At 67.5% G+C, this 55,821-nt stretch carries 51 protein-coding genes and 1 tRNA gene (2 of these 52 only partly in view); 23 read left to right on the plus strand and 29 right to left on the minus strand.

Translation table 11 applies throughout. From position 1 onward, the window contains the following. Positions 1-645: the 5' portion of a DUF1552 domain-containing protein gene (locus ACX114_RS17410; RefSeq protein WP_459299218.1), read on the minus strand. Its footprint begins 753 nt before the window's first position; only the first 645 of its 1,398 coding nucleotides appear in the window; the start codon lies at positions 643-645; the stop codon falls past the left edge of the window. 5 nt (positions 646-650) lie between these two features. After that, positions 651-2,978, minus strand: coding sequence for a DUF1588 domain-containing protein (locus ACX114_RS17415; protein ID WP_459299219.1), 2,328 nt, complete (start codon positions 2,976-2,978; stop codon positions 651-653). Positions 2,979-3,220: 242 nt separating this feature from the next. Between ACX114_RS17415 and ACX114_RS17420 the strand changes: the two genes are divergently transcribed. The 3 genes from ACX114_RS17420 (at position 3,221) to ACX114_RS17430 (ending at position 8,626) form a co-directional block, all read left to right on the plus strand. Next, positions 3,221-3,745, plus strand: coding sequence for a DUF1993 domain-containing protein (locus ACX114_RS17420; protein ID WP_459299220.1), 525 nt, complete (start codon positions 3,221-3,223; stop codon positions 3,743-3,745). A gap of 80 nt (positions 3,746-3,825) precedes the next feature. Next, positions 3,826-7,536, plus strand: coding sequence for a tetratricopeptide repeat protein (locus ACX114_RS17425; protein ID WP_459299221.1), 3,711 nt, complete (start codon positions 3,826-3,828; stop codon positions 7,534-7,536). 874 nt (positions 7,537-8,410) lie between these two features. After that, positions 8,411-8,626 (plus strand): hypothetical protein, encoded by a 216-nt coding sequence (locus ACX114_RS17430; RefSeq protein ID WP_459299222.1) that lies wholly within the window; start codon positions 8,411-8,413, stop codon positions 8,624-8,626. Positions 8,627-8,675: 49 nt separating this feature from the next. On the opposite strand, the gene ACX114_RS17435 is transcribed toward ACX114_RS17430, so the two are convergent. The 4 genes from ACX114_RS17435 to ACX114_RS17450 all read right to left on the minus strand — a co-directional run bounded on the left by ACX114_RS17435 (position 8,676) and on the right by ACX114_RS17450 (position 13,210). Then, positions 8,676-9,047 carry a YccF domain-containing protein gene (locus ACX114_RS17435; RefSeq protein ID WP_172810389.1) on the minus strand — a complete coding sequence of 124 codons (372 nt, stop codon included), beginning with the start codon at positions 9,045-9,047 and terminating at the stop codon, positions 8,676-8,678. Between the two features lie 128 nt (positions 9,048-9,175). Then, positions 9,176-9,658, minus strand: coding sequence for a SpoIIAA family protein (locus ACX114_RS17440; RefSeq protein WP_459299223.1), 483 nt, complete (start codon positions 9,656-9,658; stop codon positions 9,176-9,178). 178 nt (positions 9,659-9,836) lie between these two features. Further along, positions 9,837-11,816, minus strand: coding sequence for a protein kinase domain-containing protein (locus ACX114_RS17445; protein WP_459299224.1), 1,980 nt, complete (start codon positions 11,814-11,816; stop codon positions 9,837-9,839). Between the two features lie 53 nt (positions 11,817-11,869). After that, entirely contained in the window at positions 11,870-13,210 is a 1,341-nt protein-coding gene (locus tag ACX114_RS17450) for a trypsin-like peptidase domain-containing protein (protein ID WP_459299225.1), read from the minus strand. A gap of 257 nt (positions 13,211-13,467) precedes the next feature. On the opposite strand from ACX114_RS17450, the gene ACX114_RS17455 reads away from it, so the two are divergent. After that, positions 13,468-14,475 carry an ATP-binding response regulator gene (locus tag ACX114_RS17455; RefSeq protein ID WP_459299226.1) on the plus strand — a complete coding sequence of 336 codons (1,008 nt, stop codon included), beginning with the start codon at positions 13,468-13,470 and terminating at the stop codon, positions 14,473-14,475. A gap of 4 nt (positions 14,476-14,479) precedes the next feature. On the opposite strand, the gene ACX114_RS17460 is transcribed toward ACX114_RS17455, so the two are convergent. Then, positions 14,480-15,517 (minus strand): agmatinase family protein, encoded by a 1,038-nt coding sequence (locus ACX114_RS17460; protein WP_459299227.1) that lies wholly within the window; start codon positions 15,515-15,517, stop codon positions 14,480-14,482. A 77-nt stretch (positions 15,518-15,594) separates the two neighbouring features. Between ACX114_RS17460 and ACX114_RS17465 the strand changes: the two genes are divergently transcribed. Beyond that, complete coding sequence (locus ACX114_RS17465) at positions 15,595-16,023, plus strand: MmcQ/YjbR family DNA-binding protein (protein ID WP_459299228.1); 429 nt, start codon at positions 15,595-15,597, stop codon at positions 16,021-16,023. Positions 16,024-16,029: 6 nt separating this feature from the next. Here the strand turns inward: ACX114_RS17465 and ACX114_RS17470 are convergent, their stop codons facing one another. Together ACX114_RS17470 and ACX114_RS17475 are read right to left on the minus strand one after the other, a co-directional pair. Beyond that, entirely contained in the window at positions 16,030-17,019 is a 990-nt protein-coding gene (locus ACX114_RS17470; RefSeq protein WP_459299229.1) for an NAD(P)H-quinone oxidoreductase, read from the minus strand. A gap of 17 nt (positions 17,020-17,036) precedes the next feature. Continuing rightward, entirely contained in the window at positions 17,037-18,038 is a 1,002-nt protein-coding gene (locus ACX114_RS17475) for a magnesium transporter (RefSeq protein ID WP_459299230.1), read from the minus strand. A 52-nt stretch (positions 18,039-18,090) separates the two neighbouring features. On the opposite strand from ACX114_RS17475, the gene ACX114_RS17480 reads away from it, so the two are divergent. Continuing rightward, positions 18,091-18,297: a DNA gyrase inhibitor YacG gene (locus ACX114_RS17480; protein WP_459299231.1), complete on the plus strand. Its 207-nt coding sequence runs from the start codon at positions 18,091-18,093 to the stop codon at positions 18,295-18,297. Between the two features lie 156 nt (positions 18,298-18,453). Continuing rightward, positions 18,454-19,527, plus strand: a complete 1,074-nt coding sequence (locus ACX114_RS17485; protein WP_459299232.1) for a lysylphosphatidylglycerol synthase transmembrane domain-containing protein — start codon at positions 18,454-18,456, stop codon at positions 19,525-19,527. A 12-nt stretch (positions 19,528-19,539) separates the two neighbouring features. Here the strand turns inward: ACX114_RS17485 and ACX114_RS17490 are convergent, their stop codons facing one another. Next, entirely contained in the window at positions 19,540-20,013 is a 474-nt protein-coding gene (locus tag ACX114_RS17490) for a hypothetical protein (RefSeq protein ID WP_459299233.1), read from the minus strand. A 166-nt stretch (positions 20,014-20,179) separates the two neighbouring features. Beyond that, on the minus strand, positions 20,180-20,434 hold the full coding sequence (locus tag ACX114_RS17495) for a ribbon-helix-helix domain-containing protein (RefSeq protein WP_014396286.1): 255 nt from the start codon (positions 20,432-20,434) through the stop codon (positions 20,180-20,182). Between the two features lie 370 nt (positions 20,435-20,804). Between ACX114_RS17495 and ACX114_RS17500 the strand changes: the two genes are divergently transcribed. After that, a complete protein-coding gene (locus ACX114_RS17500; protein WP_459300187.1) occupies positions 20,805-21,371 on the plus strand; it encodes a TMEM165/GDT1 family protein in 567 nt (188 codons plus the stop codon). 53 nt (positions 21,372-21,424) lie between these two features. On the opposite strand, the gene ACX114_RS17505 is transcribed toward ACX114_RS17500, so the two are convergent. Next, the gene (locus ACX114_RS17505; protein ID WP_459299234.1) at positions 21,425-22,468 is read right to left on the minus strand and encodes an NAD(P)-dependent alcohol dehydrogenase; all 1,044 of its coding nucleotides are present in this window, start codon (positions 22,466-22,468) and stop codon (positions 21,425-21,427) included. A 121-nt stretch (positions 22,469-22,589) separates the two neighbouring features. Here ACX114_RS17505 and ACX114_RS17510 point away from each other — a divergent pair, with 121 nt between their 5' ends. Together ACX114_RS17510 and ACX114_RS17515 are read left to right on the plus strand one after the other, a co-directional pair. Continuing rightward, entirely contained in the window at positions 22,590-23,096 is a 507-nt protein-coding gene (locus tag ACX114_RS17510; RefSeq protein ID WP_459299235.1) for a DUF1579 domain-containing protein, read from the plus strand. A gap of 170 nt (positions 23,097-23,266) precedes the next feature. Continuing rightward, positions 23,267-23,557, plus strand: a complete 291-nt coding sequence (locus ACX114_RS17515; RefSeq protein WP_459299236.1) for a hypothetical protein — start codon at positions 23,267-23,269, stop codon at positions 23,555-23,557. Here the strand turns inward: ACX114_RS17515 and ACX114_RS17520 are convergent. From ACX114_RS17520 to ACX114_RS17540, 5 genes are all read right to left on the minus strand, one after another. After that, positions 23,503-24,105: a class I SAM-dependent methyltransferase gene (locus ACX114_RS17520; RefSeq protein ID WP_459299237.1), complete on the minus strand. Its 603-nt coding sequence runs from the start codon at positions 24,103-24,105 to the stop codon at positions 23,503-23,505. The two genes, ACX114_RS17515 and ACX114_RS17520, sit on opposite strands and share 55 nt — an antisense overlap. Before the next feature lie 20 nt (positions 24,106-24,125). After that, a complete protein-coding gene (locus ACX114_RS17525) occupies positions 24,126-24,941 on the minus strand; it encodes an isocitrate lyase/PEP mutase family protein (protein ID WP_459299238.1) in 816 nt (271 codons plus the stop codon). A 33-nt stretch (positions 24,942-24,974) separates the two neighbouring features. Further along, complete coding sequence (ogt, locus tag ACX114_RS17530; protein WP_459299239.1) at positions 24,975-25,496, minus strand: methylated-DNA--[protein]-cysteine S-methyltransferase; 522 nt, start codon at positions 25,494-25,496, stop codon at positions 24,975-24,977. After that, complete coding sequence (locus ACX114_RS17535; protein WP_459299240.1) at positions 25,489-27,048, minus strand: AlkA N-terminal domain-containing protein; 1,560 nt, start codon at positions 27,046-27,048, stop codon at positions 25,489-25,491. Before ACX114_RS17535 ends, ogt begins: the two co-directional genes overlap by 8 nt. A gap of 142 nt (positions 27,049-27,190) precedes the next feature. After that, positions 27,191-27,264, minus strand: a tRNA-Ile gene (locus ACX114_RS17540). A 323-nt stretch (positions 27,265-27,587) separates the two neighbouring features. Between ACX114_RS17540 and ACX114_RS17545 the strand changes: the two genes are divergently transcribed. Together ACX114_RS17545 and ACX114_RS17550 are read left to right on the plus strand one after the other, a co-directional pair. Then, a complete protein-coding gene (locus ACX114_RS17545; protein WP_459300189.1) occupies positions 27,588-28,949 on the plus strand; it encodes an AHH domain-containing protein in 1,362 nt (453 codons plus the stop codon). A gap of 21 nt (positions 28,950-28,970) precedes the next feature. Further along, positions 28,971-30,215 (plus strand): imm11 family protein, encoded by a 1,245-nt coding sequence (locus ACX114_RS17550; protein ID WP_459299241.1) that lies wholly within the window; start codon positions 28,971-28,973, stop codon positions 30,213-30,215. A 77-nt stretch (positions 30,216-30,292) separates the two neighbouring features. On the opposite strand, the gene ACX114_RS17555 is transcribed toward ACX114_RS17550, so the two are convergent. From ACX114_RS17555 to ACX114_RS17580, 6 genes are all read right to left on the minus strand, one after another. Next, positions 30,293-30,778: a hypothetical protein gene (locus tag ACX114_RS17555; RefSeq protein WP_459299242.1), complete on the minus strand. Its 486-nt coding sequence runs from the start codon at positions 30,776-30,778 to the stop codon at positions 30,293-30,295. Positions 30,779-30,973: 195 nt separating this feature from the next. Then, entirely contained in the window at positions 30,974-32,554 is a 1,581-nt protein-coding gene (locus ACX114_RS17560; protein WP_459299243.1) for a class I SAM-dependent DNA methyltransferase, read from the minus strand. Continuing rightward, complete coding sequence (locus ACX114_RS17565) at positions 32,520-33,365, minus strand: HNH endonuclease family protein (RefSeq protein ID WP_459299244.1); 846 nt, start codon at positions 33,363-33,365, stop codon at positions 32,520-32,522. Before ACX114_RS17565 ends, ACX114_RS17560 begins: the two co-directional genes overlap by 35 nt. A 21-nt stretch (positions 33,366-33,386) precedes the next feature. Further along, complete coding sequence (locus ACX114_RS17570) at positions 33,387-34,958, minus strand: AAA family ATPase (protein WP_459299245.1); 1,572 nt, start codon at positions 34,956-34,958, stop codon at positions 33,387-33,389. After that, a complete protein-coding gene (locus tag ACX114_RS17575; protein ID WP_459300191.1) occupies positions 34,955-36,733 on the minus strand; it encodes a restriction endonuclease subunit S in 1,779 nt (592 codons plus the stop codon). Before ACX114_RS17575 ends, ACX114_RS17570 begins: the two co-directional genes overlap by 4 nt. Positions 36,734-38,262: 1,529 nt before the next feature. Then, entirely contained in the window at positions 38,263-39,975 is a 1,713-nt protein-coding gene (locus ACX114_RS17580) for a serine/threonine-protein kinase (protein ID WP_459299246.1), read from the minus strand. Between the two features lie 154 nt (positions 39,976-40,129). Between ACX114_RS17580 and ACX114_RS17585 the strand changes: the two genes are divergently transcribed. The 3 genes from ACX114_RS17585 to ACX114_RS17595 all read left to right on the plus strand — a co-directional run bounded on the left by ACX114_RS17585 (position 40,130) and on the right by ACX114_RS17595 (position 41,603). Beyond that, complete coding sequence (locus ACX114_RS17585; RefSeq protein ID WP_459299247.1) at positions 40,130-40,519, plus strand: YkvA family protein; 390 nt, start codon at positions 40,130-40,132, stop codon at positions 40,517-40,519. 104 nt (positions 40,520-40,623) lie between these two features. Beyond that, a complete protein-coding gene (locus ACX114_RS17590) occupies positions 40,624-41,133 on the plus strand; it encodes a hypothetical protein (RefSeq protein WP_459299248.1) in 510 nt (169 codons plus the stop codon). Positions 41,134-41,144: 11 nt separating this feature from the next. Then, positions 41,145-41,603 (plus strand): GNAT family N-acetyltransferase, encoded by a 459-nt coding sequence (locus ACX114_RS17595; RefSeq protein ID WP_459299249.1) that lies wholly within the window; start codon positions 41,145-41,147, stop codon positions 41,601-41,603. A gap of 1 nt (position 41,604) precedes the next feature. Here ACX114_RS17595 and ACX114_RS17600 read toward each other — a convergent pair whose 3' ends face one another. The 4 genes from ACX114_RS17600 to ACX114_RS17615 form a co-directional block, all read right to left on the minus strand. Then, entirely contained in the window at positions 41,605-42,015 is a 411-nt protein-coding gene (locus ACX114_RS17600) for a VOC family protein (protein WP_459299250.1), read from the minus strand. A 123-nt stretch (positions 42,016-42,138) separates the two neighbouring features. Beyond that, a complete protein-coding gene (locus ACX114_RS17605) occupies positions 42,139-43,509 on the minus strand; it encodes an FAD-binding oxidoreductase (protein ID WP_459299251.1) in 1,371 nt (456 codons plus the stop codon). A gap of 46 nt (positions 43,510-43,555) precedes the next feature. Then, positions 43,556-44,329 carry a dienelactone hydrolase family protein gene (locus tag ACX114_RS17610; protein ID WP_459299252.1) on the minus strand — a complete coding sequence of 258 codons (774 nt, stop codon included), beginning with the start codon at positions 44,327-44,329 and terminating at the stop codon, positions 43,556-43,558. A 66-nt stretch (positions 44,330-44,395) separates the two neighbouring features. Continuing rightward, positions 44,396-45,220 carry a helix-turn-helix domain-containing protein gene (locus tag ACX114_RS17615; protein ID WP_459299253.1) on the minus strand — a complete coding sequence of 275 codons (825 nt, stop codon included), beginning with the start codon at positions 45,218-45,220 and terminating at the stop codon, positions 44,396-44,398. A 49-nt stretch (positions 45,221-45,269) separates the two neighbouring features. On the opposite strand from ACX114_RS17615, the gene ACX114_RS17620 reads away from it, so the two are divergent. The 3 genes from ACX114_RS17620 to ACX114_RS17630 all read left to right on the plus strand — a co-directional run bounded on the left by ACX114_RS17620 (position 45,270) and on the right by ACX114_RS17630 (position 48,177). Beyond that, a complete protein-coding gene (locus tag ACX114_RS17620) occupies positions 45,270-46,721 on the plus strand; it encodes an RluA family pseudouridine synthase (protein ID WP_459299254.1) in 1,452 nt (483 codons plus the stop codon). Positions 46,722-46,833: 112 nt separating this feature from the next. Further along, complete coding sequence (locus tag ACX114_RS17625) at positions 46,834-47,373, plus strand: hypothetical protein (RefSeq protein ID WP_459299255.1); 540 nt, start codon at positions 46,834-46,836, stop codon at positions 47,371-47,373. A 186-nt stretch (positions 47,374-47,559) separates the two neighbouring features. Then, a complete protein-coding gene (locus ACX114_RS17630) occupies positions 47,560-48,177 on the plus strand; it encodes a DUF2716 domain-containing protein (RefSeq protein ID WP_459299256.1) in 618 nt (205 codons plus the stop codon). Between the two features lie 15 nt (positions 48,178-48,192). Here ACX114_RS17630 and ACX114_RS17635 read toward each other — a convergent pair whose 3' ends face one another. Next, positions 48,193-48,387 (minus strand): hypothetical protein, encoded by a 195-nt coding sequence (locus ACX114_RS17635; RefSeq protein WP_120599295.1) that lies wholly within the window; start codon positions 48,385-48,387, stop codon positions 48,193-48,195. Positions 48,388-48,496: 109 nt separating this feature from the next. Between ACX114_RS17635 and ACX114_RS17640 the strand changes: the two genes are divergently transcribed. From ACX114_RS17640 to coaBC, 5 genes are all read left to right on the plus strand, one after another. Continuing rightward, positions 48,497-49,117, plus strand: a complete 621-nt coding sequence (locus ACX114_RS17640) for a hypothetical protein (RefSeq protein ID WP_459299257.1) — start codon at positions 48,497-48,499, stop codon at positions 49,115-49,117. A gap of 70 nt (positions 49,118-49,187) precedes the next feature. Further along, positions 49,188-49,700: an FHA domain-containing protein gene (locus ACX114_RS17645; protein ID WP_459299258.1), complete on the plus strand. Its 513-nt coding sequence runs from the start codon at positions 49,188-49,190 to the stop codon at positions 49,698-49,700. A 57-nt stretch (positions 49,701-49,757) separates the two neighbouring features. Then, positions 49,758-51,050 carry a Stp1/IreP family PP2C-type Ser/Thr phosphatase gene (locus ACX114_RS17650; RefSeq protein WP_014396319.1) on the plus strand — a complete coding sequence of 431 codons (1,293 nt, stop codon included), beginning with the start codon at positions 49,758-49,760 and terminating at the stop codon, positions 51,048-51,050. A 111-nt stretch (positions 51,051-51,161) separates the two neighbouring features. Further along, complete coding sequence (locus tag ACX114_RS17655; protein ID WP_459299259.1) at positions 51,162-54,137, plus strand: carboxypeptidase regulatory-like domain-containing protein; 2,976 nt, start codon at positions 51,162-51,164, stop codon at positions 54,135-54,137. Positions 54,138-54,177: 40 nt separating this feature from the next. Beyond that, on the plus strand, positions 54,178-55,395 hold the full coding sequence (gene coaBC / locus ACX114_RS17660) for a bifunctional phosphopantothenoylcysteine decarboxylase/phosphopantothenate--cysteine ligase CoaBC (RefSeq protein ID WP_459299260.1): 1,218 nt from the start codon (positions 54,178-54,180) through the stop codon (positions 55,393-55,395). Here the strand turns inward: coaBC and ACX114_RS17665 are convergent. Further along, positions 55,381-55,821 carry the 3' portion of an SgcJ/EcaC family oxidoreductase gene (locus ACX114_RS17665; RefSeq protein WP_459299261.1) on the minus strand. 18 nt of this gene lie beyond the right edge of the window, so only the last 441 of its 459 coding nucleotides appear in the window; the start codon falls outside the window, past its right edge; it ends in the stop codon at positions 55,381-55,383. The two genes, coaBC and ACX114_RS17665, sit on opposite strands and share 15 nt — an antisense overlap.

Genomic DNA, 55,821 nt, shown 5'->3' on the forward strand with positions numbered 1-55,821 from the left:
CAGCGCGAAGTCGAAGAGCATCTTGCGATCGCGCCCATTCGTCGAGCCGCCGAGCAGCGAGCCGAAGGTGCTGTCGAACGCGAGCGACGGGTTGACGATGATGCCCGCGGGCTTGCGGGGGCCGAGCGCGCAGGTCTCGTACACGATCGACACGCGCGCGGAGCTGGTGCCCAGGCGCAGCACGTCGAACGGTGCCCCCCGGCGCAGGCGAGGTGCGATCACCGCGTCGAAGGTCGCGCCCGCGCCGTTCACCGCGCAGCTCAGCCCGCCCGTCCCGCTGGAGTGCCCGCCGCCCGCGATGAGGTTCGAGAGCCCCAGCAGCACGGCGGAGCGGTTCACCAGGTCGATGTTGCCGGGAGACTCCGCCAGCGGCCCGAGGCTGATCGCGCTGGCGAGGTTGTCGCCCTCACGCACCAGCGGCGTGTCCTTGTACGCGTCCCAGAAGAGGCGGTCGGAGGTGTTGGCGCGTCCCCCCAGCGCCGCGCGGGTGCCCGTGCTCAGGAGCGCGCGAGGGTAGACGCCATTGCACTCGAGGACCAGCACCAGGCGCGCCGGCAACGCGGACGACTGGGCGTAGACGTCGTGGAAGTAGGGCGCGAAGAGGCCGGCGGCCATGCCCTTCAGGACGGTTCGTCGCGAGAACATGGCAGTCACTCTCCAGCCTGCGGCGCACGCCGCGTCTTCCAGGTGTCGCTCGTCATCAGCGTGGTCAGCATCTTGGAGAACGAGCCGTTGTTCTGATCATAGGCCTGCTCCATCTGCGTCAGCGTGCAGGCGTCGCTCAGGTTCTCCGGGCGTCCCATGAAGTAGCGGAAGGCCTGTCGCACGAAGCAGCGCTTCACGTGCCGAGAGGCCGCCAGGCGCTCGCTCAACTCCACCGCGTCGCGCACCGGACCTTCCAGCGCGGGGTCCGGCATCGACGTGAGCGTCGAGCTTCCGTCCGGTGTGGTCCAGCCTCCACTGGGCGAGTGATCCCGCGCGCGCAGGAAGCCCGCGTGGTTGTAGATCTCGAAGGGCAGGCCGAGCGGTTCCATCAGCCGGTGACAACCCTGGCACTGCGCTCCGGCGGTCGCCTCCTGCAGCCGGCGGCGCGCGTTCTTGTCGGCGGCGTGAGCGCCGACCCGGGCCGCCACCTGCACGCTGCTGAGCGGCGGGACGAAGCCGCACAGGAGGTTCTCGCGCACCCACTTGCCGCGGTGGACGATGGATGGATCGTCCTCGAAGTTGCCGCCGTGCGCGGCCAGCCACACCGGGTGGGTCAGCACCCCCGCGCGCTCCGTGGCAGGCAGCGTCTTCCAGCGGCCCGCGACGGTCGCCGGGAGGATCTCGCTGACGTTGTAGGGGTGCGAGAGGCCCTTGTGCGAGTCGTAGGCCGCGTTCTGCATGGAGGGCACGTAGAAGGTGCGCGTGGTGAGCAGGTTCGCCAGCACGTCCTTGTCCTCGACCACCACCCGCGCGATCAGATCGTCGAACTGCTGGATGAAGGTCGGCTCCAGCGGATGGAAGTTGGTGAGCAGGTTGTCGTACGAGACCGCGCTGATGTAGCCGAGCCCCTCGAGCTCGAAGCGCGAGGTCGCCGCCGGGGACTCCTTGAACACCGCGGACACGTGCCCGTAGCCGAGCCACTCACGGAAGAAGCCCGCGACGCCGTCACCCAGCCAGTACTGCCCGCGCTTGGAGCGCTGCTCCTCGTTGTAGTCCTGCACCAGATCGAAGCGCGGGGTCCCGTTCTGGTTGGCGTCGACGCCGCCCAGGTACTTCTGGATCAGGGCCGTGGTCGTCGCGTCCTGCGTGAGCGAGCCATCCTTCGCGGCAACGGCCACGTCCGCCAGATGCCCCTCGAGGGGCGCGGAGTAGTACGGCCACACGAAGCTCGGCGTGGCCGAGGGCGCGCGCCCTCCCAGCGCGTAGGCCAGCTGCGAGCCCAGCTCGAGGCTGGTCAGTTCCACGCGACCGTCGGCCGGCTCGCCGCCCATCTCACGGCGGAACATGGCGCCGGTCATCATCCACGCGGCGTTGGAGATCCGCGTGATGGAGTCCGCGCGGGTCTGCGGGGAGTAGCTCGGTTCCTGCGCGATGACCGTGGTCGCGAAGGCGGTGAGGCGGTTGAGCTCATCCTCGGTGGGCGGGCGGAAGAAGACGCCGAACTCGAGCATCTGACCGAGGTGGAAGCGCTTGCAGGTGTCGCTCGGGTTCGCGTCGTTGAACATGCAGCTGAAGCGGTTGTTGGTGAAGACACGCTCCATCCGGTTGCCGTCCGGGTAGTTCATCGTCCACGGCGAGGCGGCCGCGCCGACCACCGGCAGGAAGAGCTCCACCGTGGCCTCGTCCAGCGTCTCGTCCGTGGCCCAGGAGCTGTACTGCTCGATGGCGCTGGGATCGAGCGGGTTGTCGTAGAAGCTGAACCCGGTCCAGCTGCGCTCGACCGAGCCACCGACGTTGCGGGTGAACTCGCGCCGGTTCATGCGGCGGATGCGCGTTGGCGCATCCGAGCGCACGCCGTCGGTGCAGGTGAAGAGCGCGGACTGATCGAGCAGGTTGGGCTCGGCCACCACGGTCACGGGCGGCCCGTCCGTGCCACTGCAGAGGGGCATCCCCTCCTTGATCCAGGTCTCGAGCGCGGTGCGCTCGGCCGCGCTCGCGCGCTCATGCGGTGATGGCGGCATCGGAGACGCGTCGTCGCGCATGCGGATGAGCGCGCGCTGGGCGTTGCTGAGCTTCCCATCCATCGCCGAGCTCACCCGCATGTCGTGCAGGGTGCGCAGCGGCATCGTCGCCCCCTGCGTCGGCATCGCGCCGTGACAACTGGCGCAGCGATTGGTGAGCACCGACTGCACCACGCACGCGGCGCCCACGGGGCCACCGGGATCCACTGGGTCCACTGGCTTGTTGGGGCCGCCGTCGTTGGTGTTTGGCCCGATGTTGCCCTTGCATGCAACGAGGCTCAACAGTGCGGCCAGCAGGAGGACGCGGTTCATCCGGCCAGTCTGGCACGGACGGCGGGTGAACAGGCAAGCCGGTCCCTCCAAATGGGCTCAGCCGGGCTTGGCTCCCGTCCTGATCAGGCGGCTGCCTGATTGTGGTGTGGCGCCGCGCCGGCTCGGCCTGCGGTGCATGGGCTCCCGGTCAGTGTCCTTCCCATGCGCTGCTTGCTGTCATGGTGGGTGGGGCGCATGCTGGAAGGGCGGAAACGCGAGCGGCAGAACTCGAGGGAACGCCCATGGCAACATCACTCTACGACCTCAGCGTGCCGACCTTCCTGCAGACCGTGAGGGCCGTGACAGGCTTTCTCGATCGTGCGGCCAGGCACTGCGCCGAGACCGGGGCGAATCCCGACGACTTCGTGAACGCGCGCCTTTTCGAAGACATGGCGCCCTTCCACTTTCAGGTCGAAGCCACATGGCACCACTCCGTGTGGGGGGTGGAAGCCCTCAAGACCGGTGTGTTCGCCCCGCCGGCCTTGGTTGGACCCGTCCCGTTCGCCGACCTGCAGGCGATGATGGGCAAGGCGGAAGTGGCGCTGGAGGCGTTCACGCCCGACGAGATCGACCGATGCGCGGGCAAGAACCTGGACCTTCAGATCGGTCCGCGGAGGCTCGCCTTCACGTCGGAGACGTTCATCCTCTCGTTCTCCCTGCCGAACTTCCATTTCCACGCCGTCACTGCCTACGACATCCTCCGCTCGCGCGGTGTACCGATCGGCAAGCGTGATTACGAAGGCCGGCTGCGCACGAGATCCGCCTGAGCCGGAGCTCCGCGTAGATTCCCTTGGTACCGTTCATTCGGTGCCAGTACGCTCCGGGCGTGTCTGCGAACGGGAATCGCATGCGTCAAGCCCACGTGGTGATCCTGACAGCGATCACGCTGGAGTACCAGGAAGCGCTCAAGGTGGAAGACGGCGCGTGGGAGGGAAGCCGCTGGGAGGAAGAGAAGGGACCCAACGAACTCCCGGTGGCGTTCCGGAACTTTCGCGGCAAGGGGGGAAAGCCCCTTCGAGTCGTGGTGGCCCAAGCCGGGGACATGGGAGGGGTCGCGGCGGCGAATGCGTTGTTGCCTCTCGTGGAAGCGTACCGGCCCCGGTGCGTAGCGATGAGCGGTGTCTGTGCGGGACACCCTCGCAAGACAAGCCTGGGGGACGTGATCGCCCCGGAGCGGTTGTTCTTCCACGACACGGGCAAGCGAGAGCCCGATGGCGTGAAGCAGGACCTCAAGACATACAACCTTCCAGACGCCTGGAAAGTGGCGCTCGAGCACTTCGACTTCAAGACGCGCTTCCAGAACCAGGAGTGGTGGAAGAAGCGCCCCATCTCCTACGAGTGGCAGGAGAACTGGGTGCTGGCGATATTGCACCAGGGCGTCGCAGACCCTGCGTCTCATCCCGACTGCGAGACGTCCTGCCCTCAATGGGAGAAGGTCATCGAGTTGCTCTGGAACTCCGGAGACGTGGAGCTCGGCACGCTCACGCTGACGGAAAAGGGGCGCAAGCGCATCGGGGCCGTGCTGATCAAGCATCGCAACCAACTGCCAGACCTCGCTCCCACAGGGACGATGCGCCCGTTCAAGGTCCACGTCGCGCCGATGGGCAGCGGCAATCAGGTTGTGGAGGACGAAGCCATCTGGGACCTCATCTCTGAGTCCATGCGCAAGACGCTGGGGTTGGAGATGGAAGCCGCGGCTATTGGGGCGGTAGCCCATGCCCAGAGCGACAAGAACCTCAAGGCCCTGGTGATGAAGGGGGTCATGGACTTCGCCAATCAAGGCCGTGACGACCACTTCAAACAGTTCGCTGCGCGAGCCTCCGCCGAATGCCTGCTTGCGTTCTTGCGCGAACAGCTCGACCTGGAACTCATCCCTGGGGTTGATGACCTCCTCATCCCAGGAACGAAAGAGCGTCTGCCAAAAGATCCGCCTCCCTCCGCGCTCTTGAATGCGCGTTACGCAGTCGTTCCGTTCCATGAACGCGGACGCGAGAAGGTCCTCGCGGAGTTGAATCGATGGAGCAGAGAGGGACCGCCAGTCGCGGCCCGGCTGGTTCACGGGGAGGGAGGAATCGGCAAGACCCGACTGGCCATCGAGTGGATGAGCCGCCTTTCTGAAGAGTGGGTTGTCGGCTTCCTGCCCAAGGATGTACCCGAGAACTGGTTCGAGCGACTCTGGGCGCTCGGCCGACGGGTGATGGTGGTGATCGACTATGCGGAGAGCCGCGCCGATCTGAGTGCAGTGCTGATGCGGGTACTGCGCTACGCCCAGCAGCAGGACTCAGGAGCGCATCGCCCTGTACGCCTGTTGTTGCTCGCTCGCAGTGCGGGCGACTGGTGGCAGTCGCTGCTCCAGTCCGATGCCGCGCTGAAGCAATGGCTCGGCACCCCTTATGAATTGACGCCGCTGGCGACTCATGTGGACGAGCGTGAGCAGGTGTTCCACGAGGCGGCAGAAAGGTTCGCGAAAGAGCGCGGCAAGTCATACCGGAAGCGGGACAGTCCTCCCCTCACTGATCGGCGCTTCGAACGGGTTCTCTACCTCCACATGGCGGCGCTCGCTGAAGTGGAAGGCTCCAAGTTCGAAGCTCACTCGCTGATGGATGTGGTCCTCGACCATGAGGAGCGGTTCTGGGAGTCGCGAGCCCGGATGGATGATGTGAAACTTTCGTTCCAGCGCTCAATGGCGAGACAGGTGGTTGCCGCCGCAACGCTTCGTGGAGGACTTGCGGACCAAGACACGGCCGTACATACCGCGCAGGCTCTCTTCGGCGGTACGCTGTCCGAGAGCACAAGGCTGTTGCTGTGGTTGCTTCATCGCATCTACCAGCGGACTGGCACCGGGAGTTCGACATTCCTTCCTCCTTTGGAGCCAGACCTCCTCGGCGAAGGCATGGTGCTTCGTACCGCCTCCCCGGACCAGGAAGAGGCTCGTCCACCACCTGATTGGATTGATCGGGTGTTCCCTGAGAATGAAAGGACAGGGGCGGTAGGCATGGGCTTCCAGGTCTTGGGCCGTGCATCTGCCGCGCGACCTGATGTGGTGCGACCCTGGATCGAGCGACTCCTTACCGCCTCTCTGCATCAGCGCGCGCTCCTCGCTCTGCAAGCCGCAAAGGCGGTGGGCTTGCACACCGCATTCTCGGTTCTCGGCGATGCACTGGCTGATCAGCTCGAAGCACTTGGAAACGAGCGTTTGGCTCTCAAGTTGGAGTCGGCAGGTATCCCTGACCAGACCGTATCGCTTCGCAGAGTTGCTGAATGGGTTGATCGAACACTCCTGGGAGGGCTAGGTGTCTCTGAACAGGAGGACATGCTCGCGGAGCGGGCACGGCTTCAAAACAACCTGAGCAACAGGTTGAGCGACATGGGCCAGCGCGAGGAGGCACTGAAGGTCGCTCAGGAGGCCGTGGCACTGTACCGAGTCCTCGTTCAGCGCAACCCCGACGCCTTCCAGCCCGACTTGGCCATGAGCCTTGGCAACCTGGGCACCAGGTTGAGCGACATGGGCCAGCGCGAGGAGGCCCTGAAGGCCGCTCGGGAGGCCGTGGCACTGTACCGCGTCCTCGCTCAGCGCAGTCCTGATTCTTTCCAGCCCGACTTGGCCCGCAGCCTCAGTAGCTTGGGCGCCAGGTTGAGCGACATGGGCCAGCGCGAGGAGGCCTTGAAGGCTGCTCAGGAGGCCGTGGCACTTCGCCGAGTCCTCGCTCAGCGCAACCCCGACTCGTTCCAGCCCGACTTGGCCCGCAGCCTCAGTAACCTGGGCGCCATGTTGAGCAACGTGGGCCAGCGCGAGAAGGCCCTGAAGGCCGCTCAGGAGGCCGTGGCACTGTACCGAGTCCTCGTTCAGCGCAACCCCGACGCCTTCCAGCCCGACTTGGCCATAAGCCTCAACAACCTGGGCGCCAGGTTGAACTCGCTGGGCCAGCGCGAGGAGGCCCGGAAGGCCGTTCAGGAGGCAGTGGCACTTCACCGCATCCTCGCTCAGCGCAACCCTGGCGCCTTCCAGCCCGACTTGGCCATGAGCCTCAACACCCTGGTCGCCATGTTGAGCAACGTAGGCCAGCACGAGGAGGCTCGGAAGGCCGTTCAGGAGGCCGTGGCACTGTACCGAGTCCTGGTTCAGCGCAACCCTGACGCCTTCCAGCCCTACTTGGCCAGCAGCCTCAGTAACCTGGGCATCAACTTGAGCGCGCTGGACCAGAACGAGGAGGCACTGAAGGCCGCTCAGGAGGCCGTGGCACTGTACCGCGTCCTTGCTCAGCGCAACCCCGACGCCTTCCAGCCCGACTTGGCCCGCAGCCTCAACAACCTGGGCGATAGGTTGAGAGAGCTTGGTCTGCATGAGGAAGCACTGAAGTCTTACGAAGAAGCTTTGGACAGCATCTGGCCCTTTTTCGAGCAGTTCCCGCTGGCATTCGAGGGACAGACAAAGATGGTGCTCTGGGATCTCATTCGAACGCATCAGACCCTTCACATCCCTCTTTCTCCTGTGCTCAATGAGAGGATAGAGAAGTTTTTGCTCCTCTCAGGGGCCGAGCAGTCCGGTGGATCGTGACCCCTTCTTGTCTACCATTGCTCTGAGGTGGCCCCAGACTTGCGTGCTGGCGGTAGAAGCCCGCGAGGGTGGCGGCTCTCGCAACCTTTGGCATTCAGCGCCCTGGCAGAAGCGAGTTCGCCCCAGGACTCCTCCCGTGTCAGGTCGGCGTCGAGTATCCGCTGCCGCAGAGTGGTTTTCGGGGTCCGGATGCAGCGGAGGGCTCCCAAAGGCCATCCTGTCCGAATGACCATCCTTGAGCCGGTGTTGCTAGGCGGCGCACTCCTGGGATGTATCACGCGGGCGGTGTGGGGCTTCATCTCAGGCGGGTGGGCATGGGGCGTAGGAGGCTTCTTCGCGGGCTTGCTGCTGGGCCCCATCGTCATTCCGCTCGTGCTCGCGGCCATGTCCATCCTGTTCATGGCAGTGATCTGGGGCCACCGGAAGACGTTGCGACATCTCTCATATCCGTCATGGCCAGAATATTCGCGGCGCGCGCCGTAATCCCTTCAGCAACTTCACGAGAGGGGAACGGAATCCATGGCACTTCGACGGATGGTGGCGGCATTGACCCTGTTTACGCTCACGGCCTGTGGCCCGGAGGGTGTCACTGAAGACGGTCTGGACGAGGGGGGCGCGCCCGGGGCGGAGCTCTCACTGGCGGACCAGGAACAGGCGAGCTGGGGTTGGTACACCACGTCGGAGGAGCTGGCCCCGGCGAAGTGCTCCGGGACCGCGCTGGGCCTATGGCGCGTCCTGCAGCCACGCCTGGTGCGACAACGTCCGGCTGGGCTGCAACACCCCGCCGAGCGGCACCACGAAGGGCTATCCGACCTGGACGCCGTCCTTCTCCGAGGAGTCCACGCGCCCCACCATCTGCCCCAATGGATCGTGGGTGACGGGCTTGTCGTGTTCGGGGGGCTACTGCGACGACGTCTCGCTGGAGTGCACGCCCATCTCCGGCCGCACCGCCGGCAACTGCTACTGGTCGGACCCCATCGCCGAGTTCAAGTCCACCTTCATCGCGCCCGCGAACCATTTCATCCGGGGGGCCAAGTGCGCCGGCTGGTGGTGCGAGTCCATGACCCTCTACTACTGCGAGATGCTCTGAGCGCGACCGGCCCCGTCGCGTCCTCGCGCGGCGGGAATCGGGGAGGCGCTCAGCCGCGAATGCGCTTGCCGAAGGGGGCGAACGCGACCATTCCGAGCTTGAGGTGCTGCAGCGCGAAGGGAATGCCGATGATCGTCAGCGCCAGGCCGACGCCGATGACGACGTTGGTGAGGAAGATCCAGATTCCAGCGAAGAGCGCCCAGACGATGTTGAGCCCGAAGCTCATCGCGCCCGCGCTGGGAAGATCCTCGATGTCCTTGCCGAAGGGCATCAGCGCGAGCCCGGCCATCTTGAAGCACTGCACGCCGAACGGGATGCCGACGAGGGTGAGGCAGAGCACCAGCCCACCCAACAGGTACTCGAGGCAGAGCACCAGCCCTCCGCCGAAGATGATCCACAACAGGTTGAGAAGCAGGTTCATGCTCGGCTTATACGTTGGAGTCGTCAGTCGATGACATGAGCCCGCCTGAATTTCGCCAGGCCTCGATTTCAGGCGAGCTGCGCCTGTTGCCGGCGTCCTCCGGACAGGCGGACGCTGGACGCCAGGTGTCACGCCTCCTGAGGCCGCAGCGCGTGGGCGATGTCCACGAGGCGCTGGAGCTCGGCGTCGCTCATCTTCAGGTGCCGGGCAGCGGCCTCCAGGTCTTCCGGAGGGAAGGCGCGCATGGCCTTGGGGGTGAACCAGTTGAAGAGGGTGACGATGCCGCGCACCAGCGGCGAGCGGGTGAGCACGGCCGTGGGCGGAATGATGGCGCCCTTCACCTTCGCGCCCTGGTCGAGCGCCTGCTGGCGCTGGGCGGCGTTCGGGCCATGCCCCTCCGCCACCACGAGCTGTGCGCTCATGGTGGTGATGTTCTGGCCGACGAGGTCGCAGTAGTGGACCCACTCGTCCTGCGCGGGCGGCAGTGCGTTGTGCGCAATGACCAGCACCTTGCCCACCATGGCCACGCCCAGCGTGCGGCCCTTGAAGGCGCCCACGACATCCGGTGCGTCGAGCGCCGCCGGGCCTCCGTGCTCGGAAGAAGCAGTCATTGGGGCCATGCTCTCCCGGGGGGAGGAGCTGTCGCAACCCACTGCACTTCCGGTATGTCCGGAGGTGGCGCGGGCGTCAGGCCCCACGAAACGCGTGGTGGGGGCGCCTCACGAGCCAGGGCGCGGGGTGTCTGTCCATCCCCGAGCCCCGTCGTGAAGGCGTCCCGCCAACCGGCGCCTACTCCTCCGCGGCCTCTTGCGGCTCCTGGAAGTCCACGTCGAAGTTGACGCGCTGGCCGGGCTCGATGGTGAAGGTCTTCTGCCAGTGTGACGGGCCCACGGTGACGTTGAGGCGGTGGTAGCCCTCGAAGACGTCCAGCTCCTCCACGGGGACCGTGCCCACGGGCTTGCCGTCGACGGAGACGTTGGCGCCGGCGGGACCTCGCACGTTGATGAAGGCCTTGTTGAGGAAGAACTGGTAGGCGGAGCGGCCCGTGGGGGCCACCGTCACGGTGCGCGACACGGAGATGCCGAGCGCGCCGTTGGTGAAGGTCAGCAGGTGCTTGCCCGGCGGCAGCGACGCGGACAGCGGCGTGCGGCCCAGCAGCGCGTTGTTGAGCGTGACCTCCACGCGCGGCTCCACGGTGAGGTCCAGGATGCCCATCACGGGCCCCGCGTCCACACCGGCGTCCACGCCCGCGTCCTCGACGCCCGCGTCGAAGGGCTCGGCCACGACGATGGGCAGGCCCGCGTCGAAGGTCTCCACCGTCATCGTGCCCTGGAGCTGGCGCTGGACGATGACCGCGCCCGCGCCGAGCGTCAGCACGAGCCCGCCCACCACGTACGGCACCCAGGAGCGTGAAGGCTTCTGCGCGGCCACCGTCTGCGCCGTGGGGCTCGCCGCGCCGCCGAAGATGGGACCCGAGGGCCGCGCCTCCGGGGATGCAGCCGGAGCAGGGGAGGGCTTCACCGTCTGCGCAGTGGCGCCAGCAGGCACCGTCGCGGCACTCGGAACCGTGGGCTGCGCTGACGCCGCGACCGGAGCGGTCGACGTATTCTTCGCGGGCGTCGCTGCCTGCGCGCTCTGCGTGACAGCGGCCGTAGAAGCCTGCGCGGGCGCCGAGGTCTGCGCCACCGGCGTCTGCGCGGGCGCGGAGGCCACGGGCTGCACGGGCGCCGGCTTGGGGCTCTCCGAGGAGAACTCCGGCACCTTGCTCTTCACGGGCTCCACGAGCCCCGCGCCGTTCGCGATGAGCTCCGCGATCTGCGGCGCCGGCATGCCCGCCTTCGCCAGCGCCTCCGCGATGCCCTTCTCAATCGTCGCCCTGCGCGCCGCACGCGCCTCGGCCTCCGGCGGGAACAGCTTCGCCAGGTGCTCCGCGAACTCCTCGTGCGTCGGCAGCTTGCCAATCGCATCCACCAGCGCCTCGCGGAACGCGAGCGCCGACGGGTAGCGCTCCAGCGCCCGCTTCGTCGTCGCGCGGCGCACGACGGCATCCAGCTTCAGCGGCACGTCCGCCGGCATCGGGGGCAGGGCGCGGTTGAGCACCGCCTTGTCCGGATCCGCCGACTCCTTGAACGGCATCTTCCCCGTGAGGCACTCGTGCAGCGTGAGCCCCAGGAGGAACACGTCCGACTGCACGTTGACCGCCTCACGTCCGCCCAAGAGCTGCTCCGGGGACGTGTACGCGCGGCGGTTCTTCACGCGCTTGCCACCGCGCTCGCGCGGCGCCACGGACAGCGCGCCGTAGCCCGTCACCTTCGTGTAGCCGCTGAAGGACACCATCAGCGTCTCGGGCCGGATGTCTCCGTGCACCAGCGGCGAGCCGTCGTCGTTGCCCGCCACGTGCGCGTAGTGCAGCCCCATGGCCGCGTCCGCCACCACCAGCGCCGCGAACGCGGGCGACATGCGCGGGTTGGCTTCCAGCACGCGCCGCAGCGGCTCGCCGTCCGCGAACTCGGTGACGCGCGCGAGGCCGCCGTCCAGCTTCTCCAGGCCGTGCACGCGCAGGATGTTCGGGTGCTCGAAGACGATGGCGCGGTTCGTCTCGCGCTCCAGGCGCGCCACCAGCTCCGGGTTCTGCGCGATTTCAGGCGGTGCCCAGATGAGCACCACGGGGCGGGGCGTGGCGCCTTCCTCCAGCGCCAGTCCGAGGAAGGCACGCGAGCCCTCTCCGGCAAGGAGGGGGCCGAGTGACTGATAGCGAGGCGAACTCATGGGAACGGCATGCTAGTGCCCTTCCCGTCGATCCTGGAATCCCCGGGTCGCGCCTAGAGTCGCTGGCCTTCGAAAGGCAGCGTCAGGTGGTAGCCATAACGCCCGCGCCGCACGAGCAACAGCACGCTACGTCCCCGTCGCGCCGTCAGCAGGGCTTCACGGAAAGTGTCACCCGTGGGGACCGGCTGATTGTTCATCCGCAACAGCACGTCCCCCGGCTCCAGCCCAATCTCCGAGGCGGCCGACCCCGGACGCACGGACGCAATCGCCATCCCGCCCTTGCTCTCCTTCACGCGGAGTCCCAGCTTCTCCCACGCCAGGTTCTCAAGCAGGCGAGCCGGAAATTCGACCGGCGTGACCTGCACCGTGCGGTTGCCGCCTGCTCGGAAGAGGACCAAGGGGAAGACCGAGCGGGCCGGATAACCGCGCACGCGCGAGTCGAAATCCTCGGCGTCCTGGATCCGCGAACCGCCCAGCTCCGCGACCACGTCACCGCGCTGCACGCCGGCCTGCGCGGCGGGGCTGTCCGGATCCACGTTCGTCACGATGACACCGTACGTGCGGTCCCACCCGAGCCGCGCGGCCACCTGCGAGGGCAGGTCCGCCGTGTCCATGCCCACCCACGCGGGGCGCACCTTCCCGAAGCGCGTGAGCTCCTCCACGATGCGCCGCACCTTGTCCGCGGGGATGGCGAAGCCGATGCCCTGCCCGTTGGCGTAGATGGCCGTGTTGATGCCGATGATCTCCCCGTCCACGTTGAGCAGCGGCCCGCCGGAGTTGCCCGGGTTGATGGCCGCGTCCGTCTGGAGGAAGTCGTTGTAGACGCGGTCGTCCGCGCGGAAGGTGCGGCCCGTGGCGGACACCACGCCCGCCGTGACGGTCTTGCTCAGGCCGAACGGGCTGCCGATGGCGACCACCGTCTCGCCAATCATCAAGTCGGAGCTGGTGCCCAGCTTCGCGGTGGGCAGGGGCTCCTTCGCGTTGACCTTGAGGACCGCCAGGTCGTTGTTCGCGTCACTGCCCACCACCTCCGCGTCGAAGGTGCGCCCGTCCGCGAGCACCACGTGGATGGCGGAGGCGCCCCGGATGACGTGGTCGTTCGTCACGATGATGCCGGACGGATCGATGATGGCGCCGCTGCCCAGGCCCGTGATCCGCTGGCGCGTCTCCGGCTGCGCCATGCCCTGGCCGAAGAACTCCTCCAGGGGCGAGCGGGGCCGGCCCCGGAAGCGCGACTCCACCTCCTGCTCGGTGCCGATGTAGACGACCGCCGGGGAGACCTTCTGAACCACCTCCACCACGTCGCTGCGGCGCCGGGACAGGTCCGCGTGCGCCGGAAGCGCCAGCACGAGCCCCCACAGCAAGAGCCCCCACCGGATGTGTGCTGCCCTCATGCCTTCCTCCGTACGCCGCCGGGAAATGTCTCCCGGAAGACAGTCTGAATGTCGGGAAGGCCTCAGCCATTCCCTGGGTGTCTGGAAGCGGCGTCCCGCTCTTCATAGACCAGATGGTGCGGCCGTGATCGAACGCACTTTCAGGCAGAACGTCCTTGCCCTGGGCCGATTGCGGCGTTGGGGGAGCAGGGGCAGTCCTGGGAGTCCCGGCGCGGCGTGTCGCTGGCTGCCCGCGGGGGCCTTGGGAGTGGTTGCGCATGAGTCTCGTCCTGGTCGCGGATGACGAACCCGCGGTGCTGGAAGTCCTGAGCCAGGTGATTGAGGACCTGGGGCACGACGTGGTGCGCGCGAGGGATGGCGAGGAGGCCCTGGCGCTCGCCCGGGCGCACCGGCCGCGGCTGGTGGTGACCGACCACATGATGCCGCGCATGAGCGGCATGGAGCTGTGCAGCCGGCTGAAGCAGGAGCCCGGCCTGCGCGAGGTGCCCATCATCCTGCTGAGCGCCGTGCTCCAGCAGGGCTCGCCGGATGCGGCCGCGTTCCTCAACAAGCCCTTTGAGATCACCGACTTCGAGGCACTGGTCCACGACGTGCTGGCGAAGGCCCCCGCCGCGCCCCCGGAGCCCGCCACGCCCGTGGAGGCGCTGAGCCGGTGGGTGGCGCAGTCGCTCCAGGGCCCGCTGGAGGCCGCGAAGCATGAGCTGCGCACGCTTCGCGACCTGCCCCCGCCGGGCAGGGGCGCGGTGGAGGCGCTGGGCGCGCAGCTCCAGTCGCTGGAGCGCATGGGCCGCTACCTCCAGGACGCCGCCCGGCTGAGCGCGGGCAGCGTGACGTTGCGGCCGGTGGAGGGCGACCTGCGCCAGCCGCTGGAGGCCTCCCTCGCGCGGTGCCGCACCGCGGGGCCGGCGGTGCCGGTGGAGGTGACGGTGCCCCCGGAGGCGGTGGGCCTGCGCTTCGATCCGGAGCGCCTGGAGCAGGTGTTCGACGTGCTCCTGTCGAACGCGGCCCGGCAGGGCGGGGTGCGCGTGGAGCTGGAGGCGTCCGCGGAGCAGGTGCTGGTGCGCGTGAGCGACCCGGGGCCGGGCATCCCCGAAGCGGAGCTGCCCCGGCTGTTCCAGCCCTTCCCGGAGGGCCCCGCGCGAGGCGAGGCGCTGGGGCTCTACGTGGCCTCGGAGCTGGCGAAGCTGCACGGCGGCGCGCTCTCCGCCGAGTCGCGCCCCGGGCAGGGCGCGACGTTCAGCGTGTCGCTGCCGCGCGTGGCCTGACGCCTCAGGCCTTCTGCGACTTCAGCATCCAGCCGATCATCTTGTAGAGCAGGCGGGCGCCCACGTTGGCGTCCCACTCGCTGCCCTCCGGGTCGGGGGCCACTTCGGTCAGGTCGAAGCCGACGATGGTGCGGCCCGAGCGCACGACGCCCGCGACGAGCGCGGTGGCCTCCGGGAAGGACAGGCCGCCGGGAACCGGGGTGCCGGTGTTCGGGCACAGCACGGGGTCCAGGCCGTCGATGTCGAAGGACAGGTAGACCTGCTGCGGCAGCTTGTCGACGATCTGCTTCACCTGCTGGTTCCAGGGCAGGCCGTCGAAGCGGTTCTGCTGGAGGACGGCGTCGTAGAACGCGTGGATGCGGCCGCCGGAGTCCTCGATGTAGCGGTGCTCGTTCTCGCTCATGTCGCGCAGGCCCACCTGGACCAGCGTCTTCACGCCCGGGATGCGCTCGCACACGTTGTAGAAGATGGACGCGTGCGACCAGGTGAAGCCCTCGTACGCGACGCGCAGGTCGGCGTGCGCGTCCAGGTGCAGCACGCCCATGCCGGGGTACTTCTCCGCGTGGGCCTGGATGATGCCGAAGGAGATGGCGTGGTCTCCGCCCACGGCGGCCACGAGCTTGCCCTGCTCCAGCCACTGCTTCGCGGTGCGGTAGACGTGCTCGTTGAGCTTCTCGCTGAAGCCGTTCACGTCCTTCGCGGCGGCGAGCAGCTCGGCCTCACCGGACTCGATGCCGCCCGCTTCGATGACGAGCTGGGCGCGCTCCTTGGCGCGCTCGTTCCACGTGTGCAGGTCGGCGGGGGCCTCCAGCATGGCGATGCCACGCTCATAGGGACGGCCGGTCTCCACGTCGAACAGGTCCACCTGCTTGCTGGCTTCCAGCAGGGCGGCGGGGCCGTTGGACGTGCCGCCTCCGTAGCTGGTGGTGGCCTCGAAGGGCACGGGGATGACGACGACGTGGGCCTCGTCGGGAGAGTGGGGGAGGCCGAAGATGCCGGAGCCCGGCTGCGCGGCGGCGGCGGGGTCGAAGTGGGTAGCCATGGCGGCGCAGGATACGGTTCCGCTCCCGGGGCGCAATGGCTTCGGTGGTGCCTGGCGGCAGGGCAGGGAGGAAACGGATGGCGACGCGGAAGAAGACGGTGGCGAAGCGCAGGGGTGGGCTCACGGTGGACGACGTGCGCGAAATGGCGCTGGCCCTGCCGTCGACGGAGGAGCGCCCCTCCTACGGAACGCCCGGGTTCCGCGTGAGCGACAAGCTCTTCGCGCGGGTGCTGGATGACGACTCCATCGTCATCAAGGTGGACTTCGACCACCGCGAGGCCCTGCTGGATTCCAAACCCGACATGTTCAAGGTGACGCCGCACTATCAAGACTGGCCCATGGTCATCGTGAATCTGAGGACCGTGAATAGGCGCCTGCTGGAGGTCCTGCTCCAGGAGGCCTGGCGCCGCTGCGCCTCCGCCAGGGTGCTCAAGGCGCTGGAGCCCGCCGCGACGGCTCCCAAGCGAGCGGCGAAGAAGGCTCCCGCCCGCAAGCGGAGCGTGTAGCGGCTGTCAGTCCCAGCGCACGACGATCTTGCCCACGGTGCTGTTGCCCGCCATCCGCTCCAGTCCGGAGCGGATCTCCGTCATGGGCAATACAGCATCCACCACGGCCTTCAGCGCGCCGGAGTCGAACAGGGGCAACAGCTGCCGCTCCGCCACCTGCGTGAGCAGCATCTTCTCCTCCGGAGGCCGGCTGCGGAGCACCGTCCCCTTCAGTGTGAGCCGCTTGCGCATCACCGGGCCCAGGTCCAGCTCCGCTCGCACGCCCGCCACCGAGCCCACCTGCATCAGCCGCCCCCGGGGCGCCATGGCCTTCACGGACTCCGGCAGGTACGCGCCGCCCACCAGGTCCAGGCACACGTCCGCGCCACGCCCCCCGGTCGCCTCCAGCACCGCGTCCGCGAACACCGGCGGGTTGCTCTCGCAGAGCACCGTGTGGCCCACGCCCCACTCGGAGGCCCGCGCCAGCTTGTCCCTGCTCCGCCCCGTGCCCACCACCCGCACGCCCATGGCCCGGCAGAGGAGCGCCGCGGCGGAACCCACGCCGCTCGCCACCGCGTGCACCAGCACTGTCTCCCCGGGCCGCAGGTCCGCCTGGAGCACCAGCGCGTCATACGCCGTGAGGTACGCCTCCGGCAGCGCCGCCGCGTCCGCGAAGTCCATGCCCCTGGGCATGTGCAGCACCTCGCGCTCGTGCGTGGTGAGCACCTCGCTCCACGCGCCGCCGCCCACCAGCCCCATCACCCGGTCGCCTGGCTGGAACCTGCGCGCGCGCGGGCCCACCGCCACCACCTCACCCGCGTACTCCAGACCCGGCACGTCCTGGGGCACGTCGGGCGGCGGCGGGTACGCACCGCGCACCTGGAGCAGGTCCGCGCGGTTCAGCGCGCTCGCCCGCACGCGCACCTGCACGTCGTAGGGCCCCGGCACCGGCTCCGGCCGCTCGTCGAACGCGAGGACCTCCGGACCGCCCGGCTTCGTGATGCGCACGACCTTCATGACCCTGACTCCTTCCGTTACAACAACAACCGCGTCACCAATCCGAAGTACGCCAGCAGCGTGATGTTGTCGGACACCGCCAGCACCAGCGGCGCTGACGCCAGGTGCGGATCCACCTTCAGCCGCTTGAAGAGGAACGGCAGCACGCCGCCCAGACACGACGCCAGCGTGGCGGACACCGTCACCGCCACGAACAGCGCCAGGGGAAAGCCGAACCCCGGCGAATAGACGCGCCCCAGCAGCGCCACCACGGCCGCCGCCATCAACCCGGCCAGGCTCGCGGCCAGGACCTCGCGCGCCACCCGCTTCTTGTCCACCTCGCCGTGCGTGACCATCGACACCGAGACCGCCGTCGTCTGCACGCCCAGGCTCTCCGACAGCACCAGCACCATGGGGATGAAGGCGCTCACCACCACCAGCTCCGCCACCGTGCGCTCGAACAGCCGCGTCGTCGTGGCCGCCAGGAACCCGCCCGCGATGTTTACGAGCAGCCACGGGAAGCGCTTGAGCGCCATGCGCCCCGGCCGCGTCTCGCGCTCCTCGCCCTGGGGCAGGCCCACGAAGCGGTAGACCTCGTCGCGCACGCGGCCCTCCACCTCGTCGAAGAGCGTGTCGGAGAAGGCGTCCACGAACTGGTTCATCTCCACCACGCCCACGATGCGGTCCTCCGCGTCCACCACCGGGAACGCCAGGAAGCGGTAGGTGACGAAGAAGTCCTCCACCACCGCGTCGGAGGCGTCCACCGGCAGCTTCACCACCCGCGTGAACATCAGCGCCGCGATGCGCTCGTCGGGGGCCGCGCGGATCAGCTTGCGGATGGGCACCACGCCCACCAGCCGGCCGGCCGGGTCACACGCGTAGCAGTAGAAGATCTCCCCCGTGCCGGGGTGGGCGCGCAGCTTCTCCAGCGCCTGGGCGACCGTGTCCTCCACGCCCACGGCGGTGAAGTCCCGGGACAGCCGGTCCCCCTGCAACAGCGTGTGAGCGGTCTCCGGAGGCATCTGCACGGGGCCGGGCACGAAACGTCCTGGCCCGCCGGAGCGTCAAGGCTTATCTAGGACTCCATCCGCCATGTCACTCGCGCCGTGTCCCATCTGTCAGAAGCCCGTGCCTCCGCGTCCGGAGAACACCTCTCATCCCTTCTGCTCCCGCCGCTGCCGCGCCGTCGACCTGGGCCGCTGGCTGGGGGAGGAGTACCGCGTGCCCGACCGTCAGGCCGAGCAGCAGGAGGACGAGTTGCCCTCCGACGGTGAGCCGCGCCGCCACCACGACGCCTGAGCCGTCGCCGGTGTCCGGAGCTGGAAGATTCCCGGACCGCTTGAACGACAGGGCAGGGGAGCGTGCCACCGGAAGGCCCGCGCCCGTGCGCCCCGGAGGGCAGGAGGCGGGCGTGCTGCTGGAGTCGCGGGGGGAGTGACGGTATACCCGCCTGCCGTGAAACGCGCCGTCAACCTCATCGCCAGCCTGCTCGTCACTGTCGCCTTCATGTGGTGGGCCTTCCGGGACACGGACGTGTCCACGCAGGTCGCCAGCCTCAAGGCGGCCAACTACGCGTGGCTGCTCCCTTACTTCCTGTGCCTCGCCTGCATTCACGTCTTCCGCACGCTGCGGTGGGGCGCGTTGCTGTCGGGCCTGGAGCACGTGCCGTTCCGCAAGCTGAACGAAGCGTCCGGCATCGGCTTCATGATGCTGCTGGTGCTGCCGTTCCGGCTGGGTGAGTTCGCGCGCCCCTTCCTCATCGCCCAGCGCAGCTCCATCCGCCGCAGCGCGGCCATGACGTCCGTGGTGCTGGAGCGCATCGTGGACGGCCTCTTCGTGGCGGCGCTGTTCCGCGTGCTGCTCTTCTTCGTCCCCACGGAGACCCCCGAGGTCCGGTACGTGAAGCTGGGCGCGTGGCTGATGTTCGCCGTGTTCGGCGGCGGCCTGGTGTTCCTGCTCCTGGGCCTGTGGCAGCAGGAGCGCACGGTGCGGCTGGTGCGCGCCACTGTGGGCCGCTTCTCCCCGGGCATCGCGGACAAGGTGGCGGACATCGTCGACACGTTCGTGGGGGCCATGCGGCAGCTCCCCGACCGCAAGCACATCGCCCTCTTCTTCCTCTACACGTTCGCCTACTGGGGCGTGAACGGACTGGGCATGGCGCTGCTCGCGCGCGCCTTCGACTGCTCCGGCGCGGCGGCGGGCACGGCCTGCGAGCCGATGAACCTCACGCTGTTCCAGTCCTACATCGTGATGTGCGTGCTGGTGGTGGGCGTGATGATCCCCGCCGCGCCCGGGATGATGGGCACCTTCCAGGCCGCCACCAAGGTGGGCCTGGGGCTGTTCCTGCCCGCAGCAATGGTGAACGCGCACGGGCTCGCCTACGCGAACGTGCTGTGGCTGTGCCAGACGCTGCAGCAGATCGTCATCGGCCTCATCCTGCTGTCCATCAGCCACATGTCCTTCCGTGAGCTGGCGGGGAAGATGAAGAAGGACGACGACACGACGGTCACCCGCTCGTCGGTAGCCTGAGGCACTCCGGCGCTACGGGGCGGGCTGGAGGGCCTGCCCTCCGTCGGTAGGAGGCGGGGACGCGGGAGGCACCTGCTGGGCGCGCACGCTGTTCCGCACCTGCTCGGTGACGGAGGCGGGATCGACGGTGCCTTTGAAGGTGCCGAAGGGCGTCTCGATGCGCTGCTCGTGCTTGCCGTCGGTGCCCGGCGGACCGCACCAGGCCTTGGTGGAGTCCTTCAGCGAAGCCACGGGGGTGTGCACCGCGGTGCGCGTCTGCGTGGTGGACTTGGCCACCAGCACGTGGTCGCGCATCAGCACGCAGTGGTCCTCGTCGAAGTACCAGGCCGCTGAGCCGTCCGCGAACTCCTGCGCCCGCTCGGGTCCCCGGCCCATGGTGTCCGCCACCTGGGCGGCCGTCATGCCGGGGTAGAGCTTCTCGAAGCCGGAGGTGGCGCAGCCGGTGGCGGCCAGCGCGAACAGTGCGGACAACAGGGAAGGACGCATCCGGGGCGCGACTCCTGGAAGGAGAGGCGAACGACCCTAGCGTGTTCCTCCCGGACCGCTCCAGGTGGGGCCCGGAGCCGATGACGGGAGGATTACAGCTCCTGCTCCAGCCAGCGCGACAGCTGTTCGCGCAGCGACCGGACACGGCGGCGGAGCAGGGGGCCGCTCACGACTCGCCCTCCGTCTTGGCGGGCATGCGTCCGTACTTGGACAGCAGGTCCTCCACGGCTTCACGCAGGTACTCGCTCTGGTGGATGCGGGTGCGCCGCGCCAGTTCGCGCAGCTTGTGCACCTGCTCCTCGGGAACGAGGACGTGGGTGGAGACGATGTCGGCCTCGGGGCTTCGGACCTCACCGGGTTCCACCGCGGACGGGGACGACGGAGCGTCGGGGCTCAGCGGGCTGGCGCTTCCATCCTGCATCGGGCTTCCTCCAGGAATGCTGCTACAGGCCGCTACCGACCTGGCGTGGGCATTAGGGGGCCGGCCTCTCGTGCCGTCAAAAAAAGGGACACCGGATGGGGGTGGTTGACTTGAAAGCCGATGCGCTGTTACTCGCGCATCCACGTAAGGGGAGTAGTTCCCGCCCGGCAGCGAGGGGCGGAGGGGCGCTCGACACACTGGCTGGTGACAGCCCGGGCCCCCATCCCGCGCAAGCGCGCGAGACGAACGAGACCTTCGGACAGGGAATCAACGTTCCCTGGCCGAGGTCCGTCGTGCGCGCTCCTCCCTGAAGCGCTCCACCCCACGACAGCCTCCGCGCCAGGGACTGGGATGGGGTGCCATCGTGTCGTTGGAAGCCATCGTCGGTTCATTCGTTCTCGTCGCCGCCAGTGAGATGGGGGACAAGACCCAACTGCTGGCGTTCTCGCTGGCGTCCAGGTTCCGCAAGCCGTGGGCGGTGCTGGGCGGCATCTTCGTGGCCACGGTGGCCAACCACGCGCTGGCGTCGTCGGTGGGCACGTGGGTGTCCGTGCACGTCCCCGCGCGGGTGATGGCGCTGCTCTTGGCGGTGATGTTCCTGGGCTTCGGCCTGTGGACGCTCAAGCCCGACACGCTGGATGAGGACGGCGGCAAGCCCCCGCGCTTCGGCGCCTTCCTCACCACGGTGGCGCTCTTCTTCATGGCGGAGATGGGGGACAAGACGCAGCTGGCCACCATGGCGGTGGCCGCGCGCTACCAGGCGCCGGTGCTGGTGACGCTGGGGACGACGGCGGGGATGCTGCTGTCGGACGGCCTCGCGGTGTTCCTGGGCGACCGGCTGTCCGGGCGGGTGAACATGAAGTACGTGCGCTGGGTGACCGCCGCGCTCTTCTTCCTCTTCGGCTTCGTGTCGCTCTGGACGGCCTGGCGCGGCTGAGGCTTCACGAAGGGCCCCGGCGTACAGGGACGCCGGGGCTTCGGGGGCAACGGCTACTTCAGGCTCGCCGTGTCGATGACGAAGCGGTAGCGCACGTCGTTCTTGAGCATGCGCTCGTAGGCGTCGTTGATCTTCTGGATGGGGATGACCTCCACGTCGGCGGCCACCTGGTGCTTCGCGCAGAAGTCGAGCATCTCCTGCGTCTCACGGATGCCGCCAATCATCGAGCCGCCCAGCTTGAGCCGGCGGGGGATGAGCGAGAAGGCCGCCAGCGGCGTGGGGTTCTCCGGCGCGCCGACGATGATCATTGTACCGTCCGTCTTCAGCAGGCTGAGGTAGGCGTTGTAGTCGTGCTGCGCGGAGACGGTGTCCAGGATGAAGTCGAAGGACCGCCGCAGCTTCTTGAACGTCGCCTTGTCGGACGTGGCCTCGAAGTGCGCGGCGCCCAGGGCGAGCGCATCATCGCGCTTGGACGGCGAGGTGCTCAGCACCGTCACCTCCGCGCCCATCGCCTTCGCCAGCTTCACGCCCATGTGGCCCAGGCCGCCCAGCCCCACGACGGCCAGCTTGCTGCCGGGCTTCACGCCGTAATAGCGCAGCGGCGAGTACGTGGTGATGCCCGCGCACAGGAGCGGCGCGGCGCGGTCCAGGGGGATGCCCTCCGGGATGCGCACCACGTACTTCGCGTCCACGGTGATGCGCGTGGAGTAGCCGCCATAGGTGGGCTGGCCGTCGTAGTCGCGGCCGTTGTAGGTGTTCACCGCGCCGCGCTCGCAGTACTGCTCGTCGCCGTTGCGGCACTGGGGGCAATCGCGGCACGAGTCCACGAAGCAGCCCACGCCCACGGTGTCACCCACCTTGAACGTGGTGACGGCGCTGCCCACCTGGGACACCCTGCCGACGATCTCGTGGCCCGGGACCATGGGGAAGAGGGCACCGCCCCACTCGTCACGGGCCTGGTGGATGTCGGAGTGGCACACGCCGCAGTACTGGATGTCGATGAGCACGTCCTGGGGACGCGGATCGCGACGCTCCACGGTGAAGGGGCCGAGCGCGGCCTTCGCGCTGGGGGCGGCATAGGCAGGGGTCGTAGGCAAGGAAGGCTCCTGGTGGAAGACGAAGCAGGGGCGGCAATGTAGCGACGCCGGAGTCTTCGTGCCCGGGGGAACCACCGGCGCAGTGGACCTGCCCGGGGAGCATCCGGGAGACTCCGCGCCCATGAGCCAGGAACGTCTGCAGCAATCCCTGTCCGCGGGTCCCCACCACCTCCTCTCCCGCCTGGTCGGCACGTGGGAGGGCGTCGCGCGCACGTGGTTCCAGCCCGACAAGCTGGAGGATGAGTCGCCCATCTCCGGCACCTTCCGGAGCGTGCTCGACGGCCGCTACGTGGTGCACGAGTACACGTCCTCGATGGGAGGCAAGCCGCTGTCCGGGATCGCGACGCTGGGCTACCACCTGGACGGGCGGCAGTTCACCATGTCGTGGGTGGACACCTTCCACGTCGGCACGGACATCATGAACCTGCTGGGCGAGCCCGGGGTGGGCGACCGTGTCTCCGTCACCGGCAGCTACCACACCGGTGAGCAGTCGCCCCGCTGGGGCTGGCGCGTGGACATCGACGTGGCCGGTCCGGATGCGCTGGTCATCACGCACTTCAACATCGAGCCGGGAGCGGCCCCGCAGAAGGCCATTGAGATTCAGTACAAGCGGCGCGACTCCAGGTGACGTGGCCCGCACGCGCGGTGTGTGACGCGGTGGGTTGATACACTGGGCGGCTTAAGGATGCTTGGCAGGCAAACAAGCTAATTCTGGTTTTGCTTGAATGCAACTGTCTTTCTGTGATAACTCATGGGGGGCCGTGCGTCCCGCCGGCACTCACCTGAAAGGTTCCCCCCATGCGTTTGAAGACGATTGTCGCCAGCTTTGCCTTTGGTTCGCTCCTGATGGCCTGCGGTGGAATGGAGGGCGAGGAGGGCGTGGCGCAGGACACGCAGCCTTCGCTGGTCACCTCCGAGCAGGGTCTCTGTGAGGGCTATGCCGCCGGCGCCCGCATCTGTACCTTCCGCTGCACCGCGGGTGGCGGGTGGTACGCGTATCCCGTGAACTCCGTTCCGTACGGCCAGTGCCAGGACTACGCCAACTCCTTCTGCGGTGGCACCGCCGCCGCGACGTGCTGGAGCTTCTGAGCCAGGACGCGCGCTTCGTGACGTCCGGCGTCCGTCCAGTCCTCGGTGAATGAGAGGGATTGGAGCCCCTGGAGCAGGGTGGGCAGTTCACCCTCTTCCAGGAGGAAGCGCGCGGACGGGTGCGGATGGCGTTGCAGGTTGCGCCGGGTGGGCTGGGCGAAGACGAACAGCCCGCCGGGTGCAAGGAGCTTTGGCACGGCGGCGAAAAGAGGCCGCCAGAGGTAGTTCAAGCACACGACCAGGTCGAACGGACCGGGCGGCAAGGCATCCGTTTCCAGGTCCAATCTCAGACGCGTGAGGGACACGCCCGCGTCGCGCGCGAGTCCTTCCGCCTGCGCCAGCGCCACGTCGGAGATGTCCACCAGGGTGACATCCAGCCCGCGTCGCGCGAGCCAGCACGCGTCGTGTCCCGCGCCGCCAGCCAGGTCCAGCGCCCGGCCCGTGTGGGGCAGCCGGTCGTCGAGCGAGCGGAGGAAGCCAGAGGGCTCCCGCGACGCGGTGGCCTGCTGGTACTTGTCGTTCCAGCGCTGGCGATCCTCCTGGGACATGGCTCGGTTCCTTTGGGGGACTACTTCGGGTTCATCAGGGCGTTGAGGGACGGGTAGCTGGCGGCGGCTTCGAACAGGCTCGGAGAGTGTCCCTCGCGGAGGAAGGCGGAGGCGAGCGCTCCGGCCCGGCCCCAGATGGCCTCCGAGATGGCGGACCCGGCGCTGAGCCGCCGCACCCCCAACCGCCGCAGCTCCGCCGGAGCGGGGAGGTCCTGCCGCGCGAGCACGTTCACGGGCAGCGAGGTGCCCCGGGTGATGGCCTGGATCTCGGCGGCATCCGTGACGCCCGCGGCGAAGAGGCCATCCGCGCCGGCCTGCTGGTAGCGGGCGGCACGGGCCAGGGTCTCCTCCACGCGGCGCTCGGGTGGCACGAGCTTGCGCAGGTAGACGTCCGTGCGCGCGTTGACGAAGACGTCCACGCCCAGGCGCGCACCGGCCTGCTTCACGCGTTCAATCTTCGCGGCGAGCAGCTCCGGAGGACCGCTGCCGTCCTCCAGGTTGCAGCCCACGGCGCCCTCGGACAGGAGACGGGCCACGTTCTCCGCGGCGGTGGCCGGGTCGTCCGAGTAGCCCGCTTCGGCGTCCACGGTGAGGGGCACCCGGATGGCGCGGGCGATGGTGCGAACCGTGTGGACGAGCACGTCCACGGGCAGCGCATTGCCGTCCGGGAAGCCCAGGGCCCAGGCGATGCCGGCGCTGGTGGTGGCGATGGCCTTCGCGCCCAGGCTCTCGAAGAGGCGGGCGCTGCCGGCGTCCCAGACATTCGGAAGCAGGAGCAGGTCAGGGCCCTGGTGCAGCGCGCGGAAGGTGGCGGCGGTGTCGGGACGGGCGGTCATGCGTGGGAGCTCCGGTGACGGGGTGAGAGGGATTCAGGCGTGGGTCTGCTCATGGTCGAGCAGCCAGCGTTTGCGTTCCAGGCCTCCTGCATAACCGGTGAGCGAGGCATTGGCACCGACAACGCGATGGCACGGGACGACGATGCTGATGGGATTGGCGCCATTGGCCAGGCCCACGGCGCGGATGGCCTTGGGACGTCCGATGCGTTCGGCGAGCCGTCCATAGGTGGTCGTCGTGCCGGCGGGAATCTCCCGGAGGGCGCGCCAGACCTCGCGCTGGAAGGGTGTGCCGCCGGTCTCCACGGGAAGGGCTGCGACGGCGCCCAGGTCTCCGCGCAGATACGCCTGGAGCGCGGAGGTGCGGCCGAAGGGGTCGCGCGCGGGCTCCAGGACGCAGCCGTTCTCGCCGTAGTGCAGGCGCAGGAGCCGGTGCATGCGGGCCTCGTAGTCCTCCCAGTCCAGCGCGCGCAGGCGGCCTTCCTCATCGCAGACGAGGAGCGCCACGCCAGCGGGGGTGGGCGAGGAATCGATGAAGAAGCGCAGACGGTCAGGCATGGGCTTTCCGGCGGGAAGGAGCGGTGGGAAGGCGCCGCGCTCGGGTGTGGGTTTGGGAATCCGGCCTGGGCTCAAGGGCCTGGAGGGCAACCGAGGTCCAGAGGTGCTGAGCGGCGTACGCGCGCCAGGGGCTCCAGGCTTCGGAACGCTGGAGCAGCGCTTCGGGCGTGGGACGTGGGCCTCCAGCTTCCGTCGCGGCGCGAAGCAGGGCGACGTCGGAGGCGGGAAAGGCATCCGGCTCCCGGACGGCGCGGAGGGCGATGTACTGGGCGGTCCACTCGCCGATGCCGGGCAGGCGCGTGAAGCGGGCCACGGTGTCCGCGAGCGACGGGCCGGGCTGGAACAGCGTGGGATCCGCCCTGGCCGCCGCGGCAAGCTGGGAGAGCGCCCGGACCCGAGCGGCCGGCATGCCCATGCCCGTGAGGTCCGCCGAGGCGAGGACTTCGGGACGGGGGAAGGCGCGCTGGAGCCGGGCATCGCCGGTGAGCGCTGGATCCAGGCTTTCGCCATGCAAGCCGAGGAGCCGCTGTCCCAACTGCCGCGCGGCGGCGGTCGTCACCTGCTGGCCGAGGACGGCGCGGACCGCCAGCTCGAAGCCGTCCCAGCCCCCCGGAGCGCGAAGGCCGGGACGCGCCGCGAGAAGGGGCGCGAGCAGGGCATCCGTCGACAGGTGGGCACGGATGGCCTCCACGTCCGCGCCCACGTCGAAGACGCGCCGGACCTGGGCGACGACGGAGGGCAGCATCCGCACGTCGCTGACGCGCAGGGTGGCGCGCAGGGCGTCGAGCCCCGGTGCGGGGGACACCTCCACGGCGCCCTGGCCCCAGGCATTCGTGAACGTGCGCAGATAACGGCCGGGCTCGACGTGCTCCATGCCAGTGAATGCGCGGGCCGTCAGCCAGGCCACCATCGCGTCCCAGTCGTAGGGCGGCCGGTAGGGGATGAGGAGCGTCACCTCGGGGCCCGCGGACGTCACCGGAGCCGCGCGGGCACGGCGGAGGGCGCCTGGAGGCCGGCCGTAGAGCGACTGGAAGACGGCGTTGAAGCGCCGCACGCTGCCGAAGCCGGACGCGAGGGCGACCTCGGCCATGGAGAGGGAGGTCTCGTGGATGAGCTGACGGGCGAAGAGCACGCGGCGCGTCTGGGCCACGGCGACCGGTGAGGCGCCCAGGTGCTGGTGGAACAGCCGCCGCAGTTGGCGGTCTCCGACACCGAGCCGGTCCGCCAGTACCTCGACGCTGGCCTCGTCGGCGTCCAGCAGGCCGTCCGCGATGAGCGCCAGTGCCCGTGACACGGTGACGGAGGTGCCGCGCCAGGGGGCCAGCGAGGGCGAGGCCTCGGGCCGGCAGCGGAGGCACGGCCGGAAGCCCGCCTCCTGGGCGGCGGCGGCGGTGGGGTAGAAGGTGCAGTTCTCGAAGCGGGGCGCGCGGGCCGGGCAGATGGGGCGGCAGTAGATGCGCGTCGTCTTCACGGCGGTGAAGAACCGCCCGTCGAAGCGGGAGTCCCGCGTCGTCAGCGCGCGGTAGCAGGCGGTGGGGTCCAGGCCGTCCATGAGGGGAAGGTCACACGGCCGACCCGGGATGTCTGGCCGTTTTCGGACGTGGACGTGGGCCCGCCGCCGAGTCCGTCTGGAGCCCGGGCCGAAAAGAAAAAGCCCCGGAATCACTTGGGAAAGTGACTCCGGGGCTGCTTGATGGCCAGGGTCAGACTTGAACTGACTACCTGCGGATTATGAGACCGCCGCTCTAACCAGGTGAGCTACCTGGCCGTGAAGCCCCGCCCGTATACCGGGCCAGGGCCGTGACCGCAAGAACTTCGGACGGGGCTCCTGGGCCCTTCCTGACAGAGCCGTGGGAGGGGGCGCCTTCCGACTTTCGCCCCCCGGGACCGGCTGCCTGCTGGGGCGACAGGGGCTCCAGGCTACTGGTAGCGAGCCACCTAGGGACTGTCGCCATCCGTAGTGGTCTCGAGCCACATGCCCATGCCGCTGCATGGAACGCCTTTTCCTCATGCTCCCGGGGCAAGGTCAGTCTGCTCTGGAATTCCATGGACTTCGACCCTGAATATGGGGGCGATGACGCGGAGAAGAGCATGACGCTGCGCTGGGAAGCCGTGGTGCTGCTGGTCCTGGTGGGCACGGGTTGTGCCACCTCGCGGGTGGTGCGCCTGGACACGGGCGAGGGCCAGCCCATCATCTACACGCCGCGCGCGGACGCGGAGCCCGTCGAGCTGGACGAGGACGAGTTCGCGGAGGCGGTCCAGAAGCTGGCGCGCACCGCGCCTCTGTCCTCTCGGCCAAGGGAAGCGGCGTTGAGGCTGTTCAACCTGGGCCAGCCCCGCGCTTCCTCTCCTGTGCGCGGGCGCCTGGGACTGGTCTCCGTCGAAGATCCGCAGCGGGGCCGGCTTCTCGTGACCGAGGAACCGGACGCGGAAACGGAGCTGGCGAGCGCCTACGGACGCTGGTGCCAGCGCCAGAAGAAGCCCCGGGACTGCCTGCATCTGCTGGACGAGGACGTCACCCTGGACGAGGAGGGCAAGCGGACCCTGGCCTTCCGGCTGGCCCTGGATTCGGTCTGGGACGAAACGGCCGAGGCCCTGGGCGAGCTGACGGACAAGGAGGCGATGGTGACGATGCTCGCCACGACGGGAGCCATCTACTTCGGCCTGTGGCTGGTGCCCGACCCGGTGCTGTCGAAGGGCCTCGCTGCGACCCTGACAGTCGTGCTGATCGGCTACCTGGGCTGGGACACGGTGTGGAGCCTGGTGAAGGGCTGGAGGGTGCTGGCGAAGGAGGTGGAGGCGGCCACCACCTTCGATGAGATACAGGACGCAGGGGACAAGTACGGGAAGGTGATGGGGCAGAACGCGGCGCGGGCGTTCATCATGCTCGCGATGGCGGCGCTGGGCAGCACGGCCCAAACGCTGGCGACGAGGGTGCCCACGCTCCCCGGCTCTGCGCAGGCGGCTCTGGTGGGGGTGGAGCAGGGCGGCTTCCGGCTGGCGGCGGCGGGCCAGGTCACCTCGGTGGCGGTGGCACCGGGAGGCGTCATCACCATCGCACTGGACCCGGAGGCGATTGCAGAGACGGCACGCGGCACGCGTGCCGTGGCGTCCGAGCCGGTGGCGACCTCTGCCCACGAGCACCACATCGCCACGAACAAGTGGTGGGACTCCACCAACCTGGGTGGCCCGTGGTCTCCCAGATTCCAAAAGCTCTTCAATCGGGCGGGCATGTCACTCGATGACGCGGCCAACAAGGTTCGCGTGCCGGGCCACAAAGGGCCTCACCCGCAGAAGTATCATGAAGAGATCTACGAGCGGCTGGAGGATGCAATGGAGGGCTGTCGGAGCATCCAGCAATGCAGAGAGGCGTTCGTTGGAGAACTTCAGGTTCTGGCCAAGGAGATCACCAAATCTGGCTCCCGGCTCAATGCTCTGGTCACTCGGAACTGACGCACAGGAGGAGTCACGACGATGAGATACTTCAAACTCTCCGATGACATGAGCCTCCAAGGGCGCTGGTTGCTGGGAGACCCCACAGACTCGCAGGGCCAGGAGGTTGATGACCCATGGCAGTTCAAGGCTGGCTGCCCCGTCCAGATTGAAACGCGACTCAAGATCCCCATCGACTATCCCGGGAGCCCTCTCGATTATTCCCTGGCGGGTGTTGGTAATACTCCTATCGTTCACAAGAGGGTTGCGAACATCTTCGCGGAGCTGGCGCCTGACGACGTGCAGCTCCTTCCGGTTGACGTCGACGGACAGTCCGAGCCGTACTGCATTCTCGTTGCTACTCGGCTCATCCGGTGCATCGACGACAACGCCTCGGAGGAGGTGCGGTACTGGAAACCGGAGGATGGACGCCCGGAGAAGGTTGGGAAATACCGCGGTGTGTCGGGCATGCGAATCGACCCGACGAAGATAGGCGGCACCAAGGTGTTCCGGACATGGGGATGGACCATCGCGCTCATCGTGTCTGAGAATGTCAAGGATGCGCTGGAACGTGCGCGTGTCATTGGGGTGAAGTTCGAGGAGGTCACAGGCCCGAGCGCCATCAGTCCGGAGGAGCGCGACCGCAACCGGAAGCTCCTGGCGCTTCGGGATGAGACGGACGTGGCCCGCGAAGCCTTCTGGCGCACCCTGGGGAAGCTGGACGACGAGGTCATCATCCCCATCGTCGTCGGTGGCAACTGGCCCGCCCGGCGCCGGGTCTGGCGTGTCATCCACCGCCCCAAGGGGCGGACGCTGCTGGTGACGGACGGGCTGTCAGACTTCTTTGTGGACCGCGCTGAGCCGTCCGTGGGCTTCGGCCTGGAGTTGGCCCTGGAGACGGACGAGCCCCTCGGAGACGTCGAGAAGAGCTGGCCCCTGCTGCTCCTGGAGCGGGTGGGGAACGAACTCGCGGAACACGAGCGCGTGCGCGAGAAGGTGAAGGCGGGCTTCCTTTCCATGGAGGTTGCTGGCCAGGGCGTACCCGAGCCGCTGCTGACGAAGGAGGGCAGGGTGGGGGTGCTGCTGGGCATGGCGCCGAGCACGCTGCCAGCCCGCTTCACCATGCCGGCCGGAGAGGTGCGGCTGGTCACCGTCAAGGTGCTGATGCCCGTGGAGCTGGCGTACCTGCTGGAGCACGGGAAGCGCGGCCGGGACGAACTGGTGCAGCGCTTCGCTCAGCAAGGGCAGGAGCACCTGTCTCGCACTTGGCGCCGGTCCGTGGTGTGACAGCCACATGCAGGGATAAGGTGCGTCATGGAATTCAACACCGGCCAGCTCCAAGGCTCGCGAGCTGGCCGGTGTCATTACGGAGAAGCTGGAGCGGGAGGAACATGCGCAGCCTCTCCACCTGCTGACTCGGTTACTGCGGGATTGTTCGCTGCACGCTTTATCCGAGTCTTGCGCCGTGTTGAGCGGCTCGGAATTTTCTTGGAGCTGCGTGGGGGAGCTGGCCTTGATGACGATCCTGCCTCTAGCCGCACGTCTTCATCGTCCTCTGTCAGCGACTCCGGGGCGGTGGCGTTGTAGGGAGTCCATCGCTCACGCGCGTCTTGCTCACCCTTGATGACTCGGCGGAGCTGCTGGAGCCGTGCATCCGCCAGGGCCAGGATCGCGACGACGGAGCGGGGGGCCTGCCGGTCGGCATCCGCAGTCGGCATGTCGTTGTTGGTGAGAAGCTCGGCCAAGAGCTGCGCCCCGCGCAAGGCATGCTCCAGGTTCGCCAACTCCAGATTGAGGCTCACCACCTTCTCCTCGTAGAGGTGGGTTGGGGTGTCGTCCTCGTCCTTCACGGTGTCCTCCAGGACGCACGCGCACAACGAGCCTGGAGGGGTCCTCGTGGCGCGCATCGTGAGCGCGCCCCGCAGGGCGCAGGTTGGTGGGAGAAGTGCTGCAACGGTGGGGGCCGTCACAGGTCTTATGCCGCACGCTGCGGAGGACTTTCCGCTTGGGGTGACGACCTCACGTAAAGTTAGAACGATTGAGTATTACGCAACCTTGTCTTGTGACCCGCCCGTGCTCCGCAAATCAGCCTCCACAGCTGCAAAATGCTCAAGCGCCGAGCGCAGATCTTCGACAATATCGGCCGCAAGAAGTTCAGGCTGATCGCCGGATGTTCCAAGGCTCTCACCTTTCAGCCAGAAGATGTCGAGGTTACAATTGTCGCGGCGGATAAGCGTATCATAGTCAAAAGAACGCCAACGGCCATTGGGCATACTTTCAGACCACGTTGCCTTCCTGCGATGTCGACCACCTGGCTTGTAGCACTGGACGAAATCATCGAGATCACTCCGTTTGAGCGGGTTCGTTCTTAGAGTAAATCGCTGATTCGTACGCAAATCGTAAATCCAAAGCTTCTTTGTTCCTGGAGCCTTGCTGGACGGCAGTCTATCGAAGAACAGGACATTTGCCTTTACTCCTTGGGCATAAAAAATCCCAGTTGGCAGCCGAAGGAGCGTGTGGACATCGCATTCCATTAGGAGTTCCCGCCGTATCAGTTCGCCCGCCCCGCCTTCAAACAAGACGTTATCGGGAATGACCACGGCGGCCCGGCCAGTGCCCGCTAGCAGGGTTCTGATGTGCTGCATGAAATTAAGCTGCTTGTTGCTGGTGGTAGCCAAGAAGTCGTCGCGCATGATTGAAAGTGCCTCGCGTGACTCCTCGCCGTTCTCGTTGACCACGACGACACTCGAACGCTTCCCAAATGGAGGGTTGCTGAGGACGATATCGTAACGGCTGCCTACATCCATTCTGAGGCTGTCACCGATCCTTATTGGCAGCTCACTCTTTTCATCTACTGGGCCGACACCATGAAGGAGCAAGTTCATTGCGCAGAGACGCGCAACGCTCTCAACGAGTTCGACACCGCGGAGCGCATGGAGTGCAAGATGCTTCTTCTGGGCCTTGCTGAGGTCAGGATACTCTTTTGAGATGTAACTATGGGCGGCAAGGAGGAAACCACCCGTTCCGCATGCCGGATCGCAGATGGTCTCGCTTGGCGTAGGGCGAATCACCTCAACAATTGCTTGGATAAGCGGTCGAGGCGTAAAGTATTGCCCAGCTCCACTCTTTGTGTCCTGCGCGTTTTTTTCCAGAAGTCCTTCGTAAGTATCTCCCTTTACATCAACATCAAGGGTTGTCCACTGTTCGCGGTCAATCAAGTCGACGATGAGACGTCGCAGCTTGGCCGGGTCTTGAATCTTGTTCTGTGCCTTGCGAAAAATGATACCGAGCATTCCAGACTGCTTGCCCAGATATGAGAGGACACGCTCGTAGTGCGTTTGCAATCCCTGGAGATCCTGCTTGAGCAGGCTCGACCAGTCATAGCCGGGCGGAATCGGCGACTTCTGGTTCCACGGAGTTCCCGTGCGCTCGTGTGCCATCTTAAGGAACAGGAGAAACGTAAGTTGCTCCACATAGTCGCCGTACGAGAGTCCGTCATCCCGCAGAATGTTGCAGTAGGACCAGAGTCTGTTGATCAACTGGGACGCAGATGTGGCCACTGAGCTCACCAAGTGTGACGATGACGACGGGTCAGAGTCCCTTAAGGGCTTCAGCCAGCCAATCATGCGTTATATAGTAATTCAGGACAGCCGCCTTGACTGCGGCGGTGTACTCTGCATCATGTGCAATCAGCGTTTGAAGTTCATCAACCACCCTCATTAGCTCATCGAGTGCAGTGTCATCATAAGTGCTCTGGTAGCGATCGAAGTACTTATTTCCCTGCTCGATCAGTCTTCGCGCACTTTGACAGGCGTCAACCCGTTCCTCGCACAGAGGCACATGGTCAAGGTGGTATGCCTTGATGGAAATTTTCGCACGATGATGGAGGAAGCTGTTTTTCTTTTCTGAATACGCTGGTACAGGTCGGCCATCCGGGTTGAATGCCAACAAGCCCGGATCGAACGATGACGTTGGATCGAGAAGCAGCGGCCTCTCTTTTTCGAGGTCGTCGCTAGGCCCTTTGGCTCGCAATTTCTCGTCAAGCAGCGGAAAATGATGGTGCTTGCCGCCTTGCGTACCATTCGTATGGTCGACGTGTGGGCTGTTGCAGAACCCACAGGTGTAGCGATAATTCCGCCAAGTAAAGGCAAGCCACCAATAGCCTGGATGATCGGGGCTCTCGAAGATTGCTCCCTTGGGTCGGAAATGATCTACGGCATTGTCAGAACGAATTTGCTTGGACTCGCAATACCAGCACTTCTTGTCTGATAGATCAGCCAGATCTTTCTTTAGGGCGCTCCATATCTTCGAGCTTTTCTCGATCGCCTTGTCCCGTTCTTCCGGGGGGAGTTTTTCGATTTCAGCAAGCTTCTTTTCTGCTTTTTTTAGCCATTCAGGAGAGGGCTTCCACTTTTTCCATCGGTCGATAAACCTCATCGATCGCTCCTCCTTCCCCCCTTAAGCGCACGCACTACTCTCAGAGCATGCTCGCGGCGCTCTTGTCTCTCCTCCTGCGTCAAAACTATTTCTGCGGCTGGGCGGCGGGCCTTGTTGCTCCTGTTCGTAGCTTGTCATGGCCTCTACGAAGGGGCGATACAGAGGATCACGAACGGCTCGCGTGAAGTCGACGTCTTGGAGTTTATTGCGAAGGTCGTTTAGTTCCTTGCGCTCGTCGGGGGTCAAAGAGCCCTCCTTCTCTTCGAGGGTCAACTCCCGAGATCGGTCGAGCATTCGGAGCGTTTCCACATCGAGCGCGGCACGAAATCCGTAGAGATCGCTTGTCAGGATTCCTGAGATCCCCATCCCCTTTGGATCCTCCTCAGGTTCCACCGCCAAGACGGTCCCAGTGTCCCGCTCCCGCTGCATTATGCGGACCTGTGTCTTTTCAAGACTGGAGACCACAAGGGGGTTGTGCGTACAAAATAGCAAATGGCTGGACTCAAGGTGCTGCGCATCATCGCCTCCAGCCACTCGTTGCAAAAGGTCGAGATACTCTACGCTCCATCGGGGATTGAGGTGCGTGTCGGGCTCATCGAGTAGAAAAAGAGACTCCTTTTCGCGCGTGAAGAACCGAAGCAAGCCGAGCACCATGAGGAGCTGTTGCTCCCCCTCACTCAGTTCGCGGAAGGTAATAGGGTCCTCGATTCCCTTTGCCTTTACGGCAATCCGAACCTCACGCAGTACTCCGGCCGTCTTCATGCTCTCCAATGCCTTGAAGAAGTCCTGTGGGCTGTCGTAAGCCTCGGCAACGGAGTGAAGAGCGGCTTGGTCGGGCAGGTACAGGTAAAGCTGCTCGGCCGTTTCCATCCTCCGGAAGTCTTTTTGCGTGCGCACATCGATACGCAAGGGCGCCAGTGAAAGCTTGTAGATCTGAGCAAGCAGTTCCTGGACCTTCCCAACTGCACCCCAAAATCGACTGTCTCCGCCTGCGCGCTTCGCACTCGCCCAGTCAGGTCTTTTAAGTACGAAGAGCACTGAATCGAGGCGCTCGATCCGGAGGTAGTCGCGTAGGAAGTGCTCCAATTCTTTCGACTTCTTCTCCAGGTAAAACGCTAGCAGTACAAACTGACTGTGTTCCTGCTCCGCATAGAAGAGCTTGCGGAGAGGCTGATCGTTGCCATGTCGCAGGGCTTTGTCGAAGCGGCGTTGGTGCTTGAAGAAATGTACCGCCATTCTGTCGCTTGGCCCCGAGTAGTAGCCGAAGACATAATTGGGCAGCAGTTCGGGGTCGAAACGTTTTCCTCGCTGAGGAACTCCATCGACAACTATCCGAAGAACTTCTCGCTCCCGGCTCGGATCTGCGTCGATTGAAATCCGCTTTCCCCGGCAGTCATATTCAATTGTATAGGCAAATGCAGGTGGCTCGCCGAGATCTAAGTTGCGGAATACGAGAACGAGCGCTTCGAGAAGGTTGGATTTGCCGGCGCCATTCTGCCCAACAAGAACAGTGAAGGGAGGCTTTGCACCAAAGGAGATGTCTAGCCGCTTCAGGTTTTTGAACGATTTGACGTAGAAGCGCCTGAGCCTCATTCTTGCCTCATGCTGAGGAAGACATCAGTGTCGTTCGGTCGCTCAACAACCAATTGCTGGGCCTGATAAAGCGACCGCAATTCCACGAAGAATGCGTCGACTGAGTTTACGTCAAAACCCGCGGATTGAAAGACCTGGGCGGGAGTTATGGGTTCGGTCTGTTCTTGTAAAACAGCTTTGATCGAGCGCCGGGTGGAGAAGGTTTCCACCTGGTCAGAAGACTTGACGGTCATGCCAGTTCCCTTCGGCTTCGTAGTTCCCTTCGCATCCTCTGCTGGGACGTCCACTTGGCCTACCGTGATAAGTACGTTCGTATCTTCTGCTATCGGCCGATGAATGAACCTGCCTTCAAGTCCGCTACGAAGTACAGCTTTGCGGAGGCGTTCGGCTCTCCCGAGACTTCGAACGACCGCTGAAGTTGTCGCATCGAGGGCGGAGAGACGCTTCTCTACCTCGGTGACGATTCGTTGCTGCTCGACCTGGGGCGGGACTGGTACGGGAAGGCTTCCTAGCTTAGTTAAATTGATGGAAGCCAGATTGGTGGTCTGCTTGGCCTGAGCCAAAAAGTACTCTTGGCCAATGGAGTTCCCATACCAGGATAGCAGCTTGGGGATTACCGCATTGGCGAGAATTCGTGCGCGGAAAACATGGTTCTGGTGAATGCAAATGGGTATTTGGTTCTCCCAAATCCAACCACGTCCCAGCTTGTCGCGATCTCCGCCTTCATTGAATAGCACGTCGCCGTGCATTAGTCGTAGCTCTTCGATCTCGGCTTCTGTCGCGGCAATCGTCTTGACGTCTGACAGATCGAGCCAGCCTCTCTGTACGTTCGCAACTCGGAGATAGTGGACTTGGCGGACAGCTTCATTTGGCGCGCGCTTCTGGCCTTTAGTGAGCCCGCCTTTCAGGTCAGCGATTTCCCGAAGAAAGGTCCATTTCCATCCCTCCGGTAGCGCAGGGAGTTGGGCGACAGTGGGCTCAACATGCCCATCCTTCCGCACACGCTCTCCTGCAGAGGAATCCCCAGTCCTTACTTTCCTTCGAGGAGCTGCTTCCTGTCGCTTTTGGCGCTCTTCGTAGACAAGATGGAGGAGTTCAGCCGCGCCTTGATATGCTCGTCCCTCCATATGCGCCAACTCTGCTTCAGGAGTGACGAGCTTTCCTTCGCACGCAGCCGTCAAGACTGCCATATGCTGTAAACTGAGGTTCTTTTGAACACGGAGAAGCCGTTCCTCGCCTGCGTTGATTCGCGCGAGCTGTCGGCTTGTCTTCTCTATAAGCTGCTTTTGCTCTTCAAGAGGTGGAAGAGGAAATGGAAGACCCGCGAATCGAGTTGTTCCCAGATGCGCAATGTTAGTGGTTCTCTTGGCGATTCCTTGGAAGACGCCGGTGTGCAGATAAACACGAAACACGAGCAGTGCGAACTCAGGGAGAACCTCCGGCCCTGACCGAAAGCGGATCAGCGTATTCTGGAAGCAAGCGCCTGGCACCTCTCCCTGATACATAGCTGCACGACCGACGAGTTCGAGGCTTTGTCCCTCGTTCAGCAAGATGTCGCCAGGTGTCAACTTGTACTGCTCGTACTCCTCTGGCGTGAAGTTCATCTTGAGCACGTCGCTCGTATCAATGCGAGATTCCAAGACGTTGGCGACGCGCAGATAGGGCCGCATATGCGGCCCAGAATGGTGCTCAGGCGACCGCTGCCGCCCCAGTTGCACGTCGCCCGCTTGGCCAACGTTCACGATTTTCCAGCTCGCGGGAATCCGGAGTTCCATCACGTATTGGACGCTGTCAGGAGAGGTGAGAGCGTGCCCATTCCACAGAGAGTGTAGGTAACTAGGGGCTCGGCAGCCTACTTGCCCTTGGGTGGAGGGGCAAGTATGCATGGGTGCGATGGGGCGCAGACTACGGGATGCGCGCACTTAGGCCTAAGTATCGGCCTCATTTGGGCTGGTAGATGCTTTGTCTTCTTGCCGATCGTGGCTTTCTGACTTCCGTGATGTTGAAGGGAGGACGCAGTCTCTAACCGGCTTGGCCAACAGCGTGTGCTCGATGAGTGCAGCAGCTGTTGCTCGCGGCGCCAGACGCATATCTGTACGGACCGGGCCGGTGACGTGCGAACGCCAGCGACAGCCCATGGTCAGTAAGAATACGTGGTTACGGCCAAGGGTTCAGAAGGTGAGGGGCAGGGCCGAGATTATGAGACCGCCGCTCTAACCAGGTGAGCTACCTGGCCGTGAAGCCCCGCCCGTATACCGGGCCAGGGCCGTGACCGCAAGAACTTCGGACGGGGCTCCTGGGCCCTTCCTGACAGAGCCGTGGGAGGGGGGCGCCTTCCGACTTTCGCCTCCTGGACCGGCTGCCTGCTGGGGCGACAGGGGCTCCAGGCTACTGGTAGCGAGCCACCCAGAGACTGTCGCCATCCGCCGCTGTCTCGATCCACACCGCCGTCGCATGCCCGTTCAGGTCCATGGCCCCCGTGATGGCGCCCACGACGGCTCCGGGCTCGGACCGCAGGGGGTTCCGGGGGCCGGAAGTTGCCAGGGGCGTAGAGGTAGCTTGCCCAGGCCGTGTGGTCGGACTGTGCCCAGAAGGCGACCTGGTCACCGGCCGGGTCGGAGGCGAGCACCGGGAATCCGCCCAGCACGGTGCCTCCGAGCCTCGGGTTGTTCGGGTCGACGCTGCGCATGGCCATCACCCGGTGCTCGGTGGGCTTGCACAGCGTCTTGCAGAGCGTGGTCCAGACGAAGACCGCGTCGCCCATGGGGGACATGGCCAGACGCATGGTGGGGGAGTCGTCAACGGGAAACGTGAGCTGTAACGCGGGGCTCCATTGGCCTGTCGCCGCCGAAAAGTGGCTGGCGAAGAAGGTGTTGCCGGCCTGGGTCTGCTGGAGCCAGACCGCGAGGGCATTTCCCTGCTCATCCGCGGCCAGGCTGGTCCGGAGAAGATTGCCGGGTTGTGATTGGAGCGGCTGTTCGGGCGTCCATGTATCGGACGTGGCGACATAGCGGCTGGCGTAGAGCGCCGTGTAGTCGTGGGGCGCGTTCTGGGTCGTGACATGCGCGAGCTCGAAGCCCCCGCGATCGGATGCCGCGGGGAGGGCGGCGCTCCCAGGGGGCAGGTCGCGCAGCCGAACTCACCCAGAACCAATCCCATCACAAACAGCAACACGCAACGGGAATGGACTCTCATATGGACAGCGCCTGGATCTATTCCCTGTCCCCCTGGCCAGGCAGTGTCCGCCAGTCCCCTTCGCGCGGTCAGAAGGCAACGGCTGGGGGCCCTGGCGCCCGAACCGTCTTCACTCCCGTCGCTCCGTCCCACGCTGGCGGAGCAGCGCCGCGGCCCGGGTCCGGACGCTCGCCATGGGGTGCTCGCGGGCAGCCTCTTCCAGCGAGGGCACCGCGGCCTCGCCCAGGTCCTTGCGGAGGAAGTCCTCGCAGGTGCCGTGGAACCGGTCGCTGACGAGGCAGCGGATGGCGTCCTGGATGACGACCGGCGCGTTGCGGTACGCGGCGTCATTGCGCAGCGCAGCCCGGTAGGCCGCCACGCCATCCACCCAGCGGAGGTTGTCGAAGTCGACGTTCCCCTCCAGGTAGCGGACGTAAGCGCTCGCCGGGTACTTCGCCGCCAGCTTCTTCAACGCCGCCAGGGCCGCGTCCCGCCGCTGCGCCTTGATCAACCGATGGACCTCGTCGATGCCCGGAAGCTGCTCCACGACGGGCTGCCAGGCCGTGGCGCCCGGAGGAGTCTCCGCCCGTGCTTCCTCGACCACCGGGGCCTTGGGCGACGGGCGCTCCAAGGACACCGGCGCCGAGCCCGCGGACCTTGACATCAACGCCCATCCGCCAAGGCCCACCGCGACCAGGGAGAGCACCACCGCGCCTCCCACCACCCGGGGCGAACGGCTCCGGACGGGTGGGGACTTCATGGGGCCAGAGCGGAGCGTGGCCTCGAACTCCTCCTTCCTGGCCATGGCCTCCGTCGGGGCCACTGGCGCGGGCTCCGGAGCGCGGGCTTCGGCCTGAAGTCCCATCGGCGTCGCGCGGGGCTGTGCCCGGACGTTCCGGGTCGCGAGCACTTCCTCCCTGGGACGCGATGGCGTGGGCGAGGAGTCGCGCGCCGCCCCCGGTGCATCGCCGGCAACGGGCGTCACGGAGAGCATCGCCGGACCCGCTCCGGCCCCTTCGAGCGCGGCCAGGAACTCCGTGGCGGACTGGAAGCGATCCGCCGGGGCCTTCTCCATCGCTTTGGCCAGCGTCGCTTCGAGCTCCGCTGAGAAGCCCGCGTCAGGTGCGGTGTCGCGCAACCGGGGCGGTGTCACCTCGCGCTGCATGCGAAGCAGCTCCGCGTTGCTGGTGGCGTTGAAGGGCTTCCTACCGGTGAGCAGCTCGTAGAGCAGCACGCCGGTGGCGTACAGGTCCGTGGGCGGACCCACCGGCTCGCCGTGGATCTGCTCCGGGGCCATGTAGGACGGAGTCCCGAGCATCATCCCCGACGTGAGGCCCGTCACCTCGTCGCGCAGCTTGGCGAGCCCGAAGTCGAGGATGCGCACCTGCTCCCCGAGCCCCACGGCGTGGGTGACGATGATGTTCTCGGGCTTGATGTCGCGGTGGATGATGCCCTGGTCGTGCGCATGGGCCAGACCCGCGAGCACCTGCCGCACGGCGCTCAGGGCCCGGGCCGGCGGCAGCGGGCCGTCGCGCAGCAGCGCCCGCAGCGTCTCGCCGGTGACGAAGTCCATCACCATGTACGGCGACTCCTGATCCACGCCGAAGTCGATGACCGACACGCAACACGGATGGGTGAGGCGGCTCATCGCGCGCGCCTCGACCTGGAAGCGCTTGCGGAAGTCGTCATCCCGCGCCGCCCACGCGTGCAGGAACTTGATGGCGACGGACTTGCCGACCTCCAGCCGCTCGCCCCGGTACACCATGCCCATGCCACCGGCGGCGAGCCGCTCGATGATCCGGTAGCGCTCCTGCAACACCGAGCCGATGCGAGGATCCGTCACGGCCGTGGGCTCATTCATGGGCGCGCACGATAACAAGCGCGGGCGCGAAACCGATGCTCACCTGTCGTCGGTTCGCTCTCACACGGGCGGTGGAACGTCTGTTCGGTGCCTGGAAGCTCAAGCCTCGGTCGGGAGCGCATAAGCTCCCAAGAGAATGAAGAGCCTGGAGCGGTGGAGACAGAAGGTCCGGCAGCTCAAGACGGAGGTGGCGGCGCTTTTCATCGCGGTCCGGCATCCGGGAGTCCCCTGGTACGCGAAGCTCCTCGCGGCGGGGGTGGTCGCCTATGCGCTGAGCCCCGTGGACCTCATTCCAGACTTCATCCCGGTCCTCGGCCTGCTCGATGATCTGGTCCTCGTCCCGCTAGGGATTCTTCTCGTCCGCCGGCTCATCCCTCCCGCCGTGCTCGCCGAATGCCGGAACAGGGCCCGCCAGGAGGCGAACCTACGCAAGACGAGCTGGGCCGCGGGGGCGGTCATCATCATTCTCTGGGTGCTACTCGCGCTGCTGCTCGTCCGGTGGCTGCGGCTACAGTGGATGAAATGACTCCCATCCCGCTTCTCGTCGTACTCCTCGCATCCACGGCAACCGCAGGTGACGTCCCCCGCTCGGGCTATTTCGGCGCGGGAGTCAACCTGGAGCCCCTCTCCGTGGGGCCCGTCCAGGCGTTCTCGGGTGGCCGGGTCGCGGTAGGCATCAGCCTCCAGGCCGCGCTCCAAATCGATCTCGGTTCCCGGTGGGCGTTCCGCCTGCCGCTGGAGGCGGGCGTCGGCGGCTCCGGGGACTCCACCTTCTCCGAGCTGGGCATCACCCCGGGGCTGCTCTACCGCTGGCGTTCGGATGCGGACCAGCGATGGGTTCCGTACCTGGGGGCCGGGCTGAAGCTGGGAGCCGCGGGGGCGGGCCGGGAGTTCCTGGGGCTCCCGCTCGTCACCACCGTGCAATCGCTCGACCTCGACTTCGATGACGACGACGGCGACTCCGATGATCCCAACTTCGAGTCGCGCCTGGGCGCCTTCCCGGAGGTCTGGGCCGGGGTGGAGTGGCACCCCAACCGGTGGTTCTCGCTCAACGTGCAAGCTGCCTATACCTACGTGCGGGTGCTCGGCACGAGCGTTCATCTGCTTCATGAGCGGGTGGGTGTGAGGTTTTCCCTCTAGGATGCCCGGGCATGGCCCCCATCACCTTCCGCATCGCCCGCGACACGGATCTGCCCGCCATCCTCAAGCTGCTCGCGGATGACGCCATCGCGCAGGCTCGCACCGGCTACACGGCGGAGGTCAGTCCCTCCGTCCGCGCCGCGTTCGATGACATCGCCGCCGACCCGAACAACGAGCTCATCGTGGGCGAGCAGGACGGGCAGGTCATCGCCACGTTGCAGCTTACGTACATCCCCGGCCTGAGCCGGGGCGGGATGCGGCGGGCGTTGGTGGAGGCAGTGCGCGTGCGCTCGGACCTGCGAGGGCAGCGCATTGGCGAGGCCTTGATGGTGGACGCCATGGAGCGCTCGCGGGCCCGGGGCTGCGGGCTGATGCAACTCACCACGGACAAGCTCCGCCACGAAGCCCACCGCTTCTACGCGCGGCTGGGATTCGTGGCGAGCCATGAGGGCATGAAGCGCCCTCTCTGAATCACTGCTGCGGCTGCGCGGCGGCCGGGTCCATCCAGAACGGCTCCCACTGGTGGCCGTCCAGGTCCGAGAAGCTGCGCTGGTACATGAAGCCCATGTCCGTCTTGTCCTTGGTCTCCTTCGCACCCGCCGCCAGCGCCTTCTCCATCAGCGCGTCCACGGCGGCGCGGTTCTCCTGGGACAGGGCGATGATCACCTCCGTCGTCTTCGTGGCGTCCGCGACCTCCTTCTGGGTGAACGTCTTGAAGAAGGGCTTCACCAGCAGCATCACGTAGATGTCCTCGCTGATGACCATGCAGGTGGCGTTGGCGTCGGTGAACTGGGGGTTGAACGTGTAGCCCAGCTTCGTGAAGAAACCGACCGCGCGGTCCAGCGACTCGACGGGGAGATTGACGAAGATCTTGCTGCCCATGGTGCGTCTCCTGGCGGAAGAAAGAGGATGAGGTGAACGTCGCCTTCATCCACGCGACGAACGTGCTCCGGCGGGATCGACACCGGATTTATTTTTCTTCGCGCCGCCGCCAACCCACCGGAATCACAGCACCTTGCCGGGGTTGAGCAGGCCCAGCGGGTCGAGTGCACCCTTGATCGCCTGGTGCAGGCGCAGCGTCTCCGGGCCCAACTGCGCGCCCAGGAACCCACGCTTGAGGGACCCCACGCCGTGCTCGCCCGTGATGGTGCCTCCCAGGGCCAGCGCCGCGTGCAGGATGTCGTCGAAGGCCTCCTTCGCCCGGGCCAGCGCCGCTGGATCCTCCCGGTCGAAGACGACGGTGGGGTGCATGTTCCCGTCGCCCGCGTGCCCGAACGTCCCGATGAGCACCCCGTGCTTCTGGGCGATGCGCTCCACCGCCGCGAGCAGCTCCGGGATGCGCACGACCGGCACGCCCACGTCATCCAGCAGCGTGGCGCCGCGCTGCTCCAGCGCGGGGAAGGCGAAGCGCCGGGCACCCATGAGCAATTCGCCCTCGGCCTCGTCGGCGGTGCTCATCACGGAGGTTGCTCCGGCCCGCTCACAGGCCGCGACCATCAACGCCAGCTCCTCTTCGCCCTGCACGCCTCCGGCGTCGGAGCGCGCGATGAGCAGGGCGTCCGCGGTGACGTCCAGGCCCATCGGCTTCCAGGACTCCACGGCGCGCACGGTGGTGCGGTCCATCAGCTCCAGCACGGACGGGCGCGAACGCTCCATGATGTCGCAGACAGCCGTGCCCGCGCTCACGAGCGTGGGAAACGCGGCCACCAGCGTCGTCGCCTTCGGGGGCCGGGGGCGCAGCCGCAGCGTCGCCTCGGTGAGGACGCCCAGCGTGCCCTCCGAGCCGATGAAGAGCCGCGTCAGGTCATAGCCCGCCACGTTCTTCACCGTCCGTCCGCCGGTGCGCACCACGGTGCCGTCCGCGAGCACCGCCGCCAACCCCAGTACCGCGTCGCCCGTCACGCCGTACTTCACGCAGCACAGGCCTCCCGCGTTGGTGGCCAGGTTGCCTCCGATGGAGGAGAACTCCCAGCTCGCGGGATCCGGCGCGTACCAGAGGCCCTGCTCCGCGGCGGCGACCTTCACCGCGCCGTTGAGCGCGCCGGGCTGGACGACGGCCAGCATGCCGCGCCGGTCGACCTCCAGGATGCGGTTCATTCGCATGAGCGACAGGACGATGCAGCCGTCGCTCGCATTCGCGCCGCCCGACAGGCCCGAGCCCGCGCCCCGGGGCACCACCGGCACGCGCAGCGCCGTGGCCACGCGGAGCACGGCCTGCACTTCGGCCGTGGATGCGGGCCGCACCAGCACCCTCGGCATGCCCGAGGACGCCCACTCCGCCTGGTCGCGCCGGTGCGCCGCGAGCACGTCCGGATCCGTGATGACCGCCTCCGCCGGCAACACCTCCGCCAGCGCTCGCTCCACGTCGACCGTCATGAAGGCCTCCCAGGCTCTGGAACGTGAACGCCGGGCCGGCCACCCGTCATCCGTTCCCAGCCGCCGGACCTCCAGCTTGCCCCGGAGCCGGGGCCGCTTCACCCAGGACCTGCGCCAGGAACGTCCGCAAGGCGGCGTCCGCGCGTCCCGCGGCGACCGGGTGGTATTGGATGCCCGCTTCGGGCCTCTGGGCGCCAGGGAAGGTGAAGGCATGCATCGCGTGGCCGTAGGCCTGGAGTTGCCAATCCGCGCCCGCCTCGGTCAGCTCTCGCGCGATGCCCAGCACCGCGTCTGGCTTCGCGGTCGGATCCTCCCAGCCGTGCAGCAGCAGGATGCTCGCGGAGATGGGTGGCTGGGGGCCCAACCGTGGCGGGTGGAGCATCCCGTGAACGCTCACCGCGCCCCTCAAGCCCTCCGGAGCCGCGCGGGCCAGGTCGAGCGCGCAGAGCCCCCCGAAGCAGTAGCCCAGCACCGCGACGCGCTCCGGGTCCACGCGAGGATGGCGCCTCGCGGCCTCCAGCGCCGCTCGCATGCGCCGGCGGAGCAGCGCGCGGTCTTCCAGAAAGGGCCCCATGAGGTGCGAGTTGTCCCCCGTCACGTCTCCCCGCACGCCCTTGCCATACACATCCAGGGCGAAGCCCACGTAGCCCTGTGCCGCGAACCGCTCGGCCATCGCGCGGATGATGGCGTTCTGCCCATCCCACGCATGGGCAATCAGCACACAGGGGCGAGTGCCCGCGTGGGCGGAGTCGTGGGCGACGTACCCTTCACAGGACGTCTCCCCATCGGCGTAATCGATAAACTCGGCATGGAGGGGCATGGTGGAGTCCACGCTGCCTGCCTCGCGCCCGGGCCGTCTTGAACGAATGCGACATGCCCGGGCCTCTCAGAGGAAGTGCGCGAGCGCCGCGTCCGAGCCCTCCCGGCGGTGGTTGAAGTAGTCCGCCATCATCGAGCGCGGTGTCCGGTCGAAGCGTCCGGGTGTCAGGCCCAGATAGCGGCGCCACATCCGGATGCGGTGGGCCTGGTCGCTGAACCCCTCGTGCGGATCCCCTTGCCCCGTCTGCGCCGCGAGCAGGCTGTGGTGGATCCGCTCCAGTGCGGACAATTGCCGGGGCGAATGCCCGAGGTGCTCCTGGAACCAGCGCTCCAACTGCCGCGTCGACACGTCCACGGCCCGCGCCGCGGCTTCCACGCGCGACGTGCGGCGCAGCACGTCCCAGGCCCGCGCGAGCCGCTCGGTTTCGGGAAGGGGCTTCGTCGTGGCCAGCCGTTCGAGCAGCCAGGCATCCAGCCGCGCGGCGACCCGGTGGGGCTCCCACGCGGCCGACAGGTCCTCCACGAGCCGCCGGGACGCGCCATCGCCCAGCACCGCGCCCAGCTCCAGCAGGTCGTCCCCCGTGGATGGGCCGCTCGCCGGAAACAGGCGCGCGAGTCCCGCTGGCGTCAGCATGACCATCACGAAGGCGCAGCCCTCTCCCGAGCGCCAATCGCGGCGGCGGGATTGGATGCCCAGGAGCGAGGCTCGCGGGCCTCCCGCCGCGAAGTCGCTCGTGCACGGCCGGCCGAAGTTGAGGGTCAGCACCGCCGTGGGTGACGGCGCCGTCTGGATGGGCCGTCCTTCGTGGGCGCCCTTCAGGTCCTGGATGAACCAGTACCCCAGCACCAGGGAGGACAGCGGCGCGGCGGGGGCTTGCTTGAGGAAGTGCACGGCAAAACATCGTCCGCGAAGCCGTCCTCCAGGTGAAGATGGGCCCTGGATGAAGACCCGATTTGACGACGCTGAGTTCATCCAGAACCTGGGGGGCTTCGATGGCCTACCTTCCAGGGACCTGCCCAAACGGCTGACGAATCCCTTCCATCCAGCGCCTCCTGGCCTCTGGGGGCGCCGTGCGGCGGAGGAGCTCCAGCAATGGCTGGGGGAGGAACTCGAGGAGTTCGAAGCCTTGTGGCGGCCCGGCGGCGGCAAGATGTTTGGCGTGCTGGCGGTCGCGGTACCTGATGGACGGGTGGGGTACCTGAGCGCCTTCTCCGGGATGCTGAACGGTGCGTGGAACGTGGAGGGCTTCGTGCCGCCGCTGTTCGACCCGGTGGCCCGTGACGCGTTCTGGCCCGCGGGAGAGGCGGAGCTGGCCGCACTGGAACAACAGCATGCGGCGCTGTGCCGGGAAGCGGAGGCGCTGCGTGCACAGGGACGCGCTGATTCGCTTCGCGACGTGGAAGCGCGCCTGGCGGACGTGGAGCACGTGCGCGCCGAACGCTCGCGTTCCCTGTGGCGTCAGGTGACCCAGGGATATGTCATTCCCAATGCGCGCGGTGAAACCCAGACACTGGCCTCGCTGTTCGCGCCCAAGCCTCCTCCGGGTGGCGCCGGTGACTGCGCGGCGCCCAAGCTGCTCGCGTATGCCTTTCGCTACGGATTGACGCCCCTGGATCTCGCGGAGTTCTGGTGGGGAGCACCGCCGCTCGATGGCCGCAGGGAGTCCGGTGCGTACTATCCGGCGTGTGACAACAAGTGCGGGACGGTGCTGCCGTACATGTTGCAAGGGCTGGACGTGGAGCTGCCTCCTCCCGCGGCGCCGGACGCCGGGCCGCGCGTCCTCCATGAGGACCCCTGGCTCCTCGTGGTCGACAAGCCCGAGGGGCTGCCCACGTTCCCCGGACGCCATGCGCCCACGCGCGACTCGGTGCTCGTCCGGCTCCAGTCCCGGTTCCCGGAACTGGTCCCCGCCAGCTTCCTCCACGATCTGGACCCCGAGTCATCCGGCCTCCTCGTCATCGCCCGGGACTCGGTGACCCGCGCCTCGCTCCAGCGCCAGTTCTCCCAGCGTGAGGCGGAGCACCGCCATGTCGCCTGGGTGGACGGCCGCCTGGAGGGAGACTCAGGCCTCATCGACCTGCCGCTGCGCTCCACGACCCACGCGACCTTGGAGGACTGCGTGGACGCCCGCCACGGCAAGCGGACCCGGAGCGCGTGGAAGGTCCTCCGTCGCGAGGCGGACCGGACGCGGGTGGAGTTCGTTCCAACGACCCAATTGCCCCACACGTTGCGTATCCATGCCGCGCATCGCCTGGGGCTGGGAATGCCCATCGCCGGGGACGCGCGCTTTGGTCGAGAGGACGTGCGGCTGATGCTCCATGCCGATGCGCTGGCCTTCGTGCATCCACGCACCGGCGAGCGTCTGGTGTTCGCCTCACCCGCGCCGTTTTGAAGTCTGGCCGTGTGAATTGTTTGATCAGTTCAACGGCCCGCGGCGACCAAGGGAAAGAGAAGGGCGGGAAGGCCCTTCATGAACAGACACCCCCACCTTGGAGAGGAATCCCATGACCTACGTACGCAAGACCCTCGGCTCGAAGTCCCTCATCACGGGCCTGCTGGTGGCCGCCACTGCGTTCACCGGTTGCGGACAGGACGACATCAACCGCAAGTACCAGGGGACGTACGCGCTGGATCTCCAGCTCGACACCGGCGCGAAGGTGGCCGAGGGCGACCTGGACGTGGGCTTCAATGTCTACAACGACGATGAAGCCATCATCTCGATGAACAAGCTGCTGTGCACCCTCTCCGCCAGCTACAAGGAGAAGGTCACCCTGCCCGGTGCGGACGGCAAAGAGGTGGAGGTCGAGCTGCTGAGCGACGTGCGCCCGGATCAGATCCTCGCGTGCCCCGTGCCCGCGGAGCTGGGTGAGAACCTCTGGCTGCACTTCCGCCTGGGCCTGGGTCGCGTCGAGAAGCAGCAGCTCATCATCGACTACGACGGCACCGTGGTGCACGGCACGCTCGAAGAGGTCTCGAATGGGCAGGGCACCCGCGTGGGGACCTTCGACTACAAGTTCCAGGGCAACGAAGTGGAGCTGCCCTGATTCACCCGGTCCACTCCCATCGTCCATCGCGCGACACCGGGTGTGAGTGGCCCCAGCGGCTTTCCACATCCGGCCTTCATCGCGGTGGACGTCGGGTGCCGTGCACTGACCCCTCCCGTCAGGTGCTTGCGTGATTCCTGCGTTGCGCGCATACCCTGGCTTTCGCGAAGTGGGGGGGCAGGCGTCGTGCGCGAACTCAAACTGGAAGCCGAAGCCTGGATGCCCCTGTCGGGTGATGTGGAGCGCCACGCGCTGGACCATCCGTGGCCTTCCCCTGAACAGGGCAGCGTGCGTTTCGTCGTGGGCGAGGACTTCTTCCGCCTGGAGCACGACGCCCGGCTGGAGCTCTACCGCGACCTGTCGGAGCGGATGCTCGCCGTGTTCCGCGAGCTCACCCCGCCCGGCGGCTGGCTCTACGCGTTGGACCCGCAGCACCCCTGCTACCGGCTCTACCCGCACGTGCGCTTCGAGTCCGGCGCGACGCTGGAGGAGATGACCGGGCTCTACACGCGCGAGCACATGGAGCGCGTGGAGCGCGGCATCCACCCGCCGTCGTTCGAACCGCGCTGGGCCATGGACGTCCACCCGGCGGGGGACCCGGAACACCTCTTCGCGCCGCCGGACTTCCAGTTCGTCTTCGCCGCGCGCTACCGCGTGGGCAACTTCGACGGGCTGGAGGCCCCGGGCAGAGGCCCCATCGAGACGGAGACCTACGAGCTGTTGGGACAGCGCCTCATCGCGGCCGTGGACAGGAACCCGCCGGCGCTCTTCCAGCGCGCGCGCAGGTTGGGGCCCGACGACTGAGGAGAATCCGGACCGTCAGGCCGGCCGGGACACGGTGCGCGGGCGGGGCGCACCCTCGTAATAGAGGTTGGCGCGCCCCTCGCTGTAGACGACCAGCACCCGGTCGTTCTCCTCCAGGAGCCCCGACGTCTTCTGCGTGACCTTGCGGACCAGCGTGTCGAGCTGTGCCGGACCCTGCTTGCTGCTGGCCCGGACCGTGACGACTGGCATTCGGTGTTCCGCTCCTGGTGACCTCCCGCGACGGCAGGAAGGGCGTTGCGTGTCATAGCCAACGGAACACTTCGTTGACAAGTGCGCGCTGCCACGGTGGATAGGGGTCATGCTCCACCTCGCTCGCGCATTGCTGGTTGCTTCGCTTGCCCTGGTCTCCACCTCCGCCGCCGCGCAGTCGCGTGGAGTCCTGGACCTGCGGGGCCACGTGTCGCCCACGCCCGCCTGGCTGCCCCGGGGCGTGTTCCTGGGCACGCAGATCAACAACGGCGCCATCATCCCCAACCTGCGCATCCAGTGGGAGTTCACCATCTTCCAGGACCGCAAGGACGCGTGGATCGCCGTCCTGGAAGGTGGGGTGGGGTGGGCGGCGACGCTGCCGGAGAGCGCGCTGGCGGGCCGGAACCTCTACCTGCCGGTGACCTCCTACTACGAGCACAACGCGCAGCTGGGCTTCGGCTACCGCAACCACCTGCCGGGCAAGGCCCACTGGGGCTTCCAGGTCACGGGCGGCCCCACCTTCTACGGCGCCCATTTCACCACCCAGCCTCCGGACCGCCGCGTCGCGGGCTCCGTCCAGGGCCGCGTCCAGATTGGCTACCAGCTCCCCCGGGACGTGGGCGTGGGCCTGGCCGTGGGCTACTCGGAGCCCTTCGGCCTGAAGAACCGCAGCTTCGCGCGTGACTTCGTGGGTGGCGTGAACATCGGATTTTTCGCGGATTGGCGGTAGGAGCGCGGTACACTCCATGAGCGAGAGCGGCCCCGCCTGCTGGTGCGGGTAGGGCGCCACTTCCACGTCCATGGTCGAGCTGCTCAGTGCCCACGTCGCGCGCTACCTGCGCAACCGCGAGGAGTTCGAACGGGGACTCCCGGCGGGGCTCCTCCTCTTCACGCCGCCCCTGGGCGGGGTGACCCCCTCCGACCAGGAGGAGTACCCGGTGCGGACCGTGACGAACGCCGGCCCGCCGACGCTCGGTCAGGACGAGCCCATCGTCTTCCCGGTGCTCAAGTCCCAGGGCAACGCCTTCGGCCGGGGCATCACCGTGGGGCGCACCAGCAACAACGATGTCGTCCTGGATGACGGCAGCGTGTCCCGGTTCCATGCGTGGTTTTCACGGGACGCGGGGGATACCGGTTTTCTACTGACGGATGCGGGTTCGAAGAACGGCTCGTACGTGGCCGGGGGCCGGCTGTTGGCCCGCAAACCCGTGGCGGTGGAGGACGGGATGCGGCTGCGCTTCGGTCAGGTGGAGGTCAGCTTCTACACGGCTGGAGGCTTCGCGCGCCTGCTGTCGGTGCGCCTGCAACCCTGAAGCCTTGCCACGTCTTCGGCGGCCTGCGTAACGTGCGGAGTCACCCTCTAGGCACGGATGGGAGCGTTCGCGGTGGCCTTGACCACAGAAGCCTTCGGGCTGACCGATGTCGGCCGGAAACGGCAACACAACGAAGACGCGATGATGGTGGACGCGTCGCTCGGCCTGTTCATGGTCGCCGATGGCATGGGCGGACACGCCGCGGGTGAAGTCGCCAGCGCGCGGGCCACGGAGGTCGTCAAGCAGCACATCGCGGCCAACCGGCACCTGCTCAAGGACCTGGCGCAGAACCCCACGGCGGACAGCCGCTCCGCCGCCGCCGCGCTGGTGGAGGTGGCGGTGCAGCGCGCGTGCGCGGACATCTACCGCACGGCGATGACGGACGCCTCCAAGCGCGGCATGGGCACCACGTTCGTGTGCCTGGCCGTGGGCGGCAACAAGGGCGTCATCGGCCACGTGGGCGACAGCCGCGTGTACCTGGTGCGGCACGGGCAGTGCCACCGGCTCACCGAGGACCACACGCTCGTCGCCGCCCAGCTCAAGGCCGGCACCATCACCAAGGAGCAGGCCGCCACCTCGCAGTACCGCAACGTCATCACCCGCGCGGTGGGCATCCAGGAGTCCGTCCAGGTCGACACGCTCATCGTGGACCTGATGCCCGGCGACGTCTTCCTCCTCTGTTCGGACGGTCTGCACGGCTACATCGAGGACGAGGAGATCCTCCCCCTGGTCGCGGGGCTCCAGCCCGGGGACCTGCCGCGCAAGCTCGTGGAGATGGCCAACGAGCGCGGCGGCAAGGACAACATCACCGCCGTGGTGGTGAAGGTGGCCGGCGACAGCGCGGCGCTCGCCAGCGAGGAGACGAGCGAGGCGCAGTCGCGCATGGAGGCGCTGCGGAAGATCCCGCTCTTCCGCCACCTCACGTACAAGGAACAGACGGCGGTGCTGTCCATCGCCACCACGCGCACCTACCCGGCGGGTCGGGAGATTGTCGTGGAGGGGCAGCCGGGCGAGGAGCTCTTCGTCGTCATCCGGGGCCGGGTGGCCATCGAGAAGAACGGCGTGGAGATCGCGGAGCTGCGCTCGGGCGGACACTTCGGCGAGATGGGCCTCATCGACAACGCGCCCCGCTCCGCCACCGTGCGCGCCACGGAGCCCACGCGGACCATGGTCATCGCCCGCTCGGACCTGATGGGGCTGATGAAGCGCGAGGCGATCCTCGCGGTGAAGATGCTCTGGAGCTTCGTGCAGGTGCTGAGCGACCGGCTGCGCGCCACCAACTCGGAGTTGAGCGAGGCGCGGCAGGAGCTGGCGGTGGCGCAGGCCATCCAACCGTTCGCGGAGGACTGAGGCGGGAACTCCCACGGCCCCCGGGACGTCCTCAAGAGGACGCTCTGGAATTTCCCGGGGGAAACCGTCGTTGGGGGGCCGGCCTGGGAGTAAGGTCCCGGCCGCGTACACATGCGCAAATGGGTCTTCATCGCGGTGGCCGCCGTGCTGGCGCTCGCCGCCATCGTGCTGGGGCCCCGGTGGGGCGCTCCGGCCGCGCGCCCCGTCTCGCCCGTCTCCGCCAGCTCCATCCGTCAGGGGATGCCCTCCTTCAACGCGGTGGCGGTGTCGTCCGGCGCGCAGGAGGGGCTGACGCTCACTGGGCGGGTGCTGGACGGCAACGGCCGGCCGGTGGCGGACGCGGAGGTGTCGCTCGCGGCCTCGGCGGAGCGGACGCTGGCGGACGTGCGGTGCGACGAGTGCGGACTGGCGCTCTTGGCCTGCACCGCGCACGAGACGGCGCTGCACACGCGGGCCTTCTTCGAACAGCAGCAGGGCTTCCTCACCGCGCGCGCCACGGTGCGCACGGACGCGCAAGGAAAGTTCCGCTTCGAGCACCTGGCGGGCGTGTCCTTCACGGTGTGGGCGCGCTCGGCGGGGCTGGGCGTGGCGCTCAAGGACCGGGCCGCGCCGGGGGAGGCGGTGGAGCTGTACCTGCCGCCCTTGCGGAGCATCACCGGCACGGTGGTGGATGACTCCGGCCAGGCGAGGCCCGGGGCTCGCGTGCGCGCGGTGTCGCGCAAGGTGCCGCTGCCCTTCGAGGCCGTGGCGGGCGCGGGCGGGGCCTTCACGCTGTCGGGCCTGGGCGAGGGCCCCTTCTACGTGCTCGCGGACGCGGAGGGCTTCCAGCCCGCGGTGGCGCAGCAGGTGGAGGCGGACTCGCAGCCCCTGCGCCTGAAGCTGACGCCGTCGCGCACGCTGGAGGTGCGCGTGATGCGCGACGGGGCGCCCGCGGCGGCGACGGTGCGGCTGCGCGGCGACCACCTGACGCGTGAGGAGCACGCGAAGGCGGAGGGCGGGCCGGTGCGCTTCAACGGCCTGTACCCGGACGAGGTGGTGGTGACGGCGGAGGCGCCGGGCTTCGGCTCCGCGCCCCAGACGCTCACGCTGTCGCAGCGGGTGACGCAGGTGACGCTGGTCCTGGAGGCCGCGGGCCGGTTGCTCGTCACCATCGTGGATGAGGATGGCCAGCCGGTGCCCAACCCGCAGCTGCTCCTGCGCACGGTGGCGGGCGACCTGATCCGCCGCGACGCGGTGCCCACCGGGGCCCTGGCGGAGCTGGGGCCGCTGGCGCCGGGCGAGTACGTGCTGGAGGGGCAGGCGGAGGGCTTCACCGCGGCGCAACTGCCCGCGCGCGTGACGCCGGGCGAGACGCCGCTGGAGCTGGAGCTGGCGAAGGCCACGGTCATCAGCGGACAGGTCATCGACGAGTACGGCCGGCCCGCGGCGGGCGTGTCCGTGCTGGTGCAGCCCACGGGCGGCGTGGTGAACGCGGGCGAGGACGGCCGCTTCACGGCGCAGGTGCCCATGCCGGGGCTCTACACGCTGCACGCGCACCACTCCGAGTGGGGCGGCGGCAGCGTGCAGGCGTCAGCGCCCGCGACGGACGTGACGCTGTCGCTGGAGGCGAAGGCGGGCGCGGACGTGACGGTGACGAGCGGAGGCCGGCGGGTCGAGGGCGCGGACGTGACGATGTGGGCGGATCCGGAGAACATCTTCCGCAGCGACCGCCCCTCCGGGCCGGACGGCGTGGTGCCCATGCGGGGCCTGCCGCCGGGCACGTACCAACTGGTGGCGTCGCATCCGGAGTACCTGCAATCGAGCCCCCGGCCGGTGACGGTGCAGGACGGGGCGAAGCAGCAGGTGACGGTGGAGCTGGAGGCCGGCGCGCAGCTCACGGGCGACGTGGTGGACGAGGACGGCCAGCCGGTGGTGGGCGCGGCGATGAGCGTGGCGCCGCGCGTGGCGGAGCCGACGCAGTCGGACTCGAGCGGCCACTTCGAGTTCCGCGCGCTGCGGCCGGACCGCACCTACGTGGTGGAGGCGCGCCACGCGAGCTACGAGCCGCTGGAGCGGCCGCAGGGCAAGCCGGGCGGGCCGCCGGTGCAGGTGAAGATGCGCCGGCGCACGACGTTCCGGGGGCGTGTGGTGGACGACTCCGGCCAGGCGGTGCGCCGCTTCCGGGTGGACGAGCACGACGTGAACAGCCCGGATGGGCGCTTCGAGCTGCCGCTGTCCACGGCGGGCGACCGGCTCATCGTCGCGGTGGACGCGGCGGGGTACGAGCCGCAGGTGGTGGACCGCCCCTCGACGCCGCAGGACATGGGCGACATCGTGCTGGTGAAGGCGCCATCGGTGTCCGGGCGCGTGCGGGATGCGTCGGGCGGCGCGGTGCCGGACGCGGTGGTGACGTGTGACGTGTGCGACGGGTCGGTGCTGTCCGGGCCGGACGGCAACTTCACGCTGGCGAGCCCGCCCTTCGTGCCGCGCTTCACGGTGTCCGCGCGCAAGGGCAAGGTGAGCGGCACTCAGGAGGTGCCGCGAGGCAGCACGGCGCCGGTGGAGCTGACCCTCAAGCCCGCGACGCACCTGACGGGCCGGGTGTACCTGGCGGACGGGAAGCCCGCGGCGGGCGCGCAGGTAGAGGGGCTCAACGCGGACCGCAGCGAGACCGTGTCGCTCATCACCGGCGCGGATGGCAGCTACAGCGCGGACCTGTCGCCGGGCAACTACCGCTTCGTGGTGGGCGGGCGAGGCGCGGGCCAGCCGGCGGTGGTGGTGCGGGTGGCGGGCACGGAGATGACGTTGGACCTGGGCCCGGTGCCGGGGACGGGCTCCGTGACGGTCCTCATCCAGCCGGAGCGGGGCAAGGCGCTGTGGGTGGTGCCGGGTGAGGTGGGCGCGGTGGGCAATCCGCCCACGGAGCTGTTGCGCTCGCCCTTCGCGCAGCTGGTGTACCAGCCCATGTCGGAGCGGGTGGTGGTGCAGGGGCTGCGGCCGGGCCGGTACACGCTGGTGTGGGGGTACTTCCACGCGGAGATGCCCGGGTCGGGCCCGGTGGTGCGCTCGGTGGACGTTCCCACCCAGGGCGAGGTGTCCCTGCGGTAGTCGTGTTGCGACCGGGATGGCTGGCGCGTAATGAAGCCGCATGGACGCATCCGCATTGAAGGGTCGCCGCATCATCGTCGGCGTGGGTGGCGGCATCGCGGCGTACAAGGCCTGCGAGCTGGTGCGTGAGTTGGGCCGTGCGGGCGCGGAGGTGCGGGTGGCCATGACGGAGGCCGCGCGCCAGTTCGTCACCCCGCTGACCTTCCAGGCGCTCGTGGGGCATCCGCCGCTCACGGACTACTTCGACCCGGCGCAGGAGGGGAACTTCGGCCACCTGGACCTGGCCCGCTGGGGCGAGCTCTACGTGGTGGCGCCGGCGACGGCGGACCTGATCGCGAAGATTCGCGCGGGCTTCGGTGGGGACGCGGTGACGACGTCGCTGCTCGCCTTCAAGGGGCCGGTGGTGCTGGCGCCCGCGATGAACGTGGCGATGTGGGAGAACGCCCGGACGCAGGAGAACGTGGAGTCGCTGCTGAAGGAAGCGCGCTTCAGCACGGTGGGGCCGGGCGCGGGGATGTTGGCGTGCGGCGACGTGGGCTCGGGGCGGCTGGCGGACGTGGGCGCCATCGTGTCCGCGGTGGCGGCGAGGCTGGGAGGCGGTCCGCTCACGGGCAAGACGGTGCTGGTGACGGCGGGCCCCACGCGCGAGTACCTGGACCCGGTGCGGTTCATCTCCAATCCATCCACGGGGAAGATGGGCCTGGCCCTGGCGCACGAGGCACGGGCGCTGGGCGCGAAGGTGACGGTTGTGCTGGGCCCGGTGGGCGCGGTGGACCGCACGGGCCTGGAGGTGGTGGACGTGGTGAGCGCGGAGGACATGGCGCGCGAGGTGCTGTCGCGAGTGGAGTCCGCGGACGCGTTCATCGCCACGGCGGCGGTGAGCGACTGGAGGCCGGAGACGCGCGCGCCGCAGAAGGTGAAGAAGGGCGAGGGCCCGGAGAACCTGAAGCTGGTGCGCACGCCGGACGTGTTGCTGGAGGCGTCGCGCAAGGTGGCTGGGAAGGCGAAGCGCCCGGTGCTGGTGGGCTTCGCGGCGGAGACGGAGCGGGTGGTGGAGCACGCGCGCGAGAAGCTGGAGCGCAAGGGCCTGGACGCCATCGTCGCCAACGACGTCACCGCGGAGGGCGCGGGGTTCGGGACGGATACGAACCGGGTGACGGTGATTTCGCGCAGTGGTCCTGACCGGGTGTTGCAGGGCAGCAAGCGCGCGGTGGCGGGGGAAATTCTCTCGCTGCTGCTCGTGTCACCGCGCGGCTGAGCGCTTCGGCGTCATCAGCCGCAGCATGAGGCGCGCGAAGGCGTTGGGCGGCTGGATGCGGGTGTTCTGGAAGGCAGTGAAGAACCAGACGCCCTCACGCTTCACGGCGACCAGGGTCTGGATGGACCGGCGTCCCTTGGGAGCCTTGCGCTGCCAGCGCAGCTTGATGACGCCTTCGGTGTGGATGAGCGCCACGTCCGGTGCGAGGAAGCGCAGGGACTTCACCTCACCGTCGAGTTGTGAGCCCCGGAGGACCCCGTCGAAGAGGGACTGGTGGGCCTCCGCGTTGGCCTGTCGTCCCTGGATGTGGCTGCCATCGAAGGCGACGTAGTCCACCTCCTCCGTGAAGCATGCGGCGTAGGCCTGGGCGTCGCCCTGGTTCCAGCATTCATAGAGCCGCTGCATGCGCTCCCGGATGGCGGCGGC

It is taken from the genome of Corallococcus sp. M7 (assembly GCF_054512695.1).

What these genes read in the sequence shown, in the direction of transcription:
- ACX114_RS17415 (WP_459299219.1), bottom strand. Translation starts at nt 2,978, where the DNA reads ATGAACCGCGTCCTCCTGCTGGCCGCACTGTTGAGCCTCGTTGCATGC.
- ACX114_RS17420 (WP_459299220.1), top strand. Translation starts at nt 3,221, where the DNA reads ATGGCAACATCACTCTACGACCTCAGCGTGCCGACCTTCCTGCAGACC.
- ACX114_RS17425 (WP_459299221.1), top strand. Translation starts at nt 3,826, where the DNA reads ATGCGTCAAGCCCACGTGGTGATCCTGACAGCGATCACGCTGGAGTAC.
- ACX114_RS17435 (WP_172810389.1), bottom strand. Translation starts at nt 9,047, where the DNA reads ATGAACCTGCTTCTCAACCTGTTGTGGATCATCTTCGGCGGAGGGCTG.
- ACX114_RS17440 (WP_459299223.1), bottom strand. Translation starts at nt 9,658, where the DNA reads ATGACTGCTTCTTCCGAGCACGGAGGCCCGGCGGCGCTCGACGCACCG.
- ACX114_RS17445 (WP_459299224.1), bottom strand. Translation starts at nt 11,816, where the DNA reads ATGAGTTCGCCTCGCTATCAGTCACTCGGCCCCCTCCTTGCCGGAGAG.
- ACX114_RS17450 (WP_459299225.1), bottom strand. Translation starts at nt 13,210, where the DNA reads ATGAGGGCAGCACACATCCGGTGGGGGCTCTTGCTGTGGGGGCTCGTG.
- ACX114_RS17455 (WP_459299226.1), top strand. Translation starts at nt 13,468, where the DNA reads ATGAGTCTCGTCCTGGTCGCGGATGACGAACCCGCGGTGCTGGAAGTC.
- ACX114_RS17460 (WP_459299227.1), bottom strand. Translation starts at nt 15,517, where the DNA reads ATGGCTACCCACTTCGACCCCGCCGCCGCCGCGCAGCCGGGCTCCGGC.
- ACX114_RS17465 (WP_459299228.1), top strand. Translation starts at nt 15,595, where the DNA reads ATGGCGACGCGGAAGAAGACGGTGGCGAAGCGCAGGGGTGGGCTCACG.
- ACX114_RS17470 (WP_459299229.1), bottom strand. Translation starts at nt 17,019, where the DNA reads ATGAAGGTCGTGCGCATCACGAAGCCGGGCGGTCCGGAGGTCCTCGCG.
- ACX114_RS17480 (WP_459299231.1), top strand. Translation starts at nt 18,091, where the DNA reads ATGTCACTCGCGCCGTGTCCCATCTGTCAGAAGCCCGTGCCTCCGCGT.
- ACX114_RS17490 (WP_459299233.1), bottom strand. Translation starts at nt 20,013, where the DNA reads ATGCGTCCTTCCCTGTTGTCCGCACTGTTCGCGCTGGCCGCCACCGGC.
- ACX114_RS17495 (WP_014396286.1), bottom strand. Translation starts at nt 20,434, where the DNA reads ATGCAGGATGGAAGCGCCAGCCCGCTGAGCCCCGACGCTCCGTCGTCC.
- ACX114_RS17510 (WP_459299235.1), top strand. Translation starts at nt 22,590, where the DNA reads ATGAGCCAGGAACGTCTGCAGCAATCCCTGTCCGCGGGTCCCCACCAC.
- ACX114_RS17515 (WP_459299236.1), top strand. Translation starts at nt 23,267, where the DNA reads ATGCGTTTGAAGACGATTGTCGCCAGCTTTGCCTTTGGTTCGCTCCTG.
- ACX114_RS17520 (WP_459299237.1), bottom strand. Translation starts at nt 24,105, where the DNA reads ATGTCCCAGGAGGATCGCCAGCGCTGGAACGACAAGTACCAGCAGGCC.
- ACX114_RS17525 (WP_459299238.1), bottom strand. Translation starts at nt 24,941, where the DNA reads ATGACCGCCCGTCCCGACACCGCCGCCACCTTCCGCGCGCTGCACCAG.
- ogt (WP_459299239.1), bottom strand. Translation starts at nt 25,496, where the DNA reads ATGCCTGACCGTCTGCGCTTCTTCATCGATTCCTCGCCCACCCCCGCT.
- ACX114_RS17535 (WP_459299240.1), bottom strand. Translation starts at nt 27,048, where the DNA reads ATGGACGGCCTGGACCCCACCGCCTGCTACCGCGCGCTGACGACGCGG.
- ACX114_RS17545 (WP_459300189.1), top strand. Translation starts at nt 27,588, where the DNA reads ATGACGCTGCGCTGGGAAGCCGTGGTGCTGCTGGTCCTGGTGGGCACG.
- ACX114_RS17550 (WP_459299241.1), top strand. Translation starts at nt 28,971, where the DNA reads ATGAGATACTTCAAACTCTCCGATGACATGAGCCTCCAAGGGCGCTGG.
- ACX114_RS17560 (WP_459299243.1), bottom strand. Translation starts at nt 32,554, where the DNA reads ATGATTGGCTGGCTGAAGCCCTTAAGGGACTCTGACCCGTCGTCATCG.
- ACX114_RS17565 (WP_459299244.1), bottom strand. Translation starts at nt 33,365, where the DNA reads ATGAGGTTTATCGACCGATGGAAAAAGTGGAAGCCCTCTCCTGAATGG.
- ACX114_RS17570 (WP_459299245.1), bottom strand. Translation starts at nt 34,958, where the DNA reads ATGAGGCTCAGGCGCTTCTACGTCAAATCGTTCAAAAACCTGAAGCGG.
- ACX114_RS17575 (WP_459300191.1), bottom strand. Translation starts at nt 36,733, where the DNA reads ATGGAACTCCGGATTCCCGCGAGCTGGAAAATCGTGAACGTTGGCCAA.
- ACX114_RS17585 (WP_459299247.1), top strand. Translation starts at nt 40,130, where the DNA reads ATGAAGAGCCTGGAGCGGTGGAGACAGAAGGTCCGGCAGCTCAAGACG.
- ACX114_RS17595 (WP_459299249.1), top strand. Translation starts at nt 41,145, where the DNA reads ATGGCCCCCATCACCTTCCGCATCGCCCGCGACACGGATCTGCCCGCC.
- ACX114_RS17600 (WP_459299250.1), bottom strand. Translation starts at nt 42,015, where the DNA reads ATGGGCAGCAAGATCTTCGTCAATCTCCCCGTCGAGTCGCTGGACCGC.
- ACX114_RS17605 (WP_459299251.1), bottom strand. Translation starts at nt 43,509, where the DNA reads ATGACGGTCGACGTGGAGCGAGCGCTGGCGGAGGTGTTGCCGGCGGAG.
- ACX114_RS17610 (WP_459299252.1), bottom strand. Translation starts at nt 44,329, where the DNA reads ATGCCCCTCCATGCCGAGTTTATCGATTACGCCGATGGGGAGACGTCC.
- ACX114_RS17620 (WP_459299254.1), top strand. Translation starts at nt 45,270, where the DNA reads ATGAAGACCCGATTTGACGACGCTGAGTTCATCCAGAACCTGGGGGGC.
- ACX114_RS17625 (WP_459299255.1), top strand. Translation starts at nt 46,834, where the DNA reads ATGACCTACGTACGCAAGACCCTCGGCTCGAAGTCCCTCATCACGGGC.
- ACX114_RS17635 (WP_120599295.1), bottom strand. Translation starts at nt 48,387, where the DNA reads ATGCCAGTCGTCACGGTCCGGGCCAGCAGCAAGCAGGGTCCGGCACAG.
- ACX114_RS17640 (WP_459299257.1), top strand. Translation starts at nt 48,497, where the DNA reads ATGCTCCACCTCGCTCGCGCATTGCTGGTTGCTTCGCTTGCCCTGGTC.
- ACX114_RS17645 (WP_459299258.1), top strand. Translation starts at nt 49,188, where the DNA reads ATGGTCGAGCTGCTCAGTGCCCACGTCGCGCGCTACCTGCGCAACCGC.
- ACX114_RS17650 (WP_014396319.1), top strand. Translation starts at nt 49,758, where the DNA reads ATGGGAGCGTTCGCGGTGGCCTTGACCACAGAAGCCTTCGGGCTGACC.
- ACX114_RS17655 (WP_459299259.1), top strand. Translation starts at nt 51,162, where the DNA reads ATGCGCAAATGGGTCTTCATCGCGGTGGCCGCCGTGCTGGCGCTCGCC.
- coaBC (WP_459299260.1), top strand. Translation starts at nt 54,178, where the DNA reads ATGGACGCATCCGCATTGAAGGGTCGCCGCATCATCGTCGGCGTGGGT.